Origin of the sequence: Desulfobulbus oligotrophicus (genome assembly GCF_016446285.1) — a bacterium.
GTDB classification, from domain to species: Bacteria; Desulfobacterota; Desulfobulbia; order Desulfobulbales; family Desulfobulbaceae; genus Desulfobulbus; species Desulfobulbus oligotrophicus.
Map to the genome: position 1 here is coordinate 2585193 of NZ_CP054140.1, position 57671 is coordinate 2642863.

Consider the following 57671-nt stretch of genomic DNA (forward strand, 5'->3'; position numbering starts at 1 on the left):
CTCGGTCATGACAACTGTCACCACCCCCTCTTCCTTAACAAGAGACCGTGTCCATTCCGCTGCCTTGAAAGCCGCTATAGATCCGGTAACACCCAGTATGATTCGCTTTCCCTGTAGACCTGGCATCGCACTCAATATAATTAGAGATTGGAATCATCAAAGGTGTTCGATCGTCCACCAGAAGTTTTGTCGATGGCTACATAGAGTTTCAGTTCTGTTTTTCCGAGTACTCCTTCGGCAATGGTCACCATACATGTCTTGTTCGGCTTAACAAAGGCCAGCATAATGGTTTTAGAGGCCGACTCTCCCACAAGGCGCCATTTATTATCCTGCATTGATGCGACCATGTAGTCCTTCAATGACATGAGTTCCGCCCGCCCCTTATACGTGAAGATACCGCCACGAAACGATTCTGTTTTGATAACCATTGAATTTTTTCGATCCCATATCAACTCACTCGGGAGAGTAATATCCTTGATATCATCAGCAAAATTACTCAGCTGCGGTAATCCTGAAGCATCAGTTCCACCCATCCCCGCCTGTCGGGAAGCACAACCGTTTAAAAACAACAGTGCAGCCAGACTAAAAAAAACAAACCATTTCATCCCTTTTGTGTGTTGCATAGAACGCATCCTCCAGTTGAAAAATTCCACTCTGAAAACTTCAAATCACTTGCATACGGGAAGAACATGCTCGCATGTCCGAACAACATCATTTTATATTTGCCTCGCACGCAGCACAGGTGTACACAGTGCTGCACATCCTCAGTGACTCCTGTCAGCTGCTGCGAACATATTCCGACCGTAACCCGCCGACCTAAGGTCTCGGGGTGACTGAAATAAAAAGAGAACCAAGTCGGTAAGTTGTAAAAAATAAAGATTTCAATGTCAACAAACATTCACTATGATATCCGTGTGAGTCTACCCGCACCGCCAATGCCACTTCTTACAGGAAGAATCTGCACGACATCCTCCATTACCCATGAAACATATCAATACAACTCCACCTCATCCTTCAAAGCCGATAAACAACCCACAACTCATTGACACCCACTGCCACCTTGACATGATCGCTGCCCATGCAGATGTAAACACCGTTCTTTCCGAAGCGGCTCAGCAAGGTGTTACACAGGTAATCACCATAGGCATTGATGTGCAAAGCTCACAGCAGGCCATACTGCTTGCGCATCGTTATCAGGATGTTTACGCGACCGTCGGTGTTCATCCGCACAATGCCGGGGAGGTCAAACCGGCAGTCTTGCGAAAACTCGCCCAGCTGGCTGGTGATTCTACAGTGGTCGGCTTTGGGGAAATCGGTCTTGATTACGTCAAAAACCATGCCCCGCAAAAAATACAGCGCCGGGCATTTACAGAGCAACTGCACCTCGCCAAAGAGCTGAACTTGCCGATCATCATCCATGATCGGGAAGCGCATGCCGATATTTACCGTCTTCTTGAAGAGGCAGGACCTTTTCCGCAGGGAGGGGTCATCCATTGCTTTTCCGGTGACCTGGCCTTTGCTGAACAGATGGTTGCCATGGGATTTGCTCTTTCAATTCCCGGTGTTGTCACTTTTTCCAGCGCCCGTTCTTTGCATGAGGTTATCCGGCATATCGATCTTACACATCTTCTTGTCGAGACGGACAGCCCGTACCTCGCACCAGTACCTTTTCGCGGTAAGCGTAATGAGCCGAAATTTCTGATCTATACGGCACAAAAAATAGCAGAAATAAAAGAGGTTTCCCTTGCTGCCGTTGCCCAGGCAACTACTGCCAATGCAATCCGGCTTTTTCATCTTCCTCACGCTGATCATGATTCGTGAAAACTTACGTCTTATACAGGCGTCGATTGCTCGAGCAGCTGAAAAATCGGGAAGAACTCCTGAGGAGATCACCCTTGTTGCTGTGACCAAGACAGTGCCGATCGCAGCCATCCAAGAAACGATCAGATGTGGACACAACTTTTTTGGTGAAAACTATATCCAGGAGGCTGCCGGCAAAATCCCCTGCTGCCCTCCGGATACCAACTGGCATTTTATAGGTCATCTTCAAAGCAACAAGGCCAAACAGGCAGTTGAACTCTTTCAGGTTATCGAAACTGTTGACCGGTGGGAAATTGCCAGAATACTGAATAAATATGCCCGGCAACTGAACAGATATCCTTCAATTTTAATACAGGTCAACCTGGGCCGAGAACGGCAGAAGTCCGGTATTTTATCCGAGCACCTGGAAGACTTGCTCCATCGAATCGGTCAGGAAACAGCACTACCGGTCCTCGGCTTGATGACCATGCCACCCTATTTTTCCGATCCTGAACAAAGTCGCCCGTACTTTCAGCAACTAAAAGAATTGAGCATGCAGCTTGCCAGGAAAAATCTTTTCGCTGATAATAGTAACGTTGTCCTCTCCATGGGCATGTCAAATGATTACACCGTTGCCATTGAGGAGGGAGCAACTACTATCCGTGTTGGTTCAGCCTTATTTGGGACGAGAAACATCTAAGAGGAAGATATGAAAATTGTGATAGTCGGTACCGGATATGTCGGTCTGGTAAGTGGTGCCTGTTTGGCTGAATTTGGTCATGAAGTGATCTGCGTCGATAACAACCGGGAAAAGATCGAGCGACTCAAAAAAGGCATCATCCCTATTTATGAGCCCGGACTTGATATTCTTGTCAAAAAAAATATCGAGGAACACTGTTTAAGCTTTACCACAGACCTGTCTGCGAGCATTCCGGAAGCAGAGGCTGTTTTTTTGGCTGTCGGTACACCAAGTTCACGGCGCGGTGATGGTTATGCTGATTTAACGTATATCTATGATGCAGCACGTGAACTTGCTCCGCACCTTCGGGACTATACTGTTGTGATCGACAAAAGTACTGTCCCTGTCGGAACAGCGCGCCAGGTTGAACGGATTATCCGGGAAGAAAACCCGCAGGCAGTCTTTGATGTTGCCTCAAATCCTGAATTTTTACGAGAAGGGGCAGCTATCAACGACTTTATGCGTCCTGATCGCATAGTCATCGGGGTGGAGTCCGATCAGGCCGAAAAAATACTCAGAGAGATCTACAAACCTCTCTACTTACGTGAAACTCCCCTGGTCTGCACGACTATTGAAACCGCTGAACTGGCTAAATATGCCGCCAACGCCTTTCTCGCAGTGAAAATCAGTTTTATCAATGAGATCGCCAATGTTTGCGAAGCAGTCAATGCAAATGTCATTGATCTGGCAAAAGCCATCGGAATGGATGGCCGGATCGGCAATAAATTCTTACACCCCGGCCCGGGATACGGTGGATCCTGTTTTCCTAAAGACACATTGGCCCTTATGCGCATTGTCCAGGAGTATGGAGAAAACGTTCACATTGTTACGGCCGCAGTTGAGGTGAATGCCGCGCAAAAAGCAAGGATGGTCAAAAAGATCAGAGAAATGCTGGGAGGAAACGAAGCAGGCAAGACCGTTGCAGTTCTTGGACTTACGTTTAAACCGGAAACCGATGACATGCGGGATTCTCCCTCTATCACTATTATTCCGGCTTTATTGGAAAAGGGAGCAAAAATCAGAGTCCATGACCCTCAGGGAATGGAGGAGGCAAAGAAATACCTGCCCAACACCATCGAGTATACAAGTACGGCCTATGAAGCCGCAACAGGTGCTGATTGCCTTGTTTTGCTTACTGAATGGAATCAGTATCGCGCTCTCGATTTTCAGCGCTTAAAGGAGACAATGAGATCACCGGTGTTTATCGACTTGCGAAATGTTTACGACCCTGCCACTGTACGAAATGCCGGATTTTCGTACACAGGTGTAGGCCGGAAATAAAGGAAAAAGGTTTCTTGCGAATCTTACTCAAGAAACCTTTTAATATGCAGTTACATGATAAACCACCTGCACCGTGGCGGTTGCAGGTTAAGTCGTGCTGCTGAAAATTTATCCAAAAATGAGCGCTGCAGACTTTTACAAAAGGTAGCTTTATTTCCTTTTCTTTGCCGCACGCTTTGAAGCTTTCAAAGGATTGATACGCGTTTGAATAACGTTTGCTTCCGATTTCATATGCGTAGCAAAATTACAGACCCCCAAACGCCACTTTGCGCCTGGATTTGCATATGTCTTGCAAAACTGTTTTTCCTCCACCTCGACGATGCGATCACAGCCGGAGCACTGTTCAACAATCTGTAAAAAAGAACCGTATATATTTTTTGTGGTACTGTCTGTTTGCATGTTGCCAACCCCTGTAATGATATAAACTTTTTCTTGAACCAGAAAAAAATGTTACCTAAAATAAGATGTAAACCTTTTTAATTAAGAAATTGGTGAGCATCTGTCAACATGTATCTTATCATGAATTGGCTCACAGACTTTCAAGAAATTTTCCGGAGAACTTCTCATGCCGATCTTTGTCTGGAAGGGAAAGAACAGTTACGGTGAACGACGTAAGGGTGAAATAGAGGCCGTCGATGAAGCTGGTGCGCGGGCACAACTCAGGCGAATGCGCATCGAGAACCCTACTGTCAAACTAAAGCCAAAAGACCTTTTTGAAAATCTCAAACTCTTTCAACCTAAAGTTACCGGTAAAGACCTTGTCATCTTTACCAGACAACTTTCAACCATGATTGATGCCGGACTTCCCCTTGTGCAGTGCCTACAGATTCTGGGCAAACAGCAGAGTAATCCAACCTTTAAATCGGTACTGACCTCTATTCAGAATGATGTTGAAACCGGAACGACACTTGCCGATTCAATGCGCAAACATCCAAAGATATTCGACAATCTCTACTCAAATATGATTGAAGCCGGTGAGCTGGGCGGTATTCTTGACACGATCCTCTCACGACTGGCTGCCTTCAAAGAAAAATCCATGGCCCTGCAGAAAAAAATTAAAGGAGCCATGACGTACCCGATCATTTGTTTGGCAATTTCAATTCTTATATTGATTGTCATTCTGGTATTTGTTATTCCAGTCTTTGTTGAAATGTTTGCGAGCATGGATTCGAAATTACCAACAATAACCCAACTGGTTGTTGATATGAGTAATTTTGTTAAAAGCAATATCCTCTTTGTCTTTATATTTTTTATGCTCGTCGTCTATGGTTTCAAAAAGATATATAATACTGAAAAAGGTCGCCTGCGGGTTGATGCTTTTGTCTTGAGAGCTCCGGTCGTTGGACCTTTGACAAGAAAAGTTGCTGTATCAAAATTTACTCGTACCCTGAGTACGATGCTGCAAAGTGGTGTACCCATCCTGGATGCGCTGCAGGTCGTTGCTCGGACTTCCGGAAACAAGGTTGTTGAACGTGCTGTTCTTCGAGTATCGGAAAGCATTGCTGAAGGACGCCCCATTGCGGAACCTCTTGAGGAATCCGGGGTTTTTCCTAACATGGTCGTGCAGATGATCAATGTTGGTGAATCCGTTGGCGCCCTTGACACTATGCTGGAAAAAATTGCTGATTTTTATGATGAAGAGGTCGATCAGGCTGTAGAGAACCTCACTGCAATGATAGAGCCGTTTATGATGGTTTTTTTGGGCGGCATGATAGGCGGTCTCGTTGTTGCCATGTATTTACCAATTTTTCAGATGGCAGGAAACATATAGCCATCCAGTAAAGGAGCTGTTCAGATATGAGCGAAATTATAGGAATACTTGGTAGAGAAATTCTCGACTCCCGTGGAAACCCTACCGTTGAAGTTGAAGTGTACCTGGAGTCAGGTGTGATGGGCAGAGCAGCTGTACCCTCCGGAGCTTCAACAGGAAAAAGAGAGGCTCTGGAACTTCGCGACCCCAAAGATCCGCGATACGGCGGCAAGGGTGTTCTGCAAGCCGTTGCAAATATCAATGAGCGTATTGCTCCCGCCTTGCTCGGCTTTGACGCGGCCCGACAGGTGCTGATCGACAAGACCATGTTGGCTCTTGACGGAACTGCCAATAAAGAAAACCTTGGCGCAAATGCCATCCTCGGAGTTTCCATGGCTGTTGCCAAATCCATGGCTGCGGAACTTGAATTACCTCTCTACCATTATCTTGGCGGGACCAATGCCAAGGTCCTTCCTGTGCCGATGATGAACATCTTAAACGGCGGCGCACATGCTGACAACAATGTAGATATTCAAGAATTTATGATTCTGCCGGCTGGTGCATCGTCTTTTACTGAGGCTTTACGCATGGGTACGGAAACCTTTCATGCCTTGAAGACGGTACTTAAAAAGAAGGGCCTGCAAACCGCAGGCGGCGATGAGGGAGGGTTTGCTCCGAATCTGCGTTCCAATGAGGAGGCAATGGAGTCAATTCTTGAAGGTATTGTTCAGGCCGGCTATACACCGGGAAAAGATATCTATATTGGAATAGATGCAGCTGCCAGTGAGTTTTTTGCAAACGATGAAAAAGTATATGTTCTGGAAGCTGAAAAAAACCCAAAGAAATCAGCGGACCAGTTAATTGATTTCTATGCTGACTGGGTGCGAAAATACCCGTTGATCAGTATTGAAGATGGTTTGGATGAATCTGATTGGGATGGCTGGCAACAACTGACCCAGACCCTTGGTCAAAAAATCCAGCTTGTCGGTGATGATATCTTTGTGACCAACACCGCCATCCTCAAAGAAGGCGTTGACCGGAAGATTGCCAACTCAATTTTGATTAAACTTAATCAGATAGGAACCTTGACCGAAACTATTGATGCGGTTGACATGGCCCATCGTGCCTCCTATACAGCAGTGATTTCGCATCGATCCGGTGAAACAGAGGATGTTACGATTGCTGATTTAGCTGTAGCGCTGAATACGGGGCAGATTAAAACCGGAGCACCGTCCCGCAGTGATCGAGTTGCAAAATACAATCAACTTTTGCGCATTGAAGAAAGGTTGGCTACTTCTGCTGCATTTGCTGGCACATCGGCTTTTTCATTTCTTAAGTAATCTAAAGTTGACAACTACCTGTGTTTCCTCCTAATATGTGTGATATCCGTATACGGAACAGTTTGTATCCGCACAGAGGAAGTGACAAAGGAGGTGGAAATGACTCTTACAAAGGCTGACTTAATTCAGCAGGTTTACAAGACACATCCCAATCTGACCAAGTCCCAATCTACAGATTTCGTAGAAATGTTTCTTAACCTTGCTAAATCTTCACTGATCACCGGTGAAGATCTTCTCTTAAGTGGTTTTGGTAAATTTAATATCAAGAATAAAAAATCCAGACGTGGCCGTAACCCCCAAACCGGCACCGAACTCACCCTTGATGCACGGAGAGTGGTGACCTTTAAACCGTCTGGAATTTTACGTACACGAATCAACTCTGACTAACAGTTTTCTTCCTGCAGATACAGGCGCCGGGCACCTCCGGCGCCTTTTTTATTCGTCGTCTTTATGGCACAGCTTTAAAGACAGACCAGATAACTGACGCCACCTGCGGATCTGCACCACCAAAGCTGATGCTGTTTTAGACATCCGGTCCATTATGCCTTCAGATTATTCTGTAAAAACACTCAACTGCAACACTCTATCCTACCAGGACATCTTTCTGGAAAGATTGTATGAGAGCTCTGTTGACAGCTCACTTACTGATAAATTACGTGAGTTCGGCCAGACCACGCCTCTTCTTGTTTTACAAAAAGCAGAGACAGCTTATCAGATTATTGCCAACTTTGCAGTTTATCAATCCCTAAAGACTCTTGACGTAACAGATGTATATTGTCGTATCTTACCACATTCTGTAGCATCTTATAGACGCTATTCACTACAGGTTCTTCATGGCTGGAATGAACTGCAGAATAGTCCTATCCTCCGTGCTCATCTTCTGCAACAGGTCAAAGACAACTGCACAACAGAAGAACTGTTATCGATACTTTCCTTGATGGAGCTCCCCTCTCAACTCTATACAGTTGATGAGCTGGTCTCTCTGCTCAACCTTTCGACCGAGACAATATTCGCTCTACATCACGGTCTTCTGACGTTGAAATCAGCAAAATTAATGCACCGGCTTTCTCATCAGGATCAGGAATATGTGATAAAATTATTGGAACTGTATAAACCCGGGGGATCCAAGCAGTATAAACTGCTCGAGATGATCATAGAGTTGACGCGAAGGATGAATATTTCCGTTGCTGACCTTGTGCAGAAATGGCTCCCCATGGAGCAGGACAACCGCACTGACAACAATCCGCAACATCTGCAAAATATTCTCCGTGAGCTGACAGAATTGTGTTGGCCTGAAAAAATAAAACTGGAAGAACAGTTTTTACAGTTTGTTCATTCACTGGCCCTGCCGAAAAATATAACTGTTATTCCAAGCCCGTCCTTTGAAGAGAAAGGTTGCTCACTGTGCCTTCATTGTTCAACAGAGGAAGAGTTACAGCACCTGTGGAACAGGATACGACCATTTTTTCCTACAGTGTAGCAGGATCGCGAACAAGCGCCCTGACAGCAATGTCATTTCCAAGACGATCCACGCTGATCTCTGTCAGTATACGCGCTTCTTCACGGCTGCCGATGCTGTATCCGTCAACCAATGGAACACCAATGTCGCCCACAATATAAGGTGCATACAGCAAAATCAGTTCATCCACCAGTTGCTGCCTGTAAAAAGCACCATGAATACGGGATCCCCCTTCAACAAGAACTGAAACAATATTGTTTTTACCCAGACTGGTGAGCACTGCAGTTAAATCAAGCCGACCATCTGACACTGCAGGAGTGCGACAGATCCTGACACCCCGGGCCTCAAACCCCCTTGCTTTATCTTCAGGTGCGTTCTCACTGCAGAATATCCAGGTTTCTGCAGCAGAGTTTTGCGTTATCATCTGCTGATCTGTGGGTAGACGCAAAGTTGAATCAAGAACAACTCGAAGAGGGTCACGTGAAGGTGTTTCCGATCCCTGCAGACGAGTCGTCAGCCGGGGATTATCAATGATGGCAGTTTCAACACCAATCAAAATCGCATCAACCTGGTTGCGGAGCTCGTGGACAAACTGTTGTGATTCCGGACCGGTAATCGGGCTTCCCTGTCCGGGACGAAACGTTATCTTCCCATCAAGACTGAGACCGGCCTTCATGATGATCCATGGCAGACCAGTGGTGCTGTGTTTAATAAAAGGATAGTTTAAAGCGCGACACGCCTGTTCACTGATCCCCGAGAACACTCGCAGGCCCTGACTCTCAAGATACGCAGCTCCTCCGCCGGTAACCCCCGGGTTGGGGTCAAGCATGCCGATGACGACGGCACGAATGCCGCTGCAAAGAATAGCCTCAGTACAAGGAGGTGTTCTTCCTGCATGATTACATGGTTCCAGGGTAACATAGAGTGTTGCTCCGCGGGCGCGGGGCCCTGCATCCATAATGGCATGCACCTCTGCATGGGGTCCCCCGGCCTTCTGATGGTATCCGCAACCAACGACCTCACCCTGGTTGACAAGTACTGCACCAACAACCGGATTGGGTGATGTTCGTCCCAAACCCTTTCTTGCCTCCTGCAGTGCCAGCCCCATATAAAAAGTATGTTCATCCTCTCTCTTCTTCATCGGCAATCTTTACCCTTCTCCCCAAGAAACTGCTTTAACTCATCCATAAACTCATTGACGTCTTTAAATTGCCGATAAACCGAGGCAAAACGAACATAAGCAACCTCATCCAGGCTCGGTAACGCCTCCATCACCCATTCACCGATCTGGCTCGTAGGTATTTCTTTGCTCCCATGATCCTGAAGCTTTTGTTCAATAGCATCAACGAAAATGTCTATATCCGTCAGGCTGACCGGAAGCTTCTCACAGGCTTTTTCCAACCCTGCAACAATTTTTCCCCTATCCCACGGTTCCCGTCGCCCGTCTTTTTTAATCAACATCGGCAACATCAACTCGATCCGTTCATAGGTGGTAAAACGTCGCTGACAGACATCACATTCACGCCGACGCCGGGTAATGGTTTTATCTTTATTGATGCGCGAATCGATCACTCGACTATCTAAATGTCCACAGTAAGGGCATTTCATACGGCTACCTGCACTATATCAACCTCTGTTCACCATAAAAAAACCGGCAACTCCTTCATGGAAGTATGCCGGTCTTTCGATCTTTTCGTGCGGGATAAGATTATCCCATAAGTTCAATCCTCCGCAAATGGCGACCGCCAGCAAAGGGCGTTGCGAGCCATGTCCTGACGATATCAACAGCAATACTCACACCAAGAACGCGAGCCCCCAGACAGAGAACATTGGCGTCATTATGCTCTCGGCTCATTCTGGCTGTAAAGGCCTCATGGCATAAAGCCGCCCGGATATGGGGATATCGATTGGCGGCAATGGACATACCGATCCCTGTTCCACAGATAAGGATACCGCGATGAGCATCCCCAGCAAGAATCGCCTTGCACACGGTTGCCGCATAGTGGGGATAATCGACGGATTCTTCAGAATAACTCCCGACATCTACTACTTCGTGGCCCAGGCTCTCAAGAGTTGCAACAATGTCTTGTTTGAGAGAAAAACCGCCATGATCACATCCTATTGCAACAACAGTCACGTCCATTCTCACTGGATTTGAATTCAACGAAATCGTCTGAAAGCAATAACTCCGTTCGTACCGCCAAAGCCAAAAGAATTTGACAGTGCGGTTTCAATGTGAGCATCCCGGGCAATCAAAGGTACATAGTCCAGGTCACAGTCCGGGTCAGGATTTTCCAGATTCACCGTTGGCGGCAGTATACCATTGTACAGGCTAAGAACTGTAAAGGCAGCTTCAATACCACCTGCAGCTCCGAGCATATGGCCAGTCATTGATTTTGTTGAACTCACTGCCAACTTATAGGCGTGGGGCCCAAACACCTTTTTGATCGCCAGTGTCTCACATTTATCATTTAACGGCGTTGAGGTGCCATGAGCGTTGATATAATCCACATCTTCGGGACGCAGGCCGGCATCTCGCAGAGCAGCTGCCATACAGCGGGCCGCACCCTCTCCGTCCTCAGGGGGGGCAGCAATATGATAGGCATCGCTGCTCTGACCATAGCCGATAATCTCAGCATAAATCGTTGCCCCGCGTTGCTTTGCCATTTCCAGTTCTTCAAGGATCATCATCCCTGCTCCTTCGGATATAACAAACCCATCACGGTCGCGATCAAAAGGTCTTGATGCGGCTGTTGGATCATCATTACGTGTTGAAAGTGCTTTCATTGCACTGAATCCACCAACAGCCAGCGGGCAGATAACCGATTCTGTTCCACCGGTTACGGCAACATCGCAGTCACCATAGGCAATATGGCGAAAAGCTTCTCCCACAGCATGCGTACCTGCTGCGCAGGCAGTTGTTTGCGTAAGATTAGGACCTTTGCACCCTATTCTCATGGAAATATGCCCGGAAGGCATATTGGGAATCACCCGGGGAATAAAAAATGGAGTGATTTTCCTCGGACCTTTTTTGGTTAAAATACTGTGATACTCTTCAATGGTCGGCAACCCACCCATCCCACAGCCGGTGATCACACCAACACGATCAATATTTTCTTCTGTAATGGACAGGCCGCTGTCTTTCCAGGCAATATCCGCCGCTGCCAGCGCGTACTGAACAAAAGTGTCAAGATTCTTCGCCTGCTTTTTCTCAAACCACTGTTCAGAGACAAAATCCCTCACCTCAGCCGCAATCTGTGATGCCTGCTCAGAAGCATCAAACCGGGTAATCGGTCCAATGCCGCTTTGCCCATTGATCAGTGCATCCCATGTTGGCGCAGTACCAATACCTAACGGCGTGATTAACCCGATCCCTGTTACAACGACCCGTCGCTTCACAACTATCTATCCTGTCTCAGCCTTGAATTTTTGCTACGAAATCAATAGCATTTTGTACGGTAACGATTTTTTCCGCCTATCCTGTCTCAGCCTTGAATTTTTGCTACGAAATCAATAGCATTTTGTACGGTAACGATTTTTTCCGCCTCTTCATCCGGAATTTCAACATCAAATTCCTCTTCCATGGCCATGATCAATTCAACCAGATCCAGAGAGTCGGCACCAAGATCGTCAACAAAAGAAGCAGCCGGAACAACCTTATCACGATCAACGCTTAATTGTTCCACAATGATATCAATCATTTTATCTTCAACAGCCATTACCTTTCTCCTATAGTTAGTAGTACTACGGTTTTTTTTTAGTAAAACAACGCGGAAACATAGACATTTGCACGTGCTTTGTCAATGCCCCATATACATACCACCATTGACATGTAATGTTTGCCCGGTCATATAGTTGCCGCCCGGTGACGCCAAAAAGGCCACTGCCGCCGCAACATCTTCAGGAGCACCCAAGGTACCCAGAGGTATTTGGGCTTTTAAACTTTCCTGCACATCCTCCTGCAGGTTATCGGTCATGTCAGTGACGATATAACCGGGCGCCACACAATTTACAGTGATATTACGCCCAGCCAACTCTCTTGCCATGGCCTTGGTCAGTCCGGTCAGTCCTGCCTTTGCCGCAGCATAATTTACCTGCCCTCCATTACCAACAAATCCAACCACTGAGGAAACGTTGATAATCCGCCCCCATCTCTTTTTCATCATGGTTCGTACCACTGCTTTACTGCAAAGAAATGCGCCTTTGAGGTTTGTGTCAAGCACACTATCCCAATCTTTCTCGCTCATGAGAGCCACCAGGCCATCACGGGTAATGCCTGCATTGTTGACCAATATATCGATCTGACCGTATCCGGCTATTGTTTCCTTGATGCTTTGCTGAACAGCGCCCGGATCGGCAATATCAAAACGAACCATAAAACCTTTACCGCCAGCGGTCTGAATCTGCCCCAGAGTTTCTTCTGCAGCAGCAGAATTCGCGACATAGTTCACACCAACGGTCGCCCCTAAGGAGGCCAGATGGACACAAATCGCCCGACCAATACCACGGCTGCCGCCAGTCACCAGGGCTACTTTATTCTCCAGCATCATTTTTCACCTCCTGCAACCGTTTGATCAACTCGGGAATCACTTCAAACAGATCTCCAACCACCCCATAGGTGGCAATATCGAAAACCGGTGCATTTTTATCACGGTTAATCGCCACGACAATTTCAGCGGACTGCATACCAACAGCATGCTGGACAGCCCCTGAAATACCACAGGCAATGTATAATTTGGGGCTGACGGTTTTTCCGGTCTGCCCGACCTGATGCGCATAGGGTATCCAACCGGAATCAACAGCAGCTCGTGATGCTGCAACAGATCCACCTAATTCAACGGCCAATTCTCTCAGTAAAGTAAATCCTTTCGCTGACTCCAACCCTCGCCCGCCGGCAACAAGTATCTCAGCCTCCTGGATATTCACCTGATCGTCGGCACTGCTCACCGTTTCAACAACTTCAACCTGTGACTGCAGCAGTTCTTCGGTGAGAGGCAGGTGAACAACTTCACCACTTCGAGATGGATCGGGCTGAGCCGGTGCCATGACGTTGGGACGAACTGTGGCCATCTGCGGCCGGGTCTGAGGGCACTCAATGGTGGCCATGATGTTACCGCCGAAGGCCGGCCGGGTCTGCAGCAAGGTGCCGTCTTCCTCCCGAATCTCCAAGCGTGTGCAATCAGCTGTCAGGCCGGCATCAACGGCTGTTGCCACATAGGGAATAACCGATCGCCCTATGGCCGTTGCACCGGCAAGAACCACCTCCGGTTTATACTGGCGGATGACGGTCTCTAAAATGTTTGCATACACATCCTCTCGGAACTGCTCCAAAAACGGATGTTCCGCCAAAAGTACCGTATCAGCACCTGCAGCAATAAGGCTGTCGGTATATTCAGTCACCTTGCCACCAGGCAGTATCACGATCAACTGAACACAACGTTTGTCAGCGAGTTTTCTGCCGATACCCAACAGTTCATAGCTGACAGGAGCAATTTTGCCGTGACGGTATTCAGCAAATACCATGATCCCGCTGTAGTCACTGATATCGGTTTGCGGGTGTTTATCAATCGTGTGAATATGCAATGCGCCCTCGGGACAGTTGTCAACACATGCACCGCATAAGGTACAGGACTCATTGACCACTGCACAATCTTCCGGCACACTGATCGCACCAAAAGCGCAACTGGTTTCACAAACTCCACAGGCTGTACATTTCTCACAGTCAATAATGAGCATGGATACGAATTCTATTTGTTGGATAAATGATTTTAAAGATGTGACTTAAGACGGGCGACGAGCTGGTCAACCTGCTCAGCGATACTCCCTGTAAAGATCTGCCGGTCACCTCGGGGTTCCGGTGAAAAGACACGGACAACTTTCGTTGGGGAACCGGCCAATCCGATGCACTGCGGATCCGCACCGATATGGGCTGCGGAGAACTGCTGAATTTCAACCTTTTTGGCCCTCATCTTGCCTTTCAATGAGGCAACACGTGGTTCATTGATGTCTTTAACAACCGTTATCAAAGCCGGCAACGGAAGCCTCACAACATCAAAGCCATCATCCATCATACGCTCAACTTCGATGGTGTCATCGGTTATCTTTCGTTTTTTCTGGACACAGGCGGCATAGGGCAGTCGCAAACGCCTTGCCAGACCGGGCCCCACCTGCGCGGTATCACCATCAATGGCCTGCTTACCACATAAGATCAGATCAAAACCGCCAAGAAACTCCACAGCCTTGGCCAGGGTATAGGATGTAGCCCAGGTATCAGCTCCTGCAAAGGCACGGTCAGAAACAAGCACAGCCTCGTCAGCACCGCAGGCAACCGCCTCGCGCAAAACAGCTTCTGCCTGAGGCGGTCCCATGGTGATAACTGTCACCGAACCGCCCTGCTGCTCCTTTATAACAACCGCCTCCTCAAGAGCATGGCGATCATAGGGGTTCATGATGGACTCTACACCTTCCCTTGCCAAGGTGTTGGTCTTCGGATCAAGACGGACATCTTTTGCATCCGGAACCTGTTTAACACACACAAGAATCTTCATATCGTACGTCTGTTAGGAGTATTCTTTGTTGAGTTCCTGACCAACGACATTGCGCTGGATCTGATTGGTTCCCTCATAGATCTGGAGAATCTTCGCATCACGCATCATCTTCTCCACCGGATATTCCTTCATATAGCCATACCCGCCAAGCACCTGAACCGCATCTGTTGTCACCTTCATAGCCATGTCAGTGGCAAACACCTTACACATGGATGATGCCTTCGACATATTTTTGGGATGCATATCAATATGCTTGGCTGCTGCGTACACCAGAGCTCTCGCGGCTTCGAGCTGAATTGCCATGTCAGCCAGCATATGCTGCACCGCCTGAAAAGATATAATGGGTTTACCGAATTGAACGCGTTGCTTGGCGTAGGTAACAGCTTCGTCCAGCGCAGCCTGAGCAAGACCGACCCCCAGCGAGGCAATACCGGGACGAGACATATCCAGGGTTTTCATGACCGTAATAAAGCCTGTCCCCTTTCTGCCCACCAGCCGATCTTTGGGGATACGACAGTCCTTAAGTATCAACTCCCGGGTTGCGGAAGAACGGATACCCATTTTGTCTTCCTTTTTTCCGTAGGAAAAACCAGGGTCGCCGTCTTCAACAATGAAAATTGATGCGCCACGAGCACCTTTTGTGGGATCGGTCATCGCGACAATGGTGTAAATCTCTGACTCACCACCATTGGTGATCCACTGTTTTGTACCGTTGAGCACCCAAAAGTCACCGTCTTCCACAGCGGTTGTTCGAATGCCGGAGGCATCACTGCCGGCATTCGCCTCGGTAAGCCCGAATGCCGCCCAGCGAGCGCCGCTTGCTATATCGGGCAAATATTTCTGCTTCTGCTCTTCACTGCCGGCAATCATCACGGGAAAAATACCTAAAGCACTGGCAGCAAAACTCGTAGCAACCCCCACACAGCCACGCGCCAGCTCTTCCATCGCCAGAACGATTTCAAAACATCCCCCCCCAAAGCCTCCATACTCTTCAGGCACAAAAATACTGAACAAATCGGCTTTGGCAATATCCTCTAAAATTTCGCGGGGAAATTGATTTTTCTCATCGAGTTCTGCTCGCACAGGGACAATCTTTTCGTTTGTGATCTCCCTGGCAGTATCGATAATCATCTGTTGCTGTTCCGTGAAAAAATAATCCACACGTATCCTCCTTAATATCTTACCAACGCATGAGCAAGGAACCCCAAGTAAGTCCGCCACCAAAAGTACACAGCAAGACAATGTCGCCTCTCACTAAACGTCCCTGACGATGCGCCTCATCTAAAGCGATCGGAATACTAGCGGCTGAGGTGTTACCATATTGACTTAAATTGATAAAAATCTTTTCCTCAGAAATCCCTAAACGCTCCTTGAGATTATTGAGGATACGAATATTTGCTTGATGGGGAATCATCAGACTGATATCTTCGATAGCGGTTTTCGTTTTTCTGAGGAGAGTTTTAACCGCATCTTCCATAAGACGAACAGCGTGTTTAAAAATATCACTCCCATTCATCTGAATATGTGCCCCCTGCCAGTCTTGACGCTGTAAATCAGGATTGAGACTTTCCGGGCTGTCCATAAAGAGCAAATTCCACAACTTCCCATCTGCTTTCAAATTACTCCCAAAGATGCCCCGTCCGTCACTTGAGCCGCTGACGATCACCGCTCCGGCGCCATCGCCGAAAAGGACACAGGTATTGCGATCTTGCCAGTTCACACGGGCGGACAATGTTTCAGCACCGATCAGCAGGATCTTCATATCCGCACGGTTTTGAATATAGTTGCTGGCCAGATCCAGACCATACGTAAAACCGGCACAGGCGGCATTGATATCGTAGGCAAAAGCGTTGACTGCCCCCAGTTCAGCCTGCACAAAGCAAGCGGTCGACGGCATGATCATATGCGGAGAAATGGTGGCAACAATGATCAGGTCCAGTTCTTCGGGATCAATGCCGGTCACAGCCAAAGCTCGACGAGCCGCCTTCGCTGCCAACTGGTATGTCTGTTCCCCGGCCGCAGCTATATGACGATTGCGGATTCCAGTTCTTGTGGTAATCCACTCATCAGAAGTCTCGACCATCTGTTCAAGCTCAAGGTTGGTAAGAGTCCTTGCCGGGAGGCAGGAACCGGTACCAAGAATAACCGCTCTTATCATGGATACTTTTTATCAGACAACGGAGGTGTTGAGGGCACGAACGATTGCCGGGTTAACCTGATTACGCACCATGCTGGCCGCAACTTCAATGGCGTTGGCAATCGCCAGGGCATTGGAGGCACCATGGCAGATGATACCCGTACCATCAATACCTAACAGAGGTGCGCCGCCATATTCTGCATAATCTACTTGTTTTTTAAATCCGGCAAAGGCTTCACGGATAAAAAGATAACCGATCCTTGCTCGCCATGTCTTCATAATCTCTCGTTTTAACAGGTGCATAGCCGCTTCGGCCAACCCTTCGCTCACCTTCAAAACCGTGTTTCCAACAAAGCCATCACAGACAACAACATCAACATTCCCCTTATAAATATCACGTCCTTCGACATTACCAATAAAATTTAGGGAGCTTTTTTTAAGAAGGTCGTGGGTTTCCTTGACCAGGACATTGCCTTTGCAACTTTCCTCTCCAATACTCAACAGGCCAACTCGAGGGCTCTCACAGTTTAAGAGCAGACGAGAACAGGAAGAGGCCATGACGGCAAATTGGTACAGATGCTGCGCCCGACAATCAACGTTGGCACCGATATCCATGAGCATGACCGGCTGCTTCAACGTTGGAAAAAAACTGGCGATCCCAGGTCGAGAAATCCCTGGAAGACGACCGAGTTTTTTTATTGCGGCTGCCATAGTTGCTCCGGAATTCCCGGCAGATACAACTGCATCAGCTTCACCATTTTTCACCAGCTCGAAGCCGACCATAATGGTCGCCTCTTTTTTTCGACGAATCGCCTCAACCGGAGATTCATCCATAGTGATAACGTCTGATGCGTGGTGAATGGTAATTCGATTAATTACCTCAGGAGATCCGGACGAACTGTCGACAAGCTGCTGTTCCAGATGAACCCGGGGACCGACAAGAATGACATGGAGATCATTGTTTTTCCGAACCGCGGCGAGAGCACCCTGGACCGCCATTACCGTCCCCAGGTCGCCACCCATGGCGTCAAGGGCTATTCTCACAGTACCGCCTAGTTGATATCTTCCTCAAACTGAATGACGTTGCGACCTTTATACATACCGCATCCGCCACACAACTGATGTCGCATTTTCGGTTCACCACACTCCGGACACAAACCAACACCCGGTTTAATCAAAGCATCGTGTGAGCGTCGAAGCCGTGTTCGTGAATGAGAGTGCCTGCGTTTTGGTAAAGCCATTTTATATGTCCTCTTCTTGTCTGTATATGCGGGCGATTCATTATCATCAGCCTGATAAAGCCCGCATACCCACGGTTAATGTTATTTTTTTATATGTGTCAGTATTGCAAATGGCGACTTTGAATGCTCGCGGTCACATTTGCACAAAACCTGGTTACGATTGCCGCCACACCAGGCACAAATCCCTTTACACTCTTCCGAACACAGTTTTTTCATGGGCACCATCAAAAATAACTGCTGACGAACAGCCTCGTTGAGATCAATAACCGGTTCATCTAAGATAATTGTATCAACAGCCGTTATCTTACCTTCCAGGTCCCGCAATCGCCACGATGCATCTGTCTCATACTCAAAAAGCAGCTGCAGTGCTGTATCCACCTTCAGTTCATACAAAGCTAAACAACGATCACAGTCCAGCTGAAGGATAACAGCGAGTCGTCCCTGCAACTCCGCTTTGTTCTCTCCCTTACGTTTTAACATCCCTGTCACATGCAGGGACTCCGGCATTGCCACAACCTCGGACATCCCGTCAAATCCCTTAACACTACGCATTTCGATGTGACTGCCGCCAGGAGGGATTTCACTTAATCGAACCAACATTTCACTACCCCAGCCAATGCTCTCTCGATTTTTGTAAAACAAAAGATTATATCAGGAAAAGAACTGTTCGCCAAGTAAAAAGAAGAATGCATGGGGCTGGGAGGAGATGTCGGCTGTATCTGTCAAACCTGGAACACCCGCGTGTCTACCTGTATGACTGCAGATGTACATCACGCATTGTGCGAGATAGCGCGGATATACGATCAGGAAACCTTGTTCTCCTGTTCCAGTTCAACAATTTTTTTCCGAAGTTGATCTGTTAAACCCGAATACCCATCTTTCCGTAAAATTTCCCTGAACTGCTCCATATAGTTGCGGACGAGACTGACTCCTTCGACGATCACATCATAGGCCATCCATTCATTGCCGCGCAAAGTCATTATATAGGCAACTGGAATCGTTTTTTGCTTATCAACGAGCAGGGTTTGCACTTCTGCACGTTGCCCTTTGATTCGCTGTTGAGTAAACTCCACTTCCTGGCCTGAATAATCGTCTATTCTATCCACATAAACGTACTGCAACAGCTGAGTGAACAGCGATTCAAACTCGTCCTGCTCGCTGGGAGACAAGTCTCGCCAATATTGGCCAATGACTCGCTTACTCATCTCTCTGAAATCAAAACGTTCCCGGACAACACTGATCACACGACGACTCTTCTCCCGTTTCGACAACGTCTTGAGATCGGGATCTGCAAGTGTTGCGGTCACCTTTGCGATAAATGGTCGGAACTGTTCAGTGGGGTCCGGCGTGGCAGACGCAGCAGTTTGAATACCAAAAATACCGGCAATGAAAAGAAAACAGACTGTAAAAATAAACAATTTTATCCGACTGATATACATACCATTATCCGTGAGATATATGAGCTGAGGCTTTACTGATGGGTGTGATCAAACTGTTTAGCCCGGATTTGAAAATAACCGTTCCGGAAAGCGATGTATGGATCAAAGCTCAATGATTTGGCATCTTCATATTCACCGAGGTGCAGCGACGTATAGTTTACAGAACGCACACCATGTGCGGCCGCTGTGGTTAAAACATCATCATTCCAGGGAGTATGGGTTGTCATTGCAAACCCGTCACCTACAGTTCCCGTCAGATCCCGGAGTGTTGAAGGGCCCAGCAGGGGGACTACCAGATAAAAACCATCCCCCACTCCCCACACTGAAAACGTTTCACCAAGCGAAGCATACACCGGGCTCATTTTAAATTCATGTGCCGCTGGATCCGCCAGACCAAAAACCCCGCAGATACTGTTGATGACAAATCGTCCCAGTGTTCGGCCGGCATCATGCACCCGACCCTGCAACAGGCAGTTTACAGCCCGGACCGGCTCGCCCAGGTTATAAAAAAAATTACTGACACATTGACGGATATCTGAGGGTAGCACCTTGCTGTATCCGGTGGACACCGGTTCAAGGACCCACACGTACACCTTGTCATTGACGTTAAAAAAGAATCTGTTGACCGGTTCAAGAGGGTCGCTCACTGATGACGGTTCATAGCTCTCGTCATCAAGATAATCCACCTCCTGCCCCCAGGATATTCCATGACAAAAGACAAGTACGAGGACAAAAACGTACCGTGAAAATGTCTGACAACTCTTTCTCAGAATCATAAGATATCGGTGATTATTTATCTACCTGACCAAAGGCAAACTTAGAGATGAGTGACTCAAGATCAACAGCAGACTCAGTATCGACAACTGTATCTTCAGGTTTATACAGTTCTGAATCACCTCCCAGGGTAATCTGAATAATTTTATCACCTATGATTCCTTGAGATTTTACTGAAGCCACCGAGTCCACAGGGACAGTCACACTTCGATCAAGCTGCATGCCGACCACGGCCAGACTGTCTTCGTTCAGCTTAAGATGCCGCACCTTTCCAATTGTTACCCCTGCTATCTGAACATCAGCTCCGACTTTCACACCGGAGATGTTGTTGAACTCTGCATTGAGAATATAACTTTTTGACTCAGTCACCCACGGCACTTCCCCAAGTTGCAATGCCAACCATCCTAAAGCCAAAAAGCCGATAATTAAAAAACTACCAACCAATATTTCAATACGGGCGCTCCCCATTGCTTTATCTCCTTGATCAAGCAGCTTACTGCCCCATCACCATTCGGGCAAATTCACGAATTTCCGGCTTGGAAGAGCAGGAAATCTGTGTTGCATCTGCAAAAACATCCAACTCACCTTTATTAACCAGAATAATTTGATCAGCAAGGGTAAAAATCTGTGGAATATCGTGACTGACGATGACCGCCGTATATCCTAAGTGTTGCTGCGTTGTCGTAAACAGTTCATAGATCTCTTTAGTCATCACAGGATCAAGTCCTGTCGTCGGTTCGTCGAAAAGCACAATCTTGGGATCAAGTTGTAACGCTCGCGCCAAACCGACCCGTTTCTTCATCCCCCCGCTTAACTGAGCCGGGTACTTATCTTCATGCCCAGCCAGTTCCAACTGTTCAAGGGTAGCCGCCACCTTGGTATAAATTTCATCATCTGTCAGTTTTGTTCGCTCTCGTAACGGCAGGGCAATATTTTCGAAAACGGTCAATGAATCAAACAGGGCTCCACCTTGAAACAACACTCCAAACAGCATGCGTACCTCTTGAAGCGCTTTATACCTCATGGTGCCCACATCTTGATTGCCCACCAGAACCTGTCCGGAGTCGGGTCGCAACAACCCTAATATCAACTTCAGGATAACACTTTTCCCCTGGCCGCTTCCTCCCGCAATCACGGTGGTTTTTCCTTTGGGTATAGAAAAACTGGCGTGCTCTAACACACGATGTCGTTTACTCCGTGTGTCAAAAGATTTACAAACATCAACAAATCGGATAGCCGACTCATGATGCTCTCTAATATCCGTATTCACAGTAAAATTGCTGTTAAGAGATAATCAAAAATGAGTACTGCTATAGAGGATAAAACGACGGCCTGGGTCGTGACCTTGCTCACACTTTCCGCACCGAAACCAGCCCCGCGGATTTTCTGCACAAAATAGCCTCGGCCGGTACAGATCCAGACCACAAGCAAGCCAAATACAAAAGATTTTATAACACCCAGTCGTATGTCATGGTTGGTCACACTCTGTTCCATTCCCGAAAAAAATGAACCACTGTTAACACCCATTAATTTGACTCCGGCCAAATATCCTCCCATGATGCCGACGACATCAAAAAGAGCTGTCAGGAGGGGGACCGAAATAAGAGCAGCTAAAAATTTAGGTGAGATAAGGTAACGAAAAGGGTCAATGGCCATACATTCCAAAGCATCAATCTGTTCAGATATGCGCATTATACCTATTTCTGCACACATGGCGGAACCAGCGCGACCAGCCACCATCAGCGCTGTCAGTACCGGGCCGAGTTCCATGATCAGAGTGAGTGAAACAGCCGATCCAAGCATACCCTCAGCCCCGAATTTATGGAGTGAATAGTACCCCTGTAAACCCAACACCATCCCGGAGGACAGAGCGGTGAAAAAAATAACTGTGACTGATCCGGCACCAATAAAACCGAGCTGCTTGATCATCTCTCTGAAACGAAACGGTTGCTTCAGTAGACCGACCAGAGCAAAAAATAAAAAAATACCCATTCGGCCCAGATCGGTCAACACGTACAACGTTCGATCGCCCAAGGCTCCCAAGAAGCGAAGCGGGGCCGGCTGCTGATGCGTTTGGTTGACTTCCAATCAACAAATCTCCCTGTTACTTGCTCTTACCGGATGATACGAAGCAGCAACATCCATGTGCAAGAACAAAATGAAAAGACTGTACACCCCTTTATGCAACTTACCGAGCTGGAGTGAATTTTGAGGTAAAATCCTCAAGAAAATGTTCAGCCACACCAATGGGATCGTCTGAGGAATACAGGACCATGGTTTGTAAAAACATAAAGCTGTCGTCTTCCATATGGGTAAACTGCACCCCTGCCCCACCAGCATCTTTTCTGCATGTTCTTGCAAGGATTGTGAGTATCAAGCTGGATTTGCAGCCGGTTTCATACAGTTCCAGACGGAGATCCTCTCCTGTGGGAAGATCACAGGCTTCTTCTAAATACAACCCACTCAGGCTTAAGTTCCGTGCTCTGAATCGACCCTGCAACTGATCTTTAACGTAAACTTTAACGCTACGGGTAAAAATAACTCTTGGATGTCTGCGCTTTTCCGGAGAAAAGGCCAAGGCGCCTATGGTTGTCATCTTGATACTCGAATAAGAACTGATCAATGAAGTAGCCTGTAGTATCGCATTCCAATAAAATTATCGCAAGCAGTAATTCTCCTGGTATAACTCAGGCAGATGAAGACCCGTCAGCCCCGGCACAGAGCAAAAAGCCGGGGTGAAATCATCACCCCGGCTTATTCACCGTAACGTCTATGCAAAAAAACTCACAGACTAAACATCAGCTCAACTCTGCAACAATCAATATACACCTAAAAGGTTAAGTGCCAATAAAAGCAGTCCAATGCAGGCAATTCGCTTCACCACCAGTGGACTGACCCGCTTGGCAATCTGTGGAGCTAAATAACCGCCCAGAATCGCTGCGGGAAACATGGCCAGAAAAAAGTAGAGGTCAAAGTTACCAAACTGGTAATGACGCATGGTGCTGATTGAGGTGTTGAAAAAGATGGCAAGCAATGAGCTGCCGACAACCAGATACATAGGTAGACGCAAGGCAACGGTCATCAGCGGCACCATGAAAGGACCGCCGCCAAAGCCGAACATCGAGGACATGATGGCAATTAAAAAACCGCCGATACAACCAACCACCATGTTTACTTTAAATTCTTGTCCCCAAAATTCTATTTTCATACTCACTTCCTCCTCGAGCGGATTGCTTATTTTTTACCTTGAGCAGCTTCTTCAGCACGTTTCTTGAATTCTTTAAGGATAGCCTGTTCTTTCTTGTTCTTTGCCAGATAACCAGGCGTGGTCTGCCAGAACATCAGTACCGCGAGAACAATAAGGATCCATCCAAAAGCAAACTTAAACTGATCCAAAGTAATCATTTCAGTTAACTTCGGACCTATAAATCCACCGAGAAGCATAGCCGCTCCAATGCTGCAGCCAAGTTTCCAGTTAATAAATTTTATTTTAGAATAGTTATAAATACCGCTGCCCTGTGAGAAAAGAACAGTAGGCGTAACGGTACCGGCAACAATTGTGTGCGGCAGGGCCGGAAAAAGTGTCAGCAGGAGAGGGTTCATGATAAAACCACCACCAGCACCCATAAGAACGCCAAAGATGGCGACTACCAGGGTCAAGAAAAACGGATAAAAAATGTTGAGGCTGGTTCCGGCGTTACCCAGGTAAACATTGGGAAAATCAATTTTATTCTCAAAGGTAACAGCTTCGCTCTTGGCATTTTTATCAGCCACTGCGACAATCTTGTACTGGCCTGGGGCCAATCCTTTACGAACGTTGATATCAGCTGTGTAAGAACCGTCCGGCTTAAGATCAATCACAGCGGCAAAAACGTTGTCAATCTTGCGAAAACGAGCCTTGACCAGCTGCATGGATCGTTTGTTATTTTCTTTAGCATCAAGGGCGGGGAGCAGATCACCGCGGCTACCGATGATACTGGCCATCAAGGTTGACTGGTAGCTGTCGATCTTGGCCTTTGCCGGTACAGAGTATGCCCCTTCAGCACCGAGGCTCTTGAGCAGTTCCGAATAACTCCATTTATTCTTTTTCTTGGCTTCTTCATCGATCTTTGCCTGCAAATCCTTGGATACAAAAATTTTATAATACGCAGGCATCTCGCTGGTTATATAAAATTTATAAGGTCGCACACCGGTCTCTTTGTCCGGATCTGCATCAAAACGGTTGGCCCGCACCATATGATCGGCAGCATAGACCTCCAGATAAACCGGCTTGCCGGCAGGTACCTGACCACTGACCTTAATGGTTCCGCCATTATTAATCTGTGCTTTGTCAATGGTTATGGTCGGTGCATCCAGCACCGCCGATTGTCCGGATGCCTGAGAGGTGTCTTCGACGCCGCAGGCGACGTTAACACCGGCAAACATTACCATTGCCGCAACAAGCCATGGCATTATTCCTGTTTTTTTCTTCATACTCGCGTCTCCTTTGAGTCTGTTTGCTGAGGTCAGCTTGTAACCTCCACCACAAACGGTAAACATAATCCCATACCACTCGGATCATTAAACCCGATAAAAACCTATAATTCACATGCATTTACTGCAACAAAAAATCTTCTCATCCCTGTGTATCCCTGCAGCCCTCCTTAACGCCGGTCTTCAGCGTCTTTTGAATTTTGTGTCAACGATAGTATTTTACGTTCACCGGCGTAATCCTGATCGGTAAAACCGGTCATTGATACCATCTTACTGGTTAACTCCCCAATCTGTTTTAAGTTACGAACGATAACTTCCAGCTCTTCGCGCTCTTCAGGCAGCTGAAGCTCTTCGGCCAGAAGTTCCGCAGTTCCTAAAGCGGCAAACAGGGGGCTGTTGACCTCATGGGCCACAGTGCCTGCCAATGCTAAAATTGCCTGCAACTTACCACTTTGTAAACGTTCTTCCGCCAACAGGTACTCACTGGTAACATCTCGAATAATTTCAATTACATACAAAATATTGCCACTGTCATCATGAATGGGAAATGCTGTCCGCTCCAGCCATCGTTGTGCTTGATCCTCACCAGATGTTTGCAGAAAGGGGCGCATCTCTCTTCCCTGAAGCACCTGTTCCACCGGACTGTCTTCAGAAGTGATATCGCACAACTCGGTATAGGACCTGTCAAGTACCTCATCTTCCGGCTTGCCAACGGTTTCAAGATAGACCTGATTAGCAAGCACTATCCGCCGACTTTGATCAATAACCAACAACTGATGCTGTAAGCTGTCAATAATGTTTGCAAGAAACTCCTCATGCGCCTGCACCTGTCGCATCAACCGGGTAATTTTTTGGTAGCTGCGCGCTTTACGTATGGCCGACCCTCCAACCTCTGCCAAAGTAACGGCAAACCTGACCGCAGAATCTGTAAAAACACGTGGCCTGTCACTGAGAATACGCAGGGCACCGATGACCTCACCATTGACTTTTACGGGCACTGCCAGCAGTGAACAGATGCCTTCTGTGGTCATTTGCTGATGGTATTGTATACGTGGATCACGTCTCACATCATAAATTGCCACAGGCTCCCCGTTGAGCACCACCTGAATGTTCCGCTCATGACTGACCTCACCCCGGTGCAGATAGGCTGCCGATAGTCCATAGGAAGCGGCCAACTCCAGAAGGCCCGATTCAGGGTTGATCAAGCGCAAGGTGCAGCCTTTAGCACCCATACTCACTGCAGCCCGCTCCACCACAACGTTAAAGATATGATCAATGTCAAGAGTGAAATTTACCAGGGTGGAGATCTCCTGAATACCATTCAAAAAGACCAGCCGCGCCTCCATCTCCTTAAACATTCGGCCATGGGAGATGGCCACTCCGATCTGTTCGGACAAACCGACAGCTAAAGCTATCTCGGCATCTGTGAACTGATGAGTTCTGCGCGTGAGTAACCGCATAATGCCAATGAGCTCTTCCTTATACAAGACAGGTACAGTCAAAATACTCTTGATACCTTCCTGAGCAGCTGCTTGACGAAACTGCGGACACGACTCCTGTGCTGCATCTTCATTGTACACAGGTGTTCCGGATCGAACCGTTGTTAGGGTCTCCTCAGTATCGATAACTTCGCGAGAAAGATATTCCAGTGAAACACCGTGGGCAGCGCCAAGGACAAAAGTTCGGGTGGAGTGATCAAGCAATCTGATGGTACAGGCATCAACGATCAGCAACTCCGTCAGACTCCGCACAATTGTATCCATCACCTCTTGGTGATCAAGGGTCGTTGAGATGAGACGGCTCACCTTTTGGTACACCTCCAGAAACTGCCGGTCACGGCCTGGAACGGCTCCTCCTGATGCTCCCTGCGATGCTCCAGTCTGCATTGGCGATTCTGCGACCACGCTTACTCCGATCCCTGATCAGCGTGCGCTGCCAGGACCTTTTCTACTTTTTCCTCCAACTCTGTCCGATCAATTGGTTTTACACAGTATTCATCAGCCCCCAAACTAATAGCCTCACGCGCCGTCTCCACAGTCGGGTAACCGGTGAGCATAATGGCACCGATATTGGGCTTTGCCTCTTTCATGATCGCCAGAACTTCAATGCCGCTCATCTTTTTGAGTTTTATATCCAGGATAACGAGGTCAACAAAAGATTGCCGTACAAAGGCGATAGCCTCATCTTCATCCGTAAATGTATGGACGACATGTCCTTTCTTCCTCAGAATTTTACCTATTAATACGGTCGCATCAAGAACATCATCTAAAGTAAGTATTTCAGCCATTTCCACGCCATTGTAAAATTACAAACATGTGCATACGTCCGCATGCACATGTTTTTGTTAAAAAACGAACCGATCATCGTAGTCCTTATCTTAACAGGTCAACATTTGCATGTTCAATGCCAGGTTCGCACCATCACTATATTCATAAAATTCTTTTAATATCATTTAGTTAAAAATGACATATCCAGCAGAACAACACGTTAATTAATGGATGGGCACACTCTAAAGCAACAAAAATGTTGCAGAGCAACAAAATAATTGCATGGGCAAAGAGCTGCGATAGGAGAAAAACAGAACCCTTTGTCGAGAAATCGTCTAACGTTTCTCAAGCAGAACTGTGAAAAGACCCTGCTCAATACGTGGTTGAATACTGCTGAGCAGCTCAGAACTTTCCAGATACGGACAGGGTTTAGCATAAGGAAATTCCCGACACTGCCGGGGTCGAGCCTCATGAATTGTGCAGCGTTTACTCAACCGATCGTCGGCAAGCAGAAGACATGATCCGTCTTCCTTGATTTTGAAGGTATTCCTGTTCTCAAGATAACGTGTCCGCACCTCACCATCACTGATGTTGAAATAACGTGCAATCCGATTGATATCTGCGGCATCAAGGTACAGGGTGGCTCCGGGTAAGCGATAACAGCAATACCCTGGACAAAAATTACAAAACGATTTGTTGCGAGCCAATACATACTCGCCTCTCTGACCTGACATCAGCGAAAACTCCTTGATTCAATCCTGTATCGTCGCAAGAGACGCTGCAGGGCCTGTCGTTCCATGCCGCAAATCCGGGCAGCGGCCGTAACATTTCCTGCTGTTGTTTTTAAGGCTGCAGTTAAATAAGCGTCATTGAACTGTTGCAGCACCTGATTTTTAGCATCCTGGTACGATAGGTGAGTAACTGAGGTGGTGTCGATTGAGTCATGCACGACTGATCTTTTTCCCGCTGTTCCCTCTTCTGACGCATCGTTCCACAGATCGCGCCGTTCAATTATTGTCTGCTCATTGAGTAGAGCGCATCTGTTAATAATATTCTGCAACTCCCGAATGTTCCCTTGCCATTGGTGCTGCATCAAGGCCTGCAGGGCATCGGCTGTAAATTCCATGGATGGGCGGCCATGCTCAAGACAGTACCGTTCAAGAAAATGCTGGGCCAACAGCGGAATGTCTGTTGCCATGGCTGCCAGGTTCGGCATGGTTATGGTCATGACATTTAAACGGTAAAAGAGATCCTCACGAAACTCTCCCCGTTGAATCTTTGCTTCGAGATCCTGATTAGTTGATGCAATCACGCGGACATCTACTTTGAACGTACGATTCTGTCCCAGCGGCTGCACCTCTTTCTCCTGGAGCACCCGAAGCAACTTGGTCTGCACACTCACCGGAATATCGGCAATTTCGTCCAGAAAGATGGATGATCCGTCGGCCGCTGCAAAAAGCCCGGTTTTATCACGATCAGCCCCTGTGAACGCGCCCCGCCGATAACCAAACAACTCGCTTTCTAAAATATGCTCCGGTAATGCCGGACAGTTCACAGTGACCATGGGCCGCTGATTCCGGGGTGAAAGATTATGCAGTGCTCTTGCCGCAAGCTCCTTACCGGTTCCGGATTCTCCACGGATTAATACTGTTACCGAACTGGGTGCAACCCGTCGTATCAATGCCACGGTTTCAACAAGTTTCCGGGATCGGCCAACAAAACCAAGCCTGTGGTCATGCCCGGAAAGCTGATGGTGCAGTTGAATATTTTCGCGGAGCAATCGTGTGCGTTCAACAGCGCGACGGATGGTCTGCAAAATATGTTCGTTATCAAAGGGTTTTTCAACAAAGTCATAGGCACCGTCCTTCAATGCCCTGACCGCCATTTCAATGGTGCCATGCCCGGTCATTAAAATGATCGTCATGGTTGGATCAGAAGCACACAACCGCTGGAGTAATGCCAGACCATCCATGCCCGGCATTTTGATATCGGTCAGAACAACATCCGGAGATTCGGCCTGAACGTTTGTTAAAGCCTCCTCGCCGGATGCAGCACTCATAACCACATACCCGCATTTTTTGACCAGCATCTTACTGAGAAAAACGAGCATGTCTTGTTCGTCGTCAACAACTAGAATTTTCGGACAGACACCCGTACTCATAATTCTTTATTCGCTGTTTTTTCCAGTCATTGCCTGAAAATAAAGTTGAACAAACCTGCCTGAAATAGTGTCGGCTGAACTGAAACGCAAATCTGCCGCCGACATTTTGCTCCCGGTGAGTATCTGAAAGGCCTGCATCGAGAGTTCAACAACCTGGTCCTCGACATCACGCATACTGCTCTGTTCATCCTTCGTCCAGCAGAGACATCGCCTTGGTCGTTCTGTAAAGATCAGGCACCGGCCATCTTCCAACAGGGGACAGACAAGATTTTCTTCTGGGAAATGTGCAGCCAACGTCTCAGTGGACAATCCGGGAACCTGCCGATGCAGCTCCTTCATATGCCGGGCAAGGACAAGCGCCCGATCGATCACCGCCTGTCGCTGCGCATGTGGAAGAGTTCTGTTGACCACCTCACTGAGGTGCATACTTTCAATCAGATGCAATTCAAAAGGGCTATGACAACAGGGATGATTGTTTTGGCCACAGACTTCTTCGTCCCGGGAGGTTTCATCCTCTACACGAGCGAGCAGTTGTGCGTATATTGCCAGTAAAGGGGCAACATCCGTACTTGGGCGGTTATCGATTTTAGGGGCCGCGGTTTGCAGTGATCCTGTCTGTTTCCCATACCGTTTTAAAAATTTACGCTGCTCATAGGTTGCAGGGTTGGCGTTTCGCCCTTTCATTGCTTTTTGTGCCAGTTTAAAATCAAAACCACGCCGCAACAGATACGCCGCAATAAATGTACCGGTACGCCCATGACCGAGTCGACAGTGTACAAGTACTTTTTTATTTAAATAGATACTCTCATCCAGCCAGTCGAGCGCCTTTTCCATGGCTTCAAGATCAGGTGCACATTCATCAACGACCGGCAAATAGTACACTTCAAAACCACTGCCCTCTTCTATCTCATGCAGATCGCAGAATTCTCCACATAAGTTAACAATGGCGCGAATTCCCTGCTCTCTGATGGAGTCCAGGTCCTCGTAGGACATCGGTGCATGACCCGTGGCCAGATGATCTGTAATCCAGTGCATTTGGTACATGGCAAACGATCCGGTCTAATGTTTTTCGTGATCGGCAGTGTCGCCGATCTCAGCAAAAAAATCCTGAACAAAGGGGGCAATATCTTCAATCTGCATACTCATGTCGAGTAACTTGGTCTTTCCGAGCAGGTATCCCACCTGGGTCAGTACACTCATAAGTCTGGGCGCGGCCAGAGCCTGTATTCGGGCATCAAGAAGATCGCCACGGACACGAACTTCGAAATCCAACTGTTCGAGAATCCGTTGCAGCAAAACAATTCGAATCACCTTTCCCTGATAGTCACCACCGCCGCCGGCAAACCGCAGCTGACAGTAATTGGCCCTGCTCACCGAGCCGCACAGACAGTCAAGCAGGGCAAAGTGAAAGCCGAAACGCATATTTAGATTTAAATAATCCGGGCTGACGATGGCATAGGAAGCATACTCTTTGGTTACGCCGACGCTGATACCTCCGGAAAGAGCTGCATCGCTGAATCCTTTCCAATCAAAATGCAAGTGATTGTCCCAATCAACCCTGGGATGACTGAGCCCCTTCCAGAGCGCCAGAAACGGCTCAGAATGCAGTTCCCGGGGGGTGATCTCTTCACTGCCCTCCTGATGAAAGGCTCCACCAACATCAAGCAGATAAATATCAAGCGGGATATCGGTCGTCAGTTTTCGACAACGGGACGACGCACTGCCGGCCATGCTCCCAAGACCGAACATGATCTGGACGGCCTTTTCATGACTGAAACGGATAATATCGTGCAAAGAGCGGCACGATTGTGCCCGAAACTCAGGCGATGCAGGATCCAGAAGGTGGAGCGGGGTGATGTGATCAAGCATTGACCGCAGCTTGCGTCGATAAGCTGAATCAGGGAGATCTTTCTTCTCCTCCAGGCCGGTGAGAAGCTGGTCAACCCTGCCCGGATACACACAGCCCCTGAAGCCGTCCACCGTCACCTCCGTGCCCTCGTTTAACACGGTCAGTGCTCCCTGAGCCTCAACCAGCAGTGCCACCTGAAACTCTCGACAGACTGTGGCAAAATGACCGGTTACAGAACCCTGCTCACAGACAACAGCAGCAAGTTTAGGAATATATCGAGCCAGACTGGGCGGAATATGTCGTGTGACAAGTATGGTTTGTTCTGCTGTATCAATCCCGCCTCCAGGTTGAAGGTGTTGAACAATGCCGTGGGCAACTCCCTTTGATGCGATACGGGCATGCACAAGCAGTGGCGAAATATCTGGAATTTCAACCGTCTGAGATTCTTCAATCTCCCTATTATCTTCCACTGCCAACGGACGGGCTTGCAAAATATACAGATTATCCTCACCATCGATCGCCCATTCAATATCTTGCGGCACACCGAAAAACTGTTCAATCTCGCGAGAAATCCGCGCTATGTGCACAGCCTGATCTCTATGTAACGATGAAGAATGACTTGATGTGCAGCGAGCGGGTGCTCCTCTGCCTCCCTTGTTTTTCTCATCTGTTCCAGAGTGTTTATACGTAGCAGCAGTCTCTTCAACCGGCGTTAAACTGCCCGCAGCAAAGCAAAACGTATCAGGCACCGCCTCTCCGCCGACAAGGGCCAACCCAAGGCCTGGTACAGCATGCACCAACAGCTCTCCACTTCCAGCTGCAACCGGATTACGGGTGTATACCACCCCACTGGTTACTCCATCAATCATCCTCTGTACCATAACTGCCATGGCTGCATCTTCGTCACTGATACCGGCATGTATTCTATACAAAAGGGCCTGTGGAGAGTACTTAGAAGCACACACCTCAAGGTACGCTGCCAAGAGCCCTGCCCGGTCAACCCCTAATACAGAGTGATACTGACCGGCAAAACTATGTTCTCCATCTTCATGCAAGGCTGAAGAACGCACGGCAACCGTGAAAAAAGAGCTCCATTCGTTATTGGCCAACGCATCGTACTCTGCCAGAATAGCTTCAGTGATATGACTCGGGATCTCCATGTTTTGCACCAAGGTCATCAGTGCCTGGGAGATCTGGTCCAAACTTGCCGGAGTATTCAGGTCAAGACCGGCCAGTAGAAGGTCTATTGCCGGCCGCAACTGATTATGTGCGACCAGGAGATCGTAGGTGGTGGCACTGATTGTAAAACCTTCAGGGACACGAATTTCCAGACCATGCTGAAGGGCTGTCAGGTTATAACTTTTGTTCCCGGCCAGTCCAGGGTCAACAGGGGTGTCATGATCAAGAACAAACGGTGGAATTAAAAATTGTTCCGGAGGAGCCAGAAGTAACGTTATATAGAAATCATATTTGGAATAGTACTCCCGTAAAGGGCCTGCCATCCCGGGTTGCATCTGCTCCAGGGACGTGATCATACCCGAAACTGCAGCGGCAAATCGGCGATACTGACTACGGATCCGAGCAAAATCCTCCGGCTTGTGCTCATAGTAGAGAGCCTCCAGGTCCGCCATCAGCTCATGGCTCCTGCCATTAAAATCAAGAAGCTCCTTAAATGCTTCATATGTCTGTTGAACAACCCGGTCAGGTGCCAACAGCCGCATCGACCAATGCTTTAGAGCTGCTCTAACCACGTATCTTAGCCCTCATCTTTCTCTCGGAAATGATCAAACCCCTGATAGGTTATAACTTTTTCTTCCTGTGTACCGTCAGCCTGTGTACGAATCAGAGTCACCTCCCTGCCGGCAACGATGGTACCAACAGGTGACAGCTGGAGACCGCAACTGCTGCCAATGGCCAACAACTGATCACCGGCATCAGCAGCAGTGGTGAACAACAGCTCGTAATCGTCGCCACCTCTGACGGCCCACTCTTCAGGGTCCCCACCGATCGCATCGGCAACCTCTTTAAGTGCACCAATACCCGGCAGCGCCTGAAAAGAAATTTTCGCACCTACCCCGGACTGCCTGCATAAATGCGCCAGATCTGTGGCCAACCCGTCGGAAAGATCCATCATCGCATGCACAAGACCACTTGCGCCCAACTTTTGACCAACCTCCACCCTGGCGACAGGATCAAGGTGTTGCTCACGAAACGGTTGCCAGCGTCTATTATGCGGCTCGAACGTACGTTGCAATAACGCCAGACCAGCCGCTGCAAAGCCAAGAGAACCACTGACCCAGACCGTATCCCCCGGCCGGGCGCCATGACGGTAAACAACCAGATCAGGTGCAACCTCACCGATCACCGTCAGGCTGCAGACCAATCCGTTGGGATTGGCAACAGTGTCACCACCGATTAACTGACATCCATACTCATGACAGGCATCCATGATACCGCGGACAAATGACTTAAACCAGGTCGCGTCAAACCCTGCAGGCATGCCGATCGAGAGCAGCATAAACATCGGTTTACCCGCCATGGCAGCAATATCACTGATGTTGACGGAAACAATTTTGCGCCCAAGTTTGTCAGGTGAATGAAACGCTGCATCAAAATGAACGCCTTCAACCAAAGTGTCCATTGTCAACAACCAGACAAGATGATCGTCTTTTTGAATAACCGCACAATCATCTCCAATGCCCCTTATAAGCCCCTTTGTGTCCGGCGTTATAAAGGTGGTCAGATATTCGATAAGTTGTCGCTCGTTCACTGCTGATAGTACTCTGAAAAGTAATATAGTGCCAACATCCTGGTCATCCCCACACTGCTGTAAGCACTGGTGAATGGTTCTTAAAAAAAACTGAGACATGAGTCATGAGCAACTGTCTGCTCTTACAACTCACCAATATACAGACTGCCCCCATCGGACGGAATAAAGGGTACCGGTCATTCACTGTACAATACAACCTCGGACCTTGTTCCAAAGAGCAGCACACATATGGACACCTGTGTATACGTCAATGCAGGTATCAGAAAACCAATGGAAAAGATCTCGCCCAAGAGTACAGCAATGTGCAGTTCCCTGAGAGAGTATTATAATCAACAGCCATTTACCGACCCGTAGCAGGAGTTACTTTTCACCCGGGGGTAAACATCTCCCGACACCTCATTTCACAATACGCAGACCACGCGTTCGAGCAGTATCTTGTATCTGATCACCCGACTCCAGGGAAGGTTGCGGTTCCGGCGAGTGTATCTGAACAGCTTGAACAAAGCGTTCTTTTCCTTCCATGGTAAAGATCTCCTGTCCGGTGAACTGAGGGGTTCTCAATGTCCAGGTCAGTGTCTGTATCGGCACAGACAGGAGGTGCAAGGTAACATGCCACCATTCATCCCGCCGGGTACGATCACGCACGATATCGCCGACAAAAGCATAGACAAGCAGCCTTGGCTCCTTGGCAACGATGAGTACAATGTCACCAATACCAGTTGCCGGTTTAAAAGGTAAAATTTTCTTCAATTCAGTAATCAGTTGTTCCATTGTAGATGCCCTCTGCTTGAGTCGATTTCAGCACCGGCATGCTATTTACCGGTAACTTTCTGCACAGGTTTAAGGGAAAAGTCGACACCAACAGAGACACTACTACTGGTGACACTACCACTTAAACTAAACGTCGCATACTGCTGCAGTGCTGTCAACAGGGGTATGACGTATCGGCGTAGTTTCAGTCGTGTCTCCGGAGAAAACATTCTCTTTGGATCGCGATTTTCCCTGGCAGCCATAGAAAGCAAGGGTAAAAATCGTTCGATCAGACCATCGGGACGAGTAAAGAGGAATATATTACCGCGATCCCTTTGGAAACCAAGTAAATCCTGGTAATCATGGTGCTCATCAAGAACGAAATAGTGCTGAGCCTGGTCAATCAAGCCGGCATTATCGGCAATGATCAATCGATTCTTCTCCAACATATACGCCGGCTGCAGCAACCCCCCTGCGAGCATCACCGTATAGACCTCAGTTTTGCCGGATTGGATGCTGATAACCTGTAAATCTTTGGTTAGTCGTCTGATAAGACGTTCAACTTTGTCCCGATCTTTGATTTCTATTGATAAACAGCCCAAAGAACGATTGGCTTGATAGGAGATCTGATGAGCATCCATAAATATACCGAATCGTTGGCCGAACAGATCAAAAAAATTGTCAATTGCAAGTCCAGTCTGTTCGGGGACGGAGAGTTCCATCACTGAAAAGAAGCTGGAAATCTCAACAGGTGCTGTTTGAACGATAAATTTCCATAATCTTTTAAAATCAAACCAGTTTGTCCAAAACAACAGAGAGGTGGACGAAGAGACATCAACCGGTAGTGGACCCTGTGGCTGAGGAAGATGGTACAGAACGTCGACCGCTGTTCCAGCACCTCGGTTAATCGTCGCTATACCGCCAAGTTTTGTGATCTGATCCCTGGTGTGCTGATACAAGGCGACCTGTTGAAGTTGCAGTACATCAAACTTATGAACCAGGTGGCCTATCCACGGGACATTTTTTTGCAAACGGGTCAGATCCAGATAACAAAACACATCAACAGGAAATGCATCATGGACCTTTAAAGGCTGGACAGCAGGGTTGTCCAAGAAACTCGGGTAATGGCGAATTTTCTGTTGAAGGTACAGTTGAATACATTGATGAAGAAGTGACGCATTTTTCGCATAGAGAAGAACGTCTGACCTTTGCCAGCAAACAATTTCTTCTCCATTAGGCATCTTCAGATGTTCAATTATCTCTCCTTGAAACAGAGACGTGGTTTCTAACTTCAACCAATTGGAGAAATCAGGATGGTTTTGCATGGAGACAGCCGTGCCTGTCTGCACAGCCAATACCGATTGCTCCAGGAGAAATTTTGGCGGAAGATCCTGATGATCGTTACCCGGCAGCACAGCCAGAGCCACTGGTACGTTAGTCAGAAGGTGCATAAACGGAAGATCGGCGACAGCGTCATACTGTGCTATTAAACTGTCGATTTCCTTAAAAAATGGAAACAACAGCTCCTGCTTATCAAATAAATGAAAAGAGTTTGATAATATTTCTCTGCTCTCCGGCCAGTTTTTCCGCCAGCGCTGCCAATTTTTACCGGCATGGTCCCATTCCACGACCAGTAAAGAGTCTTTGGGAAATACGCCTAATAAATGAAGCGTAGGTCCTGGTCGTTCAACTAAAAGAAACCAGCTTGTACCGAAGACGACAAAAACGAAAAGCAGGGTAGCAAGACGAACAAATACTTGAATATGTCTTTTATTGTTCATATGCAATGCACAGTAGTCCATCAAATATCTGATCAATACTGCTTGAAAATAAATTGAAAATCAAAGATGACAATTGCTCATTATCCATACCAGGTTCTGCCTGGTCAAAGAATAGGGATAACCGCACCGTGACGTTATCAGAAATGAAGGGCTTTTCATATGAAAACTACTTCTTCTCTGTAAGTTGATAACCCCTCTTGCATCTTGTGATACATGACGGGTGTAAAAGCCAGGGGTAACGTTATGAGCAAAGAGGTGAAAACGATAAAAATCCGAATATTGCGACAAAATAACCGGAGTATGGACATCCATATGCAGGTTTGATGCTTCCCTGTAACAGATTGAGCCAGGATTTCGGATTGCTGAACAGGATACTGCAACGCAGGAGAGAATTTAAATTATCCAGCAGGAAACAACGAGAAGGGGAAGAAAACTGCGAGATAGACCGGCTGATCTGTGTGTGATTTTAGCTCTGACCGTGTCTGATAATAAAGAGCGTCATCACTACGCAAGTTTCCATTGCTTACAGCAAAATATTGAAAGGTGCGGTGAGTAAAAATCAGGACACGAGCAAAGACGCAGGAGCAGAAGAGATGCTCAAAGCTGATCTGACAGATACCATCGGCAATGATATCTGTCAGATCAAGTAGAGTGTACGAGGCAAGGAACTTCGTACGACACGAAAAAGGGAGACCGATAGAAAATCAGCCTGGATATTTCCCTTCAATGTAATCGATTAAATACTTATTTTCGACCTCACGTTTACTGATCTGTGCATTAACCACGTCACCAATGGATATAAGCCCAATGACCTCTTTTTTATCCATTATCGGAATATGACGTACACGATTTTCTGTCATGACAGCTTGAATGTAATCAACTGTATCTTCATCTGAAGCACAGATAACGTTTTTAGTCATCACCTCTTTAACTTTCTGCAACGCACAATTTTCGGTACACCCTTCGTGGATAGCTTTCAGAATATCGTTGGGAGATATTATGCCAACGAACTCATTACTATCGTTTAATACAACCAGAGAGCCGATTTTATTACTAAAAAACTTTGCAGTTGCTGCCATCAGAGTAGCGTCTTCAGAGACAGTATAAACTTTACTCCCTTTTACCTTTAATATGTCCTTAATTTTCATAGCTGTTAGTCTCGCAAGGGTAATCGGTTACACAACAAACATCAGATCATGATCGGATACAGGCTGATCGCAAAAACACATACTACCAGTGCTAAGGTACAGGCCGGGGCAAAAGAAGACAGCACTGGTTCGTTAAATTGTTCCTCGGCATTATAAAAGTACATATTAACAATCAGCCGCAGATAGTACCAGATGGAGATTATACTGCTCAGAATACCGAGTACAGCAAGAGTTACCTGGCCGGCATTTATGGCTGAGGTGATGATATAAAATTTCCCCATAAACCCTGCAGTCGGTGGTATTCCTGCCATGGAAAGCAGAAAAACGGTAATTGCTGCGGCTGAATATGGACGGGACTGCGCCAGACCTTTAAAATCGTCAAAAGTCTTACGGGTTTCATTTGCCCCACCCAGATACGAAAGGGCACAAAAGATACCCAGTGTACCGGCAGCGTAGGCAGCAAGATAGTAGGCAATAACACTTCCTGTAAACTCTGTACTGCCAACGGCTACCAAAGCGATCAGCAGATAACCTGAATGCACGATTCCTGATGCTGCCAGCATACGTTTCAAGGACTGTTGTCCGATGGCGATCAGGTTACCGGCAAACATAGTCAATACGGCAATATAAAACAGAAAAGTTATCCACTTTTGCTGCAGTGCACCGTCGGTGACAAGAAAATTGGCAAAGACTGCAAAGATGGCGGTCTTTAAACCTGTGGCCATATAACCGGTAACAGGAACACTGGCACCATCATAGACATCAATCACCCAGGCATGAAAAGGAAAGGCTGCCGCTTTAAACAACAGTGCCACAAAGATGAAGAAGGCACCACCAATCATAAGCGGTGATTGTGTGAGGCCGACACTGGCAATATACTCACCGATCTTAACGAATTTGGTACTGCCGACCGCACCGTAGATCAAAGCACTTCCCATAGCCAGGAAGGTTCCGGCAAAGGCACCCAGGATAAGGTACTTAAGCACGGCTTCCGCGCTGATCACATTATCACGATCGTAGCCGACAAGGATATAAATAGCTAAAGACATGATTTCAAGAGCGATAAAGATCGTAATCAGCTCTTGAGCCATTGTCAGGAGTAACATGCCGGCAGCAGCATATGCAATCAGGCAGTAGTATTCTGTACTGCAGAAATCGTTTTGCTTAAAATAACTTTGTGAGCTCAGAGCTGTAAAAAAACCACAGGCAAGAATGATCAGGCCTGCAGCTTTTGAAAACTTGCTCGCCACTAGTATGCCACTGAAGATATCAGAAAAAAGAATGGTATCCCCTGCGATACAAGAGGTCACTTGCACCAGAAAGGCAAGGGCAAACAGTCCTGCAGTCACGAAAGCGGCAACTTCGTGTGAGAGCTTGTTGTATGTTGAGGCAATCATAAGGGTGATTGCCCCGACACCAACAACAATCAATGGCATCAATAGCATTAAATCGTTTGTCATGATTACAATCCGGGTCTATTACTTTTCAGTTGTAAGCTCAAGTTTCAGGGCATTTTCTGCAGGTGCATGAGCTAGGGTGTGCGTCGGTTGATTAAATTGTAATGCTGTTGAAGGCGTAATTTTACTTAAAAACGGCTGGGGGTAGATACCCATAAGCAGGATCAGAACAATAACAGGCAAAAAGGTGAGGCCCTCTACCAGAGACAGATCTTTGAACTGTTCGGTACGAGGGTTACCTTTTTCAAAAAACACCCGCTGAAACAGCCACAACATATAACAAACACCTATAATCAATGTTGTACCAGTGAGGACTCCGATGATTGCATTGAATTTAATGGCTCCCAAAACGATCATGAACTCACCGATAAAGCCACTGGTTCCTGGAAGACCAACTGAAGCCAACATCGCAATAGCAAAGTAGACAGCAAACACCGGAGCCTTAGAAGCAATCCCACCGAAGTCACTGATTGTTCTCGTATTGGATCTTTCTTCAAGAATCCCCAGCAGTAAGAAGAGAACACCCGTACTGGTGGCGTGGGCGATTATCTGATAAATACTTCCAGTAAGCGCCTGTATATTCATGCAGAATGCGCCAACTGCAATAACACCCATGTGGGATGCTGACGAAAATGCGAGCATTCGTTTAAAGTCCTTTTGCGCTATTGCCGCCAATCCACAGTACATCATCCCTATCACACCCAGATAGGTCAAAAGAAGGGCAAATCTGGCGAATTCATAGTCAAAGACAGGTATAACAAAACGTATAACTCCGTATACACCGATTTTGGCCATGATGGCAGAAAGCACAAAGGTGGTTGCTGTCGGAGCTTCTGTATAGGCATCCGGCAGCCAGGTGTGAAACGGGAACAAGGGGATTTTGATCGCAAATGCAATCATGAACCCCAAAAAGGCAATTGCTGCAATTTCTCCTGTCAGGTTTAACTGCGCCATTTTTTCCATGGAAAAATTCCATTCATTAAATTGCGCATGATAACTCACACCCAGATACACAATCGCAGCCAGCATGAGCAGTGAGCCGGCAATTGTATACAGAGTTATCTTAAGTGTGGCCGGTAGTCGTTTCGCCCCACCGTAGAGCCCAAGCATAAAGAAAACGGGCAGCAGCATGACTTCCCAGAAGATGTAGAAGAGAATCATGTCTGCAGCACAGATTGCACCGGTCATGGCCCCTTGCACTATGAGAAGGTTGGCATAGTATCCCTTCTCTCTGGTCCCGAAAATAAAGTAGACCATTGGGAGAAGAACAGATGCAGCCATCAGGATAAAAAGGCTTATTCCGTCTATCCCCAGGTAGTAGGAGATGCCAAGCGAAGTTATCCAGGGCACTTTTTCAACAAATTCGAGGTACCCTGTCGACTGGAATCCCGTATAGAGATCAAGGCTTAACACCAGTGCTGCTAAAGAAACAGCCATACCAGTGAACCGAGAGACGGTCCTACTTGCCGGTGAAACCAAGAGCAGTAGGCCTGCGACTATGGGCAGGAAGATAATTACGGAAAGTACATGTTCGAACATTCTCTCACCCTATCAGTTCAACGATTGAGAAAGTACTAGGCTCATAATACTTAATCCTAGGACCATGTAGATCGCATAGACCCGGACATAGCCAACCTGCAAGACCTTGAAAGCCGCCCCAAGTAACATATACAGTTTAGATACACTTTTGACGGGGGCATCGGTGACATTCGGTTCGATCATATTCCAGATAACGGCACCAATAGCCTTGTACGGGCGAACAATGACTCTATCATAGAGTTCATCGACATAAAATTTATGGTAGGCAAAACTTGCGAACCCTTTAAAGGAAGGTTCCGCAGCGCCATGTGCAAATCTGTTGTAGGCTATCTTAATACCAATGGCGAAAGCAATAACACTTGCAGCAATAACAAACATTTCAAGTCCGACACTGCTCGGAGCATGCTGTTCGGTGAGGCTGGGAGCAAGCCAGTGTGAGATAATCTGATCACCTCCAAAGATGGAGGGCAGGTTAAGAAAGCCTGCAAACAGGGCACCGACAGCGAGAATGATAAGCGGGACAGTCATTACAGCGGGCGACTCCTGAGCATGTTCGTACGCTTCAACGTCTCGCGGCTCGCCATGAAACACCACAAAGATCATCCGGAAAGTATAGTAAGCGGTCATCCCGGCCACCAACAGTCCTATCGCCCAGATGCCAAAATGTCCTGTTGCCAATGCACTGTAGAGAATTTCGTCCTTACTGAAGAAACCGGAAAATGGTGGACAACCTGCAAGAGCCAGGGACCCTATCAGCATGGTGATATAGGTTTTAGGCATCTTAGCTTTCAGGCCCCCCATCTTCCAGATATTCTGTTCATGATGCAGGGCATAAATAACAGAACCTGCTCCAAGAAAAAGCAAGGCTTTGAAAAAAGCATGCGTGAAAACATGAAATATTCCGGCAGAATAGGCAGCCACCCCTACTCCTGCAAACATGTAACCCAACTGGCTCACGGTCGAGTAGGCCAGAATTTTCTTGATATCGTCTTGAAACATACCGAAAATCGCAGCTAAAAGAGCTGTCAGTATACCGACCCAGGCGATGATGTTGCCGGCTATCTCAACACCTGCATAGAGGAAACTGAAGCGGGCAACCATATAGACGCCGGCAGTGACCATTGTTGCGGCATGAATAAGAGCAGAGACCGGGGTTGGACCGGCCATTGCATCAGGCAACCACACATAAAGCGGTATTTGAGCTGATTTACCGGTTGCACCGATAAAAAGAAGCAGACAAACCGTTAAGGCGATGGCCGGCTCAAGGTTGTGAACGTTGGCTTTTAAAGAGAGATAATCAAACCCGCTTGCCCCAATTCCCCAGAAGAGGAAACACATACCAAGAACAAAGCCAAGGTCGCCGATACGGTTGACGATGAACGCCTTGTTTCCGGCAAGAACATTTTCGCGATCTTCGTTGTAGTAGCTGATAAGGAGATAGGAACAGAGCCCCACACCTTCCCAGCCGATGAACATGACCACAGGACCGTCCCCAAGAACCAGGATAATCATGCAGCCGAGGAACAGATTCATATAGGCGAAGAATTTCCCGTAACTTTTATCGCCACCCATGTAACCGATCGAGTAAATGTGGATGAGTGAACCGACAAACGTTACAAATAACAGCATGAGGCAGCTTAACGGATCACCGAGAAACCCCATGTTCACATGAAGATCCCCCACGCTAAACCATGTGAAGGCATTATAAACCAGTAGACGGGATGCCTCAGGCATTGCCCTCAGCGCCACCCATACTTTCAAAGCCAGGACAAAGGAGAGAACCGGGCCGATACAAGCCAGGAGGCCGTATATTTTTTCTGCCACCTTAATACGGTTGCATGTGAAAACATGCAACAATCCAATGAACACCGCTCCCAGTAACGGAAAGAGCGGAATAAGTCCCAAATAGTTTACACTTTGTTCCATGGATTCACCCTTTGAGTAAACTGAACACGTTAGTGTCGAGTTTGCTTCTGTGTTTGTGCAGTAAAATAACTACGGCCAATGCTAAGGCAGCCTCGGCTGCGGCAACTGCCATCACCATCATAGCGAGCACGTGACCTTCCATACTCTCGTGCATGCGTGAAAAGGCAATAAATACAAGGTTGGCAGCATTCAGCATCAGCTCAACAGACATAAACACTGTGAACACATTCCGTCTGGCAACGATGCCGACTATACCAAGACAAAAGAGAATAATGCTTAAGTATAAGTAACTATGCATCATCTTTTGATCCCCCTCTTCCCTGCTAAGATGACAGCGCCAATCAAGGAGACCAGCAACAGTAACGAAATGATCTCAAACGGAACAAGCCATTCTCGAAAGAGCAGCTGACCAACTTCTTTTGCACCACCAAAATTATTTCCGACGATCGAGGTCGAATGCTCCGGCAAACTACGGACGATTTTTGCGAGGAACAAACCTATCGGAAGAACAACCACACCGCCTCCAAGTGTATAGAGCAGTCTGTTTTCTTCCTTTGGGAGGTCTTCATCCTGAATGTTCAAAAACATTATGATAAAGACAATCATTGACATGATCGCGCCTGCGTACACGATGAGTTGCAGTGCAAAGATCAATTTTGCAGAAAGCAACGCATAGAGGCCGGCCAAGGAGATAAGAGTAACGACAAAGCTCATAGCTCCGTTCATCGGGTGACGAAATAAGATCAGGCCAACCGCACCCAAGACCGCCAAAATGGCAAAAATTAGAAAAAGCCCACCGGCAAACATGGTATCAAGCGCCCCCTTTTTTGTACTCTTCTTCGGTAAATGCACCTGGTGTCGCTAGGAGTGCATCGAGTCTCATTACGAAGGATTCCCGTTCCTGTCCAGTGACTGAAAAAATACCTGTATCCATACGGATAGCGTCTTTAGGACAAGCCTCCACGCAAAACCCGCAGTAGATACATTCCAGCAGATCGATTTCAAATCGAACCGGCATTTTTTCACTCCTGCCATCAAACCGTTCACCTGCTTCAATCATGATACAGTTGGCAGGGCAGTTCGTTTGACACAGAAAACAGGCAACACATTTCATGGTTCCGTCTTCATGTGTTGTCAATCTGTGACGACCACGCCAGCGTGGTGTGATCTCGGGTTTAATCTCTGGATAATGACGAACGTAAAGCTTGGAATTATCAAGGAAATTGGTGATAAAATGTCGGAATGTCACTGCCATTCCCTTGAAAATCTCAACCAGGTACAGCCGCTCGTAAAAATCCTTGCCTTTTCGCTCTAGTATTTTTGCTTTTCCACTCATTGCAAACCCTCAATCAGCTCAATGCAACAACAACTGCACTGGTTACAAAGATATTCAGCAGAGACAGTGGCAACAACGTTTGCCAGCCTAGTCTCTGAAGTTGATCATATCTGAAGCGAGGCAAAGTCCATCGAACCCATACGTAGACAAAACACATTATGGTTGTTTTGATCAGAAAGGTAGCGATCTGTAACAATGCCACAAGGATATTTGCTGCAGCGCCGGCAGAGAGGACCATAAAGAACAGCAAGAGCACTTCAATGCCACCAACAACAATCCAAAGTAATTTTGTGTATACAGCAGTTTCACGGATGTTCGGATCATCGGCCATTGCATAGGGCCGTTTATTATTTTTCTGCATCCATAATGAAAACAGAAAGGCAAAAGCCGGGACAATCAGCATAAGTAAAAAGCTGACAATGCCTGCATGATTCACCAGTGTCTCCGTCGTAAACCATGGAATCTGGTAACCGCCAAAATAAAGGGTTACGATGATGGCACTGGATGTGAACATGGCAACGTATTCACCCATGAAAAACATCCCGAATTTCATTGAGCTGTACTCAACATGAAAACCTGCAACCAGTTCACTTTCACCTTCAGCAAAATCAAAAGGGATTCGGTTTGACTCTGCAAAAGCTGCTACAATGAAAATAATTGCCCCTAAAGGTTGAAGAACTATGCCCCACATCGGGATAAAACCAAACAGCAATTGCCCCTGATACTGGGTGATTTCCGTCAGATTAACAGTGCCATAGACAATCAGTGCACTGATAACAGCCAGAACCAGTGGTATTTCATAACTGATCACCTGTGCGGCTGCACGGAGCCCCCCTAACATTCCATATTTGTTATGGGAGGACCATCCGGCCAGGATGATGCCGTAGACCGCGAAACCGGCTATAGCCAGGAACCACAGGATCCCCAGATCCGTTGGAATAGCCTGCATAATGTACTGTTTGCCATTAATAACAAGGATGTCAGCAAAGGGAATGGCAGCAAAGGAGAGCAGAGATATGAAGAAGACAATGACCGGTGCCAGTACAAAGTAAAATCGGTGTCTGACATGATCGGGAATGATATCTTCTTTGGTTATCAGTTTTATTGCGTCTGCGAGGTTCTGGACAAGACCTGCAGCTCGAAAACCGAAGATATTTGCCCGGTTGGGGCCGGATCTATCTTGAATAAAGCCGGCACCTCGCCGCTCCATCCAGACGAGCACCGCAATAAAACAGAGCGGGACTAAAGCTCCGAAGGCAACTCTTAAGACTAAAAGGAGAATATCAAGCTGCGACATGGGCGACCTCGTTTTCAGTTAATGCGATCCCATCACCGGGGACCTGATCCAAATCTATATCCTTTAACTTCGGCACGTTGGCTTGCAGTCCTTCACGGGCCTCCTGATGAGAAACAATCCCCCCCCCCAGCATGTTGATGGCTGCTATCATGGACGGCATCGGCTCATTTTTAATGACTGCCGCATCATAACGCTGCAATCGGCCATCACAGTTGATAATGCTTCCACTATCCTCACTGAAAGAAGCGACCGGTAACTTTATCGAGGCCTTGGTAACGAAATCGTTTTGCCGGCTGCCGACAGTTATCAGCTTAACCTGACCCAACAGTTGATCGAGGTCGGTCTGCGGTAACGAGAGGCTGAGATCGTTATCAAAACTCAGCAAAAGATCAGCGCCGGCCACGGCGGTATCGAATCCGGCTCTTGTATCATCAATTCCCAGCAGGTGAAAGGTTGCCCGGTTTGCTGATTTATCGTCTTGAATCAAAAAGTCGTCACCATCGCCATTCTTAATGTAGCCATCACTAAAACCACTGACCTGGGCATTGATAGTTCCGGCAAACTGCTGCAACGCATACATCTGTTCCAAAGACGCATTTGGTGAAACAAGTATCACAGTTTTTGCAGCTTGACTAAGCTCCCGTCGCACCGCCTCGACCGCCTCATTGAAACCAGTCTCACGTTTATCGATCATGGCACCCAGGAGACGGTTATCATTTTCCAACTTGTAGGTCATCCGGCCATCATCGCACATAAAGTACCCATTGACCTTCTCGTTATGACGCGGCCTGAATCGGTAAATGATGTCATCTTTGTATTTTTCACGGTTGTGATCGATAAAGATATTACACCCTTTACTGCAACCATGACAGATAGATGGACTTTTTGTCAAAAACCAGACGCGCTGCTTGAACCGGAAGTCTTGACTGGTCATCGCACCAACCGGGCAAAGATCAACAACATTTAAAGCATAGCGGTTATTGAGCGGTCGCCCGGGGAAAATCTCCACGCGTGCATAATCAGTGCGATTGACAATGCCGAGTTCACCGGTTTTCGTTATCAAACGGGTGAAACGTACACAACGAGCGCAAAGCACACAACGCTCCTGATCGTGAACAACCCCACAGCCAAAATCAAGTTTCTTTGATTTCAGAACCTGCTTAACAGTCATGCGACTTGGCTGAGCATCATAGCGCATATAATAATCCTGCAGCTTGCACTCACCAGCCTGATCACAAACAGGACAGTCAATGGGATGGTTGATCAGTTCAAACTCCATGATGTCCTGCTGGATCTTTTTGATTTTCCCGGTATCCAGCTGAACTTTCATTCCTTCAGCAACACGCGTTTTGCATGCCGGTACCAACGGCGGTCGGCCGTCTTCAATACCAACCAGGCAGAGTCGACAGTTACCATCCGCTCCTAATGCAGGATGGTAGCAGAGATGGGGAATTTCAATACCGATTGCACCTATGGCATCAATCAGATTTTTCCCTGACTCCACTTCAACTTCTTGACCATTAACAAACAGTTTTACCTTTTCAGCCATGGTAACTCTATCCTCGTTACATCGTGGCGTGTTTCGAAGCGCTGTGAGCTATATAGGCCTCGAATTCACTCCGGAATTTGTTGAGATAACTGCGTGTCGACATGGTACAGGCTGCCGAAAGTACGCAGACAGTCTTCATTTCGATGTTATCGCACAGTTCAAGTAACAGATCAATGTCTGCCATTGTGCCTTCATAGTTCAGTATTTTCTGCACTATTTTCAGCATCCAGCCTAAGCCTTCCCGGCAGGGTGTACATTGTCCGCAGGACTCGTGATGGTAAAAATGAATCAGGTTTTCAACGAGTTTGACGATGTCAACCGTATCATCAAGGACAACAATCCCACCAGAGCCGAACATCGTGCCGTGTGCCGCCATGGACTCGTAATCCAGAGTAACGGTTTTGGCTTCCTCTGCCGTCAGCACCGGAGTTGAACTACCGCCTGGAATAATCCCCTTCAACGTGCGGTTATCACGCAACCCGCCCGCTACCTGTTCAAGAACATCCAGTATGGGCAACCCAAACGGCAACTCATACATGCCGGGCTTTTTAACCAGGCCCGAGATGCCGAACAGATGGGTTCCGGCACTCTTCTCGGTTCCATACGCCTTATAAGCCGCCGCTCCATTGGCCAGAATGAAAGGCAAAGATGAGATACTCTGCACATTGTTAATGATGGTTGGGCAACCGTATAAACCTTCAACTGCTGGAAAGGGGGGTTTACTGCGCGGCTGACCTTTTTTGCCTTCAACAGATTCGAGCAGGGCAGTCTCTTCACCACAGATATACGCCCCTGCCCCCCTGTGCACAGTGACATCAAGCTGAAAGTCGAAGCCGGCGACTGATTCGCCAAGATAACCAGCTGCATACGCTTCATCTATCGCTGCCTGCAACACCTTGACCTGGCTGGTGTATTCACCTCGAATATAGATGTAAGCAGCATGACTTCTGATAGCATAACAGCAGATAATGATCCCTTCTATTAGTAAATGGGGATCACGGACAAGGATATATCGATCTTTGAAGGTAGCCGGTTCAGACTCGTCGGAGTTGACGGCAAGATACACCGGTTTATCCGTATCTTTGGGTAGAAAAGTCCATTTCAGCCCCGTGGGAAAACCAGCCCCGCCACGACCACGCAAGCCACTTTCCTTGACAATTTCAGTGACTTCTTCCGGTTGCATGGCAAAAATTTTATCGAGCGTCGCATAGGCCCCGTGTTTTTTGGCAACCTCAAGAGTGTTGGCGTCTGGTATATCAAACTTGGCACTAAGTACCTTTACTTGCATAGCGTGGCTCTCCTTATTGCAGCGTGGCCAAGAGTTCTTCGAGTTTCTCCACCGTCATGTTCTCGTAGAACTCACCGTTTATCTGGACAACGGGTGCAGAGCCGCAATGCCCCAGGCATTCGACCTCTTCAAAACTGTAAAGGCCATCTGCTCGCACTTCACCGGGCCTCACATCCAAATGCTCGATGATGTAGTCAACAATTTCCTGCTTGCCCAAAAGATAACAGGAGAGTGTCCGACAGACGCAGATGTGATATTTTCCCTTGGGTTGAAGGTGATACATGGTGTAGAAGGTTGCAACCTCATACACTTTACTGGCAAAGGTCCCGATTCGATCGGCAACATAGGCCATTGCCTCAGCACTGATCCACCCTTCCTGCTCCTGAACAAGCCAAAGAGCCGGTAAAATCATTGATTCTCGAGAGGGGTACCGTTTAATCAACCGCTCAAACTCAGCATCTCGCTGTGCATCAAAGTTAAACGGTTGTCCTGTTTCTATCAGTTGTGATCGGTCACTCATCTGTCCAACTCTCCGCCAATTATATTGATACTGCCGAGGTTGATCACAGCATCGGCAATCATGTGTCCTTCAACCATTTCGTGAAAAGCGCCCATTATGTAAAAACATGGTGGCCGAACCTTACACTTGTACGGTTGTCCGGAACCGTCGGAAACGAAATGGAAACCAAGTTCTCCATTGGCGGCCTCAAAGGAATCATACCACTCCCCGGTTGGTACCTTTACGCCTTCAAAGACAAGCTTAAAATGACTGGCCAGCCCCTCAATGTTATCGTACACCTCTGACTTGGGCGGGAGTGTCACTCTATTATTCTTGACGTTGACTGATCCCTGAGGTATGCGTTTCATGGCCTGGCGAATGATACGGATACTCTGGAAAATCTCTTCATAGCGGACCATCATACGGTCGTAGATGTCGCCTTTGGAACCAAGCGGGATGGTGAAGTCAAAAGTATCGTAGAAGTAATAGGGGTTGTCCTTTCTTAAATCAAAAGGCACCCCGCTGGCCCGCAAACACGGTCCGGTAAAGCCGAAAGAGAGTGCTGCTTCCGGAGACAGAACACAGACATTCTGGGTTCGTTCATGGACGATTCTATTTTTCTGCACCAGTTTCAATGAATCACTGACACCCTTGGCGATGGCCTCCAGATGAAACTCCATATCATCTTCCCAACCATCATAGAAATCGCGGTACATGCCTCCGATCCGCGTAAAGGAGCTGGTGAGTCGTGCGCCGGTCAGGCGCGCGATTAAATCGTACGATGCTTCTTTTTCGTTATACAGATACCAGTAGTTGGTCAGACCACCCATATCGACCAGGTTTGCCGCCAGACAAACGAGATGGTCCTGAATGCGGAAAAACTCTGCAAGAATAACCCGCATAAATTTGGCTTTTTCGGTGATTTCAATACCAAGCCAGGATTCCACCGCCTTTGCGTACGCTATATTGTTCATCAGTGCCGAACAGTAGTTCAGCCGGTCGGTCAGCGGCACAACCTGGTTGTAGGTCCGGTTCTCAGCGGTCTTCTCAAAACCACGGTGGAGGTAGCCGATCTCATTGACATTGGCAAGAATGGTTTCACCGTCAAGGGCGGCAAGAATCCGGATTGCACCATGTGTTACCGGGTGCGACGGACCAAGGTTGAGAAACATGATTTCAGTATTGATGTCTTCCATTACAGCCTGGTCAACACCTTTAAGCTCCAAACGGGCCTTGATCTCATTTTCAAGACTGTCTGTCTCGTAACAGACCTGTCCTTTTTCAATCGGATAATCTTTCCTCAGCGGATGACCCTGAAACTGCCAATGGTTCAAAATTCGGCGAAGATCCGGGTGACCGGAAAAATGAATTCCGTACTGATCATATGTTTCACGTTCACCCCAATTGGCGGAATCCCACAGGGATGTTGCCGACGGAATACCAACTTCAGGATCTGTAACAGGTACCCGCACCTGGACCAACAGATTTCGTTTCCAGTTGCGAAGCGTATACACAACAGCAAAACGAGTTGGTTGCGGAACAGGATACTCCAGATAATCGATCGCAGTTACGTCCAAGAGTAATCCAAAGTCGAGCTCCGGGTCGTTTTTCAGGCGAGAAAGCGTTGTCTCAAGTTGCTCTGCCTGCACAGTTAAGACCACCGCGTCAACCGCAGCTGTGCAGGACACCTCCGGAAACGCGGCCTGGATAAGTTCAAGCGCCGTTGTATTCATAATCAATCCAAAATCCCTTTGAAGTCTTTGTGGCGATCGTTTAACACACTCTCACCCCTGATCTGCGCCTGAATTTTCATGAGCGCATCCAAAACCGCCTCCGGTCGCGAGGGACAGCCTGAGATGTATACGTCCACCGGGATAATGGTATCGATCCCCTGCACCGTACAGTAGTTATCGTAGATACCACCGGAACTGGCACAGGCGCCCATGGCGACAACCCATTTGGGCTCAGGCATCTGCTCATAGATCTGTTTGAGAATCGGAGCCTGCTTGTAACTGATGGTGCCGGCAACAAGCAGAAGATCAGCCTGCCGGGGAGAGAACCGAACGACCTCAGCTCCCCATCGTGAGATATCATGCTGACTTGCCGCAGCACTCATAAACTCAATTGCACAGCAGGCAGTTCCGAATACAAATGGCCACAAAGAGTACTCCCGACCCCAATTGATAACCGCATCAATCTTCGTGGTGAGTACCGAATCACCTAGACTTGCTTCTAATCCTAACGCCAATTGAGCACCCCTTTCCTAATAATGTAAATAAGACCGGAGAAAAGCAGTATCATGAAAGTCATCATCTCGACAAATCCGAACCAGCCCAGTTCGCGCACGCCAACTGCCCACGGATACATGAACACTGCCTCAATATCAAACAACAGGAAGAGTATGGCCAGCAGATAGAACTTGACACTGAACTTCTGTTCCACAAAGCCTATCGTTCGTTTAACACCGCTCTCATACGGCTGATTCTTGATCGAGCCACCGGCTCGTGGCCCAAAAACCGTCGTTGCCAGCATGAACAGCGGGATAACGAGAGCAATTCCAATCAAGGCTATCGCAGATAGTACCAGTTCCGTAACCATGAATCCGACCTCTCCCTCAAGCATAGATAAACAAACATAAATATTTTATGAACAGGACCTAACACCGACTAAAGAATGAACGGCTATTCATTACCGGTGCAGATGCGATCTGTCAAGAAAAATAGTGTTGTCAATAAATTCACCACCACCCGGCAGACCAGACCAGCCCCTTTCACACTTGTGCAAATGTTGCCAACTGTTCGACGACAGCCTGTACTAAAAGACACCTCTTTTTGCAACCAGTACCCTTACCTGGCCTGAGGCGCAAGTTTCCAAACCGCCATGCAACCAATTCATCAACAGACCATGTCCAGGTGCATAATCCGCCCAACTTGCACTGTCCCAGTGCCAGGGAATACCAGAAAACTCTTTACTGCTGCTGCCATAAAAAACGTCCTGCGTGCTGTCTTCCCATCGCCGCAATACTTCTGATGCCGGGGCACCGACCTCTGATTTTAACCAGCATCCAAAACCTCACGGCTTTGACTTCCCTTCGCCCATGAGCAACAAACCTGAATAACCGGAGGGTATTCAGGTTTGCAAGCAAAGAGACAGTCCGTTAAAAAGGCACATCATCACCAACGGAATGGGGCTCCTGATATGAATCACCACCAAACCCTGATGGCGGTCCGTACTCTCCCCCGCCTCCACTTGTTCGCGGTGAAAGCATCTTCATTTCGTTGGCAACAATCTCAGTGGTATAGCGGTCGTTCCCATTCTGATCCTGCCACTTCCTCGTTTGCAGTTTACCCTCTATGTACACCCGTGAACCTTTTGAAAGGTACTCACCACATATTTCCGCCAGCCGTCGCCAGGCAATAATTCTGTGCCACTCCGTCTGATCCTGCATCTGTCCATCCTGGCCTTTCCAGCGCTCGGTTGTAGCCACGCTGAATGTGGCCATGGGCGTACCATTCTGTGTATAGCGCAACTCCGGATCTGCCCCCAGATTGCCTATTAAAATCACCTTGTTAATCATTATCCACCTGTTACGAAAAGTTGTCGTAGATTCAACATACCAACACAGATTGCCTTAACTATGCGGCGCACAATAAACCACTTGTACGTTGATTGCAAACCTCTACCTGAAGCGAAATCTTCAGCAACAACAATTTGTACCAGCGCGTACAGTAGAGTGGCACAGACACCCATGACCGCATCGCTTTATTGAACTCTCGCAACAGCAAAAAGTCCGTCACCCAGGTTGAACAAGATCTCTGCCGACAACCCGACACCTGTTACTGATCATGACCAGGAAGATGGGATTACAATGAACTGTGCACATCCATCAGATCTTCTGTTCGACCTTCCCAAAACAGGGGATACAGAGAGTTTGGCCGGCAAAACGACGGGTACGCGATTCCATGGTCTTTTCGCCGCAGTGCTCGCAGACCAGACTCTGGAGAACTCGAGCCGGCCGGGGCGCTCCCTGTTGAAGTTCTGTCACCACAAACATCTCCGCCAGCGGCAATGTCATCAATCTGGTCTGTGCTGCAGACCGCAGATCACCCAGACGCTTTATTTCATCCTCAGTGGCGTTTCCGGTGCTGTTTTTTTTCGACAACTCGCTCATCTCTTCATCCATATCACTGCGAGCCGCCGGATTCAGCACAGCACGGAACCCCTCGCCTGTGACCTTATGGAAAAAAGAAAAGGCCATCTTACCGTAATCACGATGGATGAGATTACCTTTTCCCATGGTGGCACCGGTTAAAAACTGGATGGCATCAACACCGCACATATCTGTTTCCACAACAGCGACAATTTCCTTGTCCGATGGATTGCCAAACTTTTGCAAAGCCAACTCAGCCGCCCGGATACCAATGGCCAGACCAGGACAGGAGTGGCCGTGAAAGGCGATTGTTTTGTTGATACGTTCCTCGGAAATCTGACAGCTCATACACAACTCCTTCATGTTTGCGGCAGCACCACAGGCTGCCCATCAAGACGATGAATATGCACCGGCAGGCCGTAGACCTGTCTGATCATTTCGGCAGTAACCCTGTCCGGTGTGGTTATGGCGTGAATACCGCCCTTTTTTAAAAAAACAGCCCGATCCGCATAGCGCAGCGCCATGTTCACGTCATGCATGGTCATTATCACGGCAAGACGACGCCCGTTGACCAGTCGACGGATCATCTGCATCATTTCGACCTGATTTTTCAAATCAAGTGCGCTGGTGGGTTCATCAAGCAGCAGCAGCGACGGTTCCTGAACCAGGGCCCGGGCGATGCAAACCTTTTGAACTTCGCCGCCGCTCAGTGTATCCATATACCGCATGCACAGATGCGTCAGGCCGAAAGAATGGATAACAGCAGAGACTTTATCGAGATCATCCCGATGCATCCGCCAGCGGATATGGGGAGAACGACCCATGAGAACAGCGTCAAACACTGTTAATCGTGAAGCTTCATTTTTCTGGGAAACATAGCCGATGTCACGGGCTATGCTGGCCGGCGGCAGGGTGAGAATATCTTGTTCTTCCATGAGCACAACGCCTGCGGATGGCCGCTGCATAGCATTCATGCATTTAAGCAGCGTGGTCTTCCCCACCCCGTTCGGCCCGAGAACGGCAAGAAGTTCGCCACGTTCTACAGAAAAATTGATATCAGTCAGAATCGGACGCCCGTTGTAGGCAAAGTGCAGATCACAGACTGTAAACATTAGGCTCGCTGTCCACGAATGATCATCCACAGAAAAGTCGGCGCACCGAGAAAAGCGGTCAGCACCGACACCGGTACCAGATGCGGCGTCAGCATCAGCCGGGCAACTGTATCGGCAAGCAGTAACAGCAGTGCCCCGCCGCCCAAGGAGGCGGGCAGTAAAAAACGGTGGTCCGCACCGATGAGACGACGAAACATATGCGGAATCACCAGACCGACAAAACCAATGATACCAAGAAAGGCTATGATCACCGCGGTGATCAGGCTGGCCAGGAACATGCCGGTCATCCGTACACGTTCCACCCGCACTCCCAACCCCCTTGCCGTTTCATCACCGGCAGCGATCGCATTGTAACTCCAGCTGTTGGTCCAGAAGTAAAAAAAGCAGACCAGCGTGACCGTGCCTGTGATACCCAGTTGCGTCCAGGAAGCCCGGCCGGTATCACCAAAAGTCCAAAACACCATGGCAGCCAGCTGCACGTCCGAGGCAAAAAACTGAAGAAACATCGTGGCGGCGGTAAAAAGCGCACCAAGGGCAACGCCTGCCAGAATCATCGTTTCCGGCGTGGAGCCACGCAAGCGAGCGATAAAGATGATGACAGCCGAGGCAACCAGACTGGTCACAAATGCTGCTGCCGTCGTGACAAAAGGGCCAAGGATGGTCACCGCACCCTGTCCGGATGAGGTGAAACCAGTGCCAAGCATAACTGCAAAAGCAGCACCAAAAGCAGCGGCATGGGAAATACCCAGAGTAAAAGGCGAACCCAACGGATTACGGAGAATAGCCTGCATCACCGTCCCGGCCACGGCCAGTCCGCCACCGGCCACAACAGCCGTCAAGGCCTGGGGAAGACGAATGCCCCGTACAATGGCATCAACACGCGGATCAGGGCTCTTGCCGACCAGGACGGCAACAACATCGGCAACCGGCACCTTTGCCGCTCCCAGTCCCAGAGAAAGAACAACGACCAGACCAAGGGCGACAAAAATCAACCCGATGATCATGGTCTTCCAGCCTAAATAGCGGAAGTATTCCTCAGGAACCTGGCCTCGGTTCACCTGCATCAGCGTACCAGCAGACGGGTAAAGATCAGGTTGGAGAACATGGTGTTCATGGTGGAAAATACCGGCTTACCGATCACGGATGTGTAGATTTCATCGGTCTTGACAGCAGGATCGATGTCTTGAAACCTGTCCGGATACAGGGTTTTACCGATAAAGTAGGCGTTGGCGAGAATGGATTCGAAATTCTGAGCGTACCAGTTGTAGGGAAGCACACCGAACACCTGTCCATCAGTAACCGCACGTAGCGTGGCATATGCCGGATCTGTGCGTAACTCATAAAGACCACCGGCCTTCTCCCCCATCTGTAACGTGGACAGATCGACAAACAGATAGTCCGGATTCCAGCTGACAATCTGCTCCCTGGCAATAATAGAATGACTCAAACTTTTGCCTGCCCCCTGCAGGGCAAGATTACGGGCGCCGATAAACGTAAAAGGCGGATAGGCGGGTTCTGTGGACTGCAATCCATGCGGGCCTTTGAAGGCGACCCCGCTCAGATAGACGGAAGGTTGTTCATCCACAGAAATACCGGCAGTACGGGCCTGCAGATCGTGGATGGTTTTTTCAAAGTACGCAATAACTGTTTCAGCTCTCTCACTCCGACCGACAACTTCACCCATAAGCCGCAGTGCGGCCTGAAACTGGGGTCGACGGGCACCCAGATCACCGCTGTCGATCGCTACAACCGGAATACCGGTTTTTGCCTGCAGTTTGTCGGGTCTGTCGCCCAGGCCCATAAAAATCTTGAAGATGACCTGCGGAGCCGGATCAAGGGTCAGGATTATCTCTGGATTGTCCAGACCGCGAAATTGCCCAAAAACCGGCATGTCTTTAAACTGCGGGTTAGCCAGGGCATAGGGACGGGCGTCAAACGCACTGTGTCTGGTTTCAATATCATCCACAGCCACCACTCGGTCCTGGGCTTGCAGATAACAGAGTAAGCGTAAACAACCCGAACCCGAACAGATAACCCGTTTCACTGTATCGGGGAGGACAACGGTACGCCCTGATGCATCGGTGACAGTACGGCCCTGAGCAACCTGCACAGCAAAAAGCAACAGCAAGAGAACCAAAGCACGATAGATCATGACACCCTCTTGAACTGCAGACAGGTACCCTGTACTCCGTACAGAACGTACCTGGAACAGGGTTTTATACACAGACGGGGATACAGATTGCCTCACTCCTGTTCCTGCACAGGTGCTGAAGCAGCAGGGACAACAGCAGAATCACCTCTCGCCGACCCGGTTTCCCGGTGAAGCTGAGACAGCACCGGTATAACACGTACTGAAAAACAATAACACCTTAGTCGTCGCGCACAGATTTACAAGAAAAATGTTACACAACATGCAGACATGTTACCTGGTTTTATGTCACCGCGATGAACCGGCAAATGACCGATCAACAGCCTGTTGAGCTGCAACCTTTGCACTGCAGGATTCTGCCGGCCGGCAGGAAGAGAGACAGGCAGATTCGGCAGACGACACTCATCGACCGGCAAAATATCTGTTGATCACAGCGCTTCACTGCCGACCTCGCCGGTACGGATTCGCATGACATGCTCAAGATCAAAGACAAAAATTTTGCCGTCACCGATCTTGTCTGTCCAGGCAGCCTTCTGAATGCCCTCAACCACCCGGGTGAGCTGGCTCGCATCAATCGCCACCTCTACCTTCAGTTTTGGCAAAAATTCAACAGCATACTCTGCACCACTGTACATTTCAGTGTGGCCCTTCTGTCGGCCAAACCCTTTCACCTCGGTCACCGTCATCCCTTTAACGCCTAAAGATGTGAGGTTTTCCCGAACTGCATCCAGCTTCGCCGGTTTAATAATTGCAACAACCAACTTCATATATCTCTCCATTGTAAACAGTTACATACATCATTCATTTTGCTGATAAGCTGCCTGTGGTTCTCCAGGTAGAGCACCAATCATACCCTGTCCGGCCCCGGGTATCCGACCTGTTCAATACAACAAAAATACACGGAATAAACCTTGTAAGACGCTACGTTTTTAAAAAATGTTTCTTTTTTACCGGCTGAACAGCCGGATAGAGTGCAGACGATGTCCCTGCAGCGATGAGCGCACCACAGCGTCCTTTCGGTGTTGACAGTCTCAATAAATAAAGAATCATTGCGCAGCAACGAAAAATAGAGGAGTCTATAGTCAGCATTGGATTTCCTTCTCCTCACCCAAGAAGTTGAGGCCATCACATGCCCACCGTTACCCGCCAACCGATTGATGACCGCCGCTGGCAACGCATCGTCCAAACCATGCAGCGTCATAACAACCGACCCGACGCCCTCATCGAAACACTGCATACTGTACAGGACATCTATGGTTACCTGGACAGCACCATCCTCTCTGCTGTTGCCAATCACCTCAAAATCCCTCCTGCCCGGGTGTTCGGGGTTGCCACCTTTTACAATCACTTCAGTCTCAAGCCAAAGGGCGACCACACCCTGGTGATCTGCACCGGCACAGCCTGCCATGTCAAAGGCAATGATCAGGTCCTTGCATGGATGCACGAACACCATCACCTTGCTCCCGGAGAGACCAGTGCAGACAATCGTCTTTCGCTGGTTGAGGCCCGTTGTGTCGGTGCCTGTGCCCTGGCGCCGGTTATCCTGTGTGATGGAGTACTGACGGGCAGAAAGACTTTTGAAGAGACAACCATGGTCATTGAGGAGTGGTTAGGCAATGCATCGTGAAAAGATAGACCGGATCATAACGGAGCACCGACAGT

At 48.1% G+C, this 57671-nt stretch carries 62 protein-coding genes (2 of these 62 cut by a window edge); 9 read left to right on the top strand and 53 right to left on the bottom strand.

The window, feature by feature from the left end; genetic code table 11:
- Both coaBC and HP555_RS11885 read right to left on the bottom strand, forming a co-directional pair.
- Positions 1 to 126 carry the 5' portion of a bifunctional phosphopantothenoylcysteine decarboxylase/phosphopantothenate--cysteine ligase CoaBC gene (gene coaBC, locus HP555_RS11880; RefSeq protein ID WP_199262776.1) on the bottom strand. It extends 1077 nt beyond the left edge of the window, so only the first 126 of its 1203 coding nucleotides appear in the window; the start codon lies at positions 124 to 126; its stop codon lies off the left edge, out of view.
- Between the two features lie 14 nt (positions 127 to 140).
- Positions 141 to 623 (bottom strand): hypothetical protein, encoded by a 483-nt coding sequence (locus tag HP555_RS11885; protein WP_199262778.1) that lies wholly within the window; start codon positions 621 to 623, stop codon positions 141 to 143.
- 358 nt (positions 624 to 981) lie between these two features.
- Here HP555_RS11885 and HP555_RS11890 point away from each other — a divergent pair, with 358 nt between their 5' ends.
- The 3 genes from HP555_RS11890 to HP555_RS11900 are packed head-to-tail and all read left to right on the top strand — an operon-like array spanning position 982 to position 3820.
- Positions 982 to 1821, top strand: a complete 840-nt coding sequence (locus HP555_RS11890; protein ID WP_199262780.1) for a TatD family hydrolase — start codon at positions 982 to 984, stop codon at positions 1819 to 1821.
- Positions 1811 to 2500: a YggS family pyridoxal phosphate-dependent enzyme gene (locus tag HP555_RS11895; RefSeq protein WP_199262782.1), complete on the top strand. Its 690-nt coding sequence runs from the start codon at positions 1811 to 1813 to the stop codon at positions 2498 to 2500. Before HP555_RS11890 ends, HP555_RS11895 begins: the two co-directional genes overlap by 11 nt.
- A gap of 9 nt (positions 2501 to 2509) precedes the next feature.
- Entirely contained in the window at positions 2510 to 3820 is a 1311-nt protein-coding gene (locus HP555_RS11900; protein ID WP_199262784.1) for a UDP-glucose dehydrogenase family protein, read from the top strand.
- Positions 3821 to 3970: 150 nt separating this feature from the next.
- On the opposite strand, the gene HP555_RS11905 is transcribed toward HP555_RS11900, so the two are convergent.
- Entirely contained in the window at positions 3971 to 4219 is a 249-nt protein-coding gene (locus HP555_RS11905; protein WP_199262786.1) for a PxxKW family cysteine-rich protein, read from the bottom strand.
- A 166-nt stretch (positions 4220 to 4385) separates the two neighbouring features.
- On the opposite strand from HP555_RS11905, the gene HP555_RS11910 reads away from it, so the two are divergent.
- The 4 genes from HP555_RS11910 to HP555_RS11925 all read left to right on the top strand — a co-directional run bounded on the left by HP555_RS11910 (position 4386) and on the right by HP555_RS11925 (position 8390).
- Positions 4386 to 5591, top strand: a complete 1206-nt coding sequence (locus HP555_RS11910; RefSeq protein WP_199262788.1) for a type II secretion system F family protein — start codon at positions 4386 to 4388, stop codon at positions 5589 to 5591.
- Positions 5592 to 5617: 26 nt separating this feature from the next.
- The gene (gene eno / locus HP555_RS11915; protein WP_199262790.1) at positions 5618 to 6910 is read left to right on the top strand and encodes a phosphopyruvate hydratase; all 1293 of its coding nucleotides are present in this window, start codon (positions 5618 to 5620) and stop codon (positions 6908 to 6910) included.
- Between the two features lie 99 nt (positions 6911 to 7009).
- A complete protein-coding gene (locus HP555_RS11920) occupies positions 7010 to 7297 on the top strand; it encodes an integration host factor subunit alpha (protein WP_199262792.1) in 288 nt (95 codons plus the stop codon).
- 154 nt (positions 7298 to 7451) lie between these two features.
- On the top strand, positions 7452 to 8390 hold the full coding sequence (locus tag HP555_RS11925; RefSeq protein WP_199262794.1) for a hypothetical protein: 939 nt from the start codon (positions 7452 to 7454) through the stop codon (positions 8388 to 8390).
- Here HP555_RS11925 and ribD read toward each other — a convergent pair.
- The 50 genes from ribD to HP555_RS12175 form a co-directional block, all read right to left on the bottom strand.
- Complete coding sequence (gene ribD, locus HP555_RS11930) at positions 8380 to 9510, bottom strand: bifunctional diaminohydroxyphosphoribosylaminopyrimidine deaminase/5-amino-6-(5-phosphoribosylamino)uracil reductase RibD (protein ID WP_199262796.1); 1131 nt, start codon at positions 9508 to 9510, stop codon at positions 8380 to 8382. The genes HP555_RS11925 and ribD overlap by 11 nt on opposite strands.
- Positions 9507 to 9977 carry a transcriptional regulator NrdR gene (nrdR, locus tag HP555_RS11935; protein ID WP_199262798.1) on the bottom strand — a complete coding sequence of 157 codons (471 nt, stop codon included), beginning with the start codon at positions 9975 to 9977 and terminating at the stop codon, positions 9507 to 9509. Before nrdR ends, ribD begins: the two co-directional genes overlap by 4 nt.
- A 100-nt stretch (positions 9978 to 10077) precedes the next feature.
- Complete coding sequence (gene rpiB, locus HP555_RS11940) at positions 10078 to 10506, bottom strand: ribose 5-phosphate isomerase B (protein WP_233249173.1); 429 nt, start codon at positions 10504 to 10506, stop codon at positions 10078 to 10080.
- A 23-nt stretch (positions 10507 to 10529) separates the two neighbouring features.
- On the bottom strand, positions 10530 to 11768 hold the full coding sequence (gene fabF / locus HP555_RS11945) for a beta-ketoacyl-ACP synthase II (RefSeq protein ID WP_199262802.1): 1239 nt from the start codon (positions 11766 to 11768) through the stop codon (positions 10530 to 10532).
- Between the two features lie 86 nt (positions 11769 to 11854).
- Entirely contained in the window at positions 11855 to 12088 is a 234-nt protein-coding gene (gene acpP, locus HP555_RS11950) for an acyl carrier protein (protein WP_199262804.1), read from the bottom strand.
- An 81-nt stretch (positions 12089 to 12169) separates the two neighbouring features.
- Positions 12170 to 12919: a 3-oxoacyl-ACP reductase FabG gene (gene fabG / locus HP555_RS11955; protein ID WP_199262806.1), complete on the bottom strand. Its 750-nt coding sequence runs from the start codon at positions 12917 to 12919 to the stop codon at positions 12170 to 12172.
- On the bottom strand, positions 12903 to 14105 hold the full coding sequence (locus tag HP555_RS11960; protein WP_199262808.1) for an electron transfer flavoprotein subunit alpha: 1203 nt from the start codon (positions 14103 to 14105) through the stop codon (positions 12903 to 12905). The genes fabG and HP555_RS11960 overlap by 17 nt, the downstream gene beginning before the upstream one ends.
- A 32-nt stretch (positions 14106 to 14137) precedes the next feature.
- Positions 14138 to 14917, bottom strand: a complete 780-nt coding sequence (locus HP555_RS11965; RefSeq protein ID WP_199262809.1) for an electron transfer flavoprotein subunit beta/FixA family protein — start codon at positions 14915 to 14917, stop codon at positions 14138 to 14140.
- 12 nt (positions 14918 to 14929) lie between these two features.
- Positions 14930 to 16078 (bottom strand): acyl-CoA dehydrogenase family protein, encoded by a 1149-nt coding sequence (locus HP555_RS11970; protein WP_233249175.1) that lies wholly within the window; start codon positions 16076 to 16078, stop codon positions 14930 to 14932.
- A gap of 19 nt (positions 16079 to 16097) precedes the next feature.
- Positions 16098 to 17075 carry a beta-ketoacyl-ACP synthase III gene (locus HP555_RS11975; protein WP_199262811.1) on the bottom strand — a complete coding sequence of 326 codons (978 nt, stop codon included), beginning with the start codon at positions 17073 to 17075 and terminating at the stop codon, positions 16098 to 16100.
- A 12-nt stretch (positions 17076 to 17087) separates the two neighbouring features.
- On the bottom strand, positions 17088 to 18098 hold the full coding sequence (gene plsX, locus HP555_RS11980; RefSeq protein ID WP_199262813.1) for a phosphate acyltransferase PlsX: 1011 nt from the start codon (positions 18096 to 18098) through the stop codon (positions 17088 to 17090).
- Positions 18099 to 18106: 8 nt separating this feature from the next.
- The gene (rpmF, locus tag HP555_RS11985) at positions 18107 to 18295 is read right to left on the bottom strand and encodes a 50S ribosomal protein L32 (protein WP_199262815.1); all 189 of its coding nucleotides are present in this window, start codon (positions 18293 to 18295) and stop codon (positions 18107 to 18109) included.
- An 81-nt stretch (positions 18296 to 18376) separates the two neighbouring features.
- Positions 18377 to 18895, bottom strand: coding sequence for a YceD family protein (locus tag HP555_RS11990; protein ID WP_199262816.1), 519 nt, complete (start codon positions 18893 to 18895; stop codon positions 18377 to 18379).
- A gap of 203 nt (positions 18896 to 19098) precedes the next feature.
- The gene (locus HP555_RS11995) at positions 19099 to 19734 is read right to left on the bottom strand and encodes an MlaC/ttg2D family ABC transporter substrate-binding protein (RefSeq protein ID WP_199262817.1); all 636 of its coding nucleotides are present in this window, start codon (positions 19732 to 19734) and stop codon (positions 19099 to 19101) included.
- A 32-nt stretch (positions 19735 to 19766) separates the two neighbouring features.
- Entirely contained in the window at positions 19767 to 20420 is a 654-nt protein-coding gene (locus HP555_RS12000) for an MlaA family lipoprotein (RefSeq protein ID WP_199262818.1), read from the bottom strand.
- A gap of 103 nt (positions 20421 to 20523) precedes the next feature.
- A complete protein-coding gene (gene mlaD, locus HP555_RS12005) occupies positions 20524 to 20976 on the bottom strand; it encodes an outer membrane lipid asymmetry maintenance protein MlaD (RefSeq protein WP_199262819.1) in 453 nt (150 codons plus the stop codon).
- Between the two features lie 25 nt (positions 20977 to 21001).
- Complete coding sequence (locus tag HP555_RS12010; protein WP_199262820.1) at positions 21002 to 21778, bottom strand: ABC transporter ATP-binding protein; 777 nt, start codon at positions 21776 to 21778, stop codon at positions 21002 to 21004.
- A complete protein-coding gene (locus tag HP555_RS12015) occupies positions 21775 to 22596 on the bottom strand; it encodes an MlaE family ABC transporter permease (RefSeq protein WP_332908641.1) in 822 nt (273 codons plus the stop codon). Before HP555_RS12015 ends, HP555_RS12010 begins: the two co-directional genes overlap by 4 nt.
- 100 nt (positions 22597 to 22696) lie before the next feature.
- Positions 22697 to 23104, bottom strand: a complete 408-nt coding sequence (locus tag HP555_RS12020) for a PilZ domain-containing protein (RefSeq protein ID WP_199262821.1) — start codon at positions 23102 to 23104, stop codon at positions 22697 to 22699.
- Between the two features lie 222 nt (positions 23105 to 23326).
- Positions 23327 to 23716: a sulfite exporter TauE/SafE family protein gene (locus tag HP555_RS14255; RefSeq protein ID WP_199262822.1), complete on the bottom strand. Its 390-nt coding sequence runs from the start codon at positions 23714 to 23716 to the stop codon at positions 23327 to 23329.
- Between the two features lie 26 nt (positions 23717 to 23742).
- Entirely contained in the window at positions 23743 to 24981 is a 1239-nt protein-coding gene (locus tag HP555_RS14260) for a sulfite exporter TauE/SafE family protein (RefSeq protein WP_199262823.1), read from the bottom strand.
- A 170-nt stretch (positions 24982 to 25151) separates the two neighbouring features.
- A complete protein-coding gene (locus HP555_RS12035; RefSeq protein WP_199262824.1) occupies positions 25152 to 26867 on the bottom strand; it encodes a GAF domain-containing protein in 1716 nt (571 codons plus the stop codon).
- 20 nt (positions 26868 to 26887) lie between these two features.
- Positions 26888 to 27268, bottom strand: a complete 381-nt coding sequence (locus HP555_RS12040; protein WP_199262825.1) for a response regulator — start codon at positions 27266 to 27268, stop codon at positions 26888 to 26890.
- Between the two features lie 315 nt (positions 27269 to 27583).
- The gene (locus HP555_RS12045) at positions 27584 to 27982 is read right to left on the bottom strand and encodes a YkgJ family cysteine cluster protein (RefSeq protein WP_199262826.1); all 399 of its coding nucleotides are present in this window, start codon (positions 27980 to 27982) and stop codon (positions 27584 to 27586) included.
- Positions 27982 to 29409 (bottom strand): sigma-54-dependent transcriptional regulator, encoded by a 1428-nt coding sequence (locus HP555_RS12050; protein ID WP_199262827.1) that lies wholly within the window; start codon positions 29407 to 29409, stop codon positions 27982 to 27984. The genes HP555_RS12045 and HP555_RS12050 overlap by 1 nt, the downstream gene beginning before the upstream one ends.
- A 6-nt stretch (positions 29410 to 29415) precedes the next feature.
- Complete coding sequence (locus tag HP555_RS12055) at positions 29416 to 30453, bottom strand: protein-tyrosine phosphatase family protein (protein ID WP_199262828.1); 1038 nt, start codon at positions 30451 to 30453, stop codon at positions 29416 to 29418.
- Positions 30454 to 30468: 15 nt separating this feature from the next.
- A complete protein-coding gene (locus tag HP555_RS12060) occupies positions 30469 to 32979 on the bottom strand; it encodes a PEP/pyruvate-binding domain-containing protein (protein ID WP_199262829.1) in 2511 nt (836 codons plus the stop codon).
- Between the two features lie 35 nt (positions 32980 to 33014).
- Positions 33015 to 34028, bottom strand: a complete 1014-nt coding sequence (gene thiL, locus HP555_RS12065; protein ID WP_199262830.1) for a thiamine-phosphate kinase — start codon at positions 34026 to 34028, stop codon at positions 33015 to 33017.
- Positions 34029 to 34424: 396 nt separating this feature from the next.
- Positions 34425 to 34799, bottom strand: coding sequence for a hypothetical protein (locus HP555_RS12070; protein ID WP_199262831.1), 375 nt, complete (start codon positions 34797 to 34799; stop codon positions 34425 to 34427).
- 41 nt (positions 34800 to 34840) lie between these two features.
- The gene (locus HP555_RS12075; RefSeq protein WP_199262832.1) at positions 34841 to 36559 is read right to left on the bottom strand and encodes a hypothetical protein; all 1719 of its coding nucleotides are present in this window, start codon (positions 36557 to 36559) and stop codon (positions 34841 to 34843) included.
- 704 nt (positions 36560 to 37263) lie between these two features.
- Positions 37264 to 37707 (bottom strand): CBS domain-containing protein, encoded by a 444-nt coding sequence (locus HP555_RS12080; RefSeq protein ID WP_199262833.1) that lies wholly within the window; start codon positions 37705 to 37707, stop codon positions 37264 to 37266.
- A 41-nt stretch (positions 37708 to 37748) separates the two neighbouring features.
- Complete coding sequence (locus HP555_RS12085) at positions 37749 to 39167, bottom strand: NADH-quinone oxidoreductase subunit N (protein ID WP_199262834.1); 1419 nt, start codon at positions 39165 to 39167, stop codon at positions 37749 to 37751.
- 18 nt (positions 39168 to 39185) lie between these two features.
- A complete protein-coding gene (locus tag HP555_RS12090) occupies positions 39186 to 40703 on the bottom strand; it encodes a complex I subunit 4 family protein (RefSeq protein ID WP_199262835.1) in 1518 nt (505 codons plus the stop codon).
- Between the two features lie 12 nt (positions 40704 to 40715).
- The gene (gene nuoL / locus HP555_RS12095) at positions 40716 to 42629 is read right to left on the bottom strand and encodes an NADH-quinone oxidoreductase subunit L (RefSeq protein WP_199262836.1); all 1914 of its coding nucleotides are present in this window, start codon (positions 42627 to 42629) and stop codon (positions 40716 to 40718) included.
- A 4-nt stretch (positions 42630 to 42633) separates the two neighbouring features.
- Complete coding sequence (gene nuoK / locus HP555_RS12100; RefSeq protein ID WP_199262837.1) at positions 42634 to 42930, bottom strand: NADH-quinone oxidoreductase subunit NuoK; 297 nt, start codon at positions 42928 to 42930, stop codon at positions 42634 to 42636.
- On the bottom strand, positions 42927 to 43436 hold the full coding sequence (locus tag HP555_RS12105; protein WP_233249177.1) for an NADH-quinone oxidoreductase subunit J family protein: 510 nt from the start codon (positions 43434 to 43436) through the stop codon (positions 42927 to 42929). The genes nuoK and HP555_RS12105 overlap by 4 nt, the downstream gene beginning before the upstream one ends.
- Before the next feature lie 4 nt (positions 43437 to 43440).
- Positions 43441 to 43965, bottom strand: coding sequence for a NuoI/complex I 23 kDa subunit family protein (locus HP555_RS12110; RefSeq protein WP_199262838.1), 525 nt, complete (start codon positions 43963 to 43965; stop codon positions 43441 to 43443).
- A gap of 13 nt (positions 43966 to 43978) precedes the next feature.
- The gene (locus HP555_RS12115) at positions 43979 to 45262 is read right to left on the bottom strand and encodes a complex I subunit 1/NuoH family protein (RefSeq protein ID WP_199262839.1); all 1284 of its coding nucleotides are present in this window, start codon (positions 45260 to 45262) and stop codon (positions 43979 to 43981) included.
- Entirely contained in the window at positions 45249 to 46811 is a 1563-nt protein-coding gene (locus HP555_RS12120; RefSeq protein WP_199262840.1) for a 2Fe-2S iron-sulfur cluster-binding protein, read from the bottom strand. Before HP555_RS12120 ends, HP555_RS12115 begins: the two co-directional genes overlap by 14 nt.
- Positions 46812 to 46827: 16 nt before the next feature.
- Positions 46828 to 48099 carry an NADH-quinone oxidoreductase subunit NuoF gene (gene nuoF, locus HP555_RS12125; protein ID WP_199262841.1) on the bottom strand — a complete coding sequence of 424 codons (1272 nt, stop codon included), beginning with the start codon at positions 48097 to 48099 and terminating at the stop codon, positions 46828 to 46830.
- Positions 48100 to 48112: 13 nt separating this feature from the next.
- Complete coding sequence (locus HP555_RS12130) at positions 48113 to 48619, bottom strand: NADH-quinone oxidoreductase subunit NuoE family protein (RefSeq protein ID WP_199262842.1); 507 nt, start codon at positions 48617 to 48619, stop codon at positions 48113 to 48115.
- Positions 48616 to 50331, bottom strand: a complete 1716-nt coding sequence (locus tag HP555_RS12135; RefSeq protein ID WP_199262843.1) for an NADH-quinone oxidoreductase subunit D — start codon at positions 50329 to 50331, stop codon at positions 48616 to 48618. Before HP555_RS12135 ends, HP555_RS12130 begins: the two co-directional genes overlap by 4 nt.
- Before the next feature lie 2 nt (positions 50332 to 50333).
- A complete protein-coding gene (locus HP555_RS12140; protein ID WP_199262844.1) occupies positions 50334 to 50846 on the bottom strand; it encodes an NADH-quinone oxidoreductase subunit B in 513 nt (170 codons plus the stop codon).
- The gene (locus HP555_RS12145) at positions 50837 to 51196 is read right to left on the bottom strand and encodes an NADH-quinone oxidoreductase subunit A (RefSeq protein WP_199262845.1); all 360 of its coding nucleotides are present in this window, start codon (positions 51194 to 51196) and stop codon (positions 50837 to 50839) included. Before HP555_RS12145 ends, HP555_RS12140 begins: the two co-directional genes overlap by 10 nt.
- 559 nt (positions 51197 to 51755) lie before the next feature.
- Entirely contained in the window at positions 51756 to 52175 is a 420-nt protein-coding gene (locus HP555_RS12150) for a single-stranded DNA-binding protein (protein ID WP_199262846.1), read from the bottom strand.
- A 309-nt stretch (positions 52176 to 52484) separates the two neighbouring features.
- The gene (locus HP555_RS12155) at positions 52485 to 53096 is read right to left on the bottom strand and encodes an FmdE family protein (protein ID WP_199262847.1); all 612 of its coding nucleotides are present in this window, start codon (positions 53094 to 53096) and stop codon (positions 52485 to 52487) included.
- Positions 53097 to 53107: 11 nt separating this feature from the next.
- Positions 53108 to 53860: an ABC transporter ATP-binding protein gene (locus tag HP555_RS12160; RefSeq protein WP_199262848.1), complete on the bottom strand. Its 753-nt coding sequence runs from the start codon at positions 53858 to 53860 to the stop codon at positions 53108 to 53110.
- A complete protein-coding gene (locus tag HP555_RS12165; RefSeq protein WP_199262849.1) occupies positions 53860 to 54924 on the bottom strand; it encodes a FecCD family ABC transporter permease in 1065 nt (354 codons plus the stop codon). Before HP555_RS12165 ends, HP555_RS12160 begins: the two co-directional genes overlap by 1 nt.
- Positions 54924 to 56012 (bottom strand): iron ABC transporter substrate-binding protein, encoded by a 1089-nt coding sequence (locus HP555_RS12170; protein ID WP_199262850.1) that lies wholly within the window; start codon positions 56010 to 56012, stop codon positions 54924 to 54926. Before HP555_RS12170 ends, HP555_RS12165 begins: the two co-directional genes overlap by 1 nt.
- Before the next feature lie 425 nt (positions 56013 to 56437).
- Positions 56438 to 56776: a P-II family nitrogen regulator gene (locus HP555_RS12175; RefSeq protein ID WP_199262851.1), complete on the bottom strand. Its 339-nt coding sequence runs from the start codon at positions 56774 to 56776 to the stop codon at positions 56438 to 56440.
- A 362-nt stretch (positions 56777 to 57138) separates the two neighbouring features.
- Here HP555_RS12175 and HP555_RS12180 point away from each other — a divergent pair, with 362 nt between their 5' ends.
- The gene (locus HP555_RS12180; protein WP_199262852.1) at positions 57139 to 57636 is read left to right on the top strand and encodes an NAD(P)H-dependent oxidoreductase subunit E; all 498 of its coding nucleotides are present in this window, start codon (positions 57139 to 57141) and stop codon (positions 57634 to 57636) included.
- Positions 57626 to 57671, top strand: the start of a protein-coding gene (locus tag HP555_RS12185; RefSeq protein WP_199262853.1) for a NuoF family protein. It continues 1571 nt past the right edge of the window; only the first 46 of its 1617 coding nucleotides appear in the window; the start codon lies at positions 57626 to 57628; its stop codon lies beyond the right edge, outside the window. The genes HP555_RS12180 and HP555_RS12185 overlap by 11 nt, the downstream gene beginning before the upstream one ends.

What these genes read in the sequence shown, in the direction of transcription:
- HP555_RS12135 (WP_199262843.1), bottom strand. Translation starts at nt 50,331, where the DNA reads ATGAATACAACGGCGCTTGAACTTATCCAGGCCGCGTTTCCGGAGGTG.
- HP555_RS11925 (WP_199262794.1), top strand. Translation starts at nt 7,452, where the DNA reads ATGCCTTCAGATTATTCTGTAAAAACACTCAACTGCAACACTCTATCC.
- nuoK (WP_199262837.1), bottom strand. Translation starts at nt 42,930, where the DNA reads ATGATGCATAGTTACTTATACTTAAGCATTATTCTCTTTTGTCTTGGT.
- HP555_RS12150 (WP_199262846.1), bottom strand. Translation starts at nt 52,175, where the DNA reads ATGATTAACAAGGTGATTTTAATAGGCAATCTGGGGGCAGATCCGGAG.
- rpmF (WP_199262815.1), bottom strand. Translation starts at nt 18,295, where the DNA reads ATGGCTTTACCAAAACGCAGGCACTCTCATTCACGAACACGGCTTCGA.
- HP555_RS12180 (WP_199262852.1), top strand. Translation starts at nt 57,139, where the DNA reads ATGCCCACCGTTACCCGCCAACCGATTGATGACCGCCGCTGGCAACGC.
- HP555_RS12090 (WP_199262835.1), bottom strand. Translation starts at nt 40,703, where the DNA reads ATGTTCGAACATGTACTTTCCGTAATTATCTTCCTGCCCATAGTCGCA.
- nuoF (WP_199262841.1), bottom strand. Translation starts at nt 48,099, where the DNA reads ATGCAAGTAAAGGTACTTAGTGCCAAGTTTGATATACCAGACGCCAAC.
- HP555_RS12020 (WP_199262821.1), bottom strand. Translation starts at nt 23,104, where the DNA reads ATGACAACCATAGGCGCCTTGGCCTTTTCTCCGGAAAAGCGCAGACAT.
- HP555_RS12040 (WP_199262825.1), bottom strand. Translation starts at nt 27,268, where the DNA reads ATGGCTGAAATACTTACTTTAGATGATGTTCTTGATGCGACCGTATTA.
- nuoL (WP_199262836.1), bottom strand. Translation starts at nt 42,629, where the DNA reads ATGGAACAAAGTGTAAACTATTTGGGACTTATTCCGCTCTTTCCGTTA.
- HP555_RS12060 (WP_199262829.1), bottom strand. Translation starts at nt 32,979, where the DNA reads ATGCGGCTGTTGGCACCTGACCGGGTTGTTCAACAGACATATGAAGCA.
- HP555_RS11895 (WP_199262782.1), top strand. Translation starts at nt 1,811, where the DNA reads ATGATTCGTGAAAACTTACGTCTTATACAGGCGTCGATTGCTCGAGCA.
- HP555_RS14255 (WP_199262822.1), bottom strand. Translation starts at nt 23,716, where the DNA reads ATGAAAATAGAATTTTGGGGACAAGAATTTAAAGTAAACATGGTGGTT.
- HP555_RS11965 (WP_199262809.1), bottom strand. Translation starts at nt 14,917, where the DNA reads ATGAAGATTCTTGTGTGTGTTAAACAGGTTCCGGATGCAAAAGATGTC.
- HP555_RS11995 (WP_199262817.1), bottom strand. Translation starts at nt 19,734, where the DNA reads ATGTATATCAGTCGGATAAAATTGTTTATTTTTACAGTCTGTTTTCTT.
- HP555_RS12115 (WP_199262839.1), bottom strand. Translation starts at nt 45,262, where the DNA reads ATGTCGCAGCTTGATATTCTCCTTTTAGTCTTAAGAGTTGCCTTCGGA.
- HP555_RS12105 (WP_233249177.1), bottom strand. Translation starts at nt 43,436, where the DNA reads ATGTTTGCCGGTGGGCTTTTTCTAATTTTTGCCATTTTGGCGGTCTTG.
- HP555_RS12035 (WP_199262824.1), bottom strand. Translation starts at nt 26,867, where the DNA reads ATGCAGACTGGAGCATCGCAGGGAGCATCAGGAGGAGCCGTTCCAGGC.
- HP555_RS12155 (WP_199262847.1), bottom strand. Translation starts at nt 53,096, where the DNA reads ATGAGCTGTCAGATTTCCGAGGAACGTATCAACAAAACAATCGCCTTT.
- HP555_RS12075 (WP_199262832.1), bottom strand. Translation starts at nt 36,559, where the DNA reads ATGAACAATAAAAGACATATTCAAGTATTTGTTCGTCTTGCTACCCTG.
- nrdR (WP_199262798.1), bottom strand. Translation starts at nt 9,977, where the DNA reads ATGAAATGCCCTTACTGTGGACATTTAGATAGTCGAGTGATCGATTCG.
- HP555_RS12145 (WP_199262845.1), bottom strand. Translation starts at nt 51,196, where the DNA reads ATGGTTACGGAACTGGTACTATCTGCGATAGCCTTGATTGGAATTGCT.
- HP555_RS12170 (WP_199262850.1), bottom strand. Translation starts at nt 56,012, where the DNA reads ATGATCTATCGTGCTTTGGTTCTCTTGCTGTTGCTTTTTGCTGTGCAG.
- HP555_RS11890 (WP_199262780.1), top strand. Translation starts at nt 982, where the DNA reads ATGAAACATATCAATACAACTCCACCTCATCCTTCAAAGCCGATAAAC.
- HP555_RS11920 (WP_199262792.1), top strand. Translation starts at nt 7,010, where the DNA reads ATGACTCTTACAAAGGCTGACTTAATTCAGCAGGTTTACAAGACACAT.
- HP555_RS12130 (WP_199262842.1), bottom strand. Translation starts at nt 48,619, where the DNA reads ATGAGTGACCGATCACAACTGATAGAAACAGGACAACCGTTTAACTTT.
- HP555_RS12070 (WP_199262831.1), bottom strand. Translation starts at nt 34,799, where the DNA reads ATGGAACAACTGATTACTGAATTGAAGAAAATTTTACCTTTTAAACCG.
- HP555_RS12045 (WP_199262826.1), bottom strand. Translation starts at nt 27,982, where the DNA reads ATGTCAGGTCAGAGAGGCGAGTATGTATTGGCTCGCAACAAATCGTTT.
- HP555_RS11990 (WP_199262816.1), bottom strand. Translation starts at nt 18,895, where the DNA reads ATGTTGGTTCGATTAAGTGAAATCCCTCCTGGCGGCAGTCACATCGAA.
- HP555_RS12050 (WP_199262827.1), bottom strand. Translation starts at nt 29,409, where the DNA reads ATGAGTACGGGTGTCTGTCCGAAAATTCTAGTTGTTGACGACGAACAA.
- acpP (WP_199262804.1), bottom strand. Translation starts at nt 12,088, where the DNA reads ATGGCTGTTGAAGATAAAATGATTGATATCATTGTGGAACAATTAAGC.
- HP555_RS12055 (WP_199262828.1), bottom strand. Translation starts at nt 30,453, where the DNA reads ATGTACCAAATGCACTGGATTACAGATCATCTGGCCACGGGTCATGCA.
- HP555_RS12175 (WP_199262851.1), bottom strand. Translation starts at nt 56,776, where the DNA reads ATGAAGTTGGTTGTTGCAATTATTAAACCGGCGAAGCTGGATGCAGTT.
- HP555_RS11960 (WP_199262808.1), bottom strand. Translation starts at nt 14,105, where the DNA reads ATGCTCATTATTGACTGTGAGAAATGTACAGCCTGTGGAGTTTGTGAA.
- ribD (WP_199262796.1), bottom strand. Translation starts at nt 9,510, where the DNA reads ATGAAGAAGAGAGAGGATGAACATACTTTTTATATGGGGCTGGCACTG.
- eno (WP_199262790.1), top strand. Translation starts at nt 5,618, where the DNA reads ATGAGCGAAATTATAGGAATACTTGGTAGAGAAATTCTCGACTCCCGT.
- mlaD (WP_199262819.1), bottom strand. Translation starts at nt 20,976, where the DNA reads ATGGGGAGCGCCCGTATTGAAATATTGGTTGGTAGTTTTTTAATTATC.
- HP555_RS12080 (WP_199262833.1), bottom strand. Translation starts at nt 37,707, where the DNA reads ATGAAAATTAAGGACATATTAAAGGTAAAAGGGAGTAAAGTTTATACT.
- fabG (WP_199262806.1), bottom strand. Translation starts at nt 12,919, where the DNA reads ATGATGCTGGAGAATAAAGTAGCCCTGGTGACTGGCGGCAGCCGTGGT.
- HP555_RS11885 (WP_199262778.1), bottom strand. Translation starts at nt 623, where the DNA reads ATGCAACACACAAAAGGGATGAAATGGTTTGTTTTTTTTAGTCTGGCT.
- HP555_RS12110 (WP_199262838.1), bottom strand. Translation starts at nt 43,965, where the DNA reads ATGAGTGGAAAAGCAAAAATACTAGAGCGAAAAGGCAAGGATTTTTAC.
- HP555_RS11900 (WP_199262784.1), top strand. Translation starts at nt 2,510, where the DNA reads ATGAAAATTGTGATAGTCGGTACCGGATATGTCGGTCTGGTAAGTGGT.
- HP555_RS11910 (WP_199262788.1), top strand. Translation starts at nt 4,386, where the DNA reads ATGCCGATCTTTGTCTGGAAGGGAAAGAACAGTTACGGTGAACGACGT.
- HP555_RS12160 (WP_199262848.1), bottom strand. Translation starts at nt 53,860, where the DNA reads ATGTTTACAGTCTGTGATCTGCACTTTGCCTACAACGGGCGTCCGATT.
- HP555_RS14260 (WP_199262823.1), bottom strand. Translation starts at nt 24,981, where the DNA reads ATGAAGAAAAAAACAGGAATAATGCCATGGCTTGTTGCGGCAATGGTA.
- HP555_RS11905 (WP_199262786.1), bottom strand. Translation starts at nt 4,219, where the DNA reads ATGCAAACAGACAGTACCACAAAAAATATATACGGTTCTTTTTTACAG.
- HP555_RS12165 (WP_199262849.1), bottom strand. Translation starts at nt 54,924, where the DNA reads ATGCAGGTGAACCGAGGCCAGGTTCCTGAGGAATACTTCCGCTATTTA.
- HP555_RS11975 (WP_199262811.1), bottom strand. Translation starts at nt 17,075, where the DNA reads ATGATAAGAGCGGTTATTCTTGGTACCGGTTCCTGCCTCCCGGCAAGG.
- HP555_RS12085 (WP_199262834.1), bottom strand. Translation starts at nt 39,167, where the DNA reads ATGACAAACGATTTAATGCTATTGATGCCATTGATTGTTGTTGGTGTC.
- HP555_RS12120 (WP_199262840.1), bottom strand. Translation starts at nt 46,811, where the DNA reads ATGGCTGAAAAGGTAAAACTGTTTGTTAATGGTCAAGAAGTTGAAGTG.